The organism is Pontibacter coccineus, from assembly GCF_030546575.1.
Lineage (GTDB): Bacteria > Bacteroidota > Bacteroidia > Cytophagales > Hymenobacteraceae > Pontibacter > Pontibacter coccineus.
Genome location: NZ_JAUOTN010000002.1, coordinates 57,136 through 114,806 on the forward strand (window position 1 = coordinate 57,136; position 57,671 = coordinate 114,806).

Sequence of the window (57,671 nt, forward strand, 5' to 3'; positions counted from 1 at the left end):
GTCTGGATTTCGTTCTCCGTGTACTTAGACGGGCACTTGAGTAGTATTTTGTCGGCCACGAACACATCGTTTTGCATGTTGCCGGTTATCACAACTTGCTCAGAGCGCTCAAAGTCCTGTGGTTTTGGGTTGAAGTAGACCACGCGCTGCTCGAAGCGGTTGGTGTCCACGAGCGTAAAGGCGAAGTAGTTCGGGTCCTTCATCGGTTCATACTGCATACCCACAATGTGTCCCTGGTCATCCTTCTTGAGGCGCCCTACCACGTGTACTTTAGTGGTTTTGCCGTCTTCAGCCATTTCTATGGCATCGCCAAATGAAACATAGGTGCTCGCGTCGCCAGCTGTGGTCATGATGATACCGATGGCCATGGCGATAACGATAATGCCGATGATGTGTGACTTTTTCATCTTTATCTGATTATAGATACTCTGTTTCTGTTAGCCTAACACACGTCTGGATGTTTTAAATCCATCGCAGGTAGGGATATTTGTCATTTTTTGCCCCGGTAGCGCAAAAAAGTTTTAGCGATTTACGTACTCGTCTTTCAGCTGTTTTTCCAGTCGGCCCACCTTGCGGTCGAGGGCAATCAGGTAGAACAGCACGCCCGCCAGCACGGTCAGCAGCACGGCTACCACCACGTAGATTTTGCCATCCTGGCGCAGGGCATCAGCCATCTCGATGTTTTGCTGCGGAGCCGACGAAAATTCCACCATCTGATCTTGAGCCATTGCCACGGTTGGCTCAAAGGCGAACAATACGCCCAGCATAAAGCAGCAGATGGCCAGTATTCTAAACATTTTCATATATGCGTTGTCTCAGTAATTCAAGTCTCGATTTCACGTTTATAATCCAGACGCCCAGCAGTGTCCAGCCCAACACGGCCGGGTAAAACACCATGCGCAGGCTACTGTCGAGGTCGTAAGCATTAAAGCCGGGGTTGCCTCCATTGCCTGGGTGAAGCGAATCCGTCAGGCGGGGCAGGATGAAAAGCAAAGGAATAAGGGCCGCAAACGCGAAGATGTTGTACACGGCGCTGATGCGGGCACGTTGCTGCTGCTCGGCAAAAGAGCTGCGCAGCACGAGGTAAGCAAAGTAAATCAGCAGGCCAATAGCCGCACCGTTCTGTTTCGGGTCGTTGCTCCAGTACTCACCCCACGTAAACTTGGCCCACTCCATACCTGTCACAATACCCAGTACGCCAAAAAGTATCCCCACTTTAGCGGCTTCGTGCGCAATGACGTCGTTTTTGATGCTCGGCTTTCGCAGGTACTTGATAGAGTATACCACCGAAACCAGCAGGATCAGGATCATGCCGAACCACATGGGCACGTGGAAGTACAGGTTGCGGATGGTTTCATTGAGGATGGCCAGTCGGGGAACTTCCGACAGCATACCTACTGCCACGGTAAACACCAGCAGCAGCACGGTCAGTATTTTCCACCAGTTCTTCTTCATGTTCCTTCTTCTCTTATTTTGACGAAAGCCAGCCGGCGCCGGTTTCCAATCTGCTTTTTATTTCTAACAGTTCTATCGCCAGAATTGTCGCAAATCTACGTCTGAACTGTCTATTAATTTTCGCTGAATCAGCTTCTTGTGCCTGGTTTTTGTGTTGGCTATACCTCGCTCGTCGCGCTTTGCCTTACGAACGCCAAAGGTACGGGAACAAAATATAAGAAACAGTGACAACGATCATGTTTATGGCAAGCAAAGTCAGCAGTTCGTCGAGACTGGCAGCCCGCTCCAGTCCATCCATGGCGTTTTTAGACATTTTAATCAGCATTAGCAGCATGGGCACGATCACCGGGAAGCTGAGCACCGCCATCAGCGTGCCGCTGTTGGCGGCCTTGGAGGCTATACCTGAGATCATGGTGAGCGAGGTCGCAAAACCGATGGCGCCGAGCAGAATGCTGAGCAGAAACATCGGGATGTCCTCTACGGGGTTGCCCAGCACGAAAGCATAAAATACAAAGCAGATCAGCGCCAACACAAGCATCAGGCAGGCATTGTAGAGGATCTTGGCCAGAATGATGCCCTGCGGACTCACAATGGAGTAGAAGTAGAGCAATCGGCCACGGTTCTCCTGCATAAAGCTCTTGGCAATGGCGTTGACTGACGTGAAGAGCAGAATGATCCAGAACAGGGCGTTCCAAACGGGCACTTGCAGGGCATTCGAGCGGAGCCCGAAGCTAAGGTAGCAGACGAACACCGTGCTGCTGACGTAGAGCAGCATGCCGTTGAAAGCATACTTCTGCCGCCACTCCAGCAGGAAATCCTTCTGCATTAAGTATATGACTTCTTTGAACAGCACCTTCGTGATTTTGCGCAAAGGTACGACACAAATTGTATAATTACTAAGGAGTGGAATATACCTTGGCAGGGGTATAATTCCAGCGTCAGGGTATGAAGTTGGTGGTTGTAAACAGCTAGATGCCTCAGGAGGGAAGCTCAGGTATAGCAGGTGTACATTAAAGCAATGCCTCTGGCGAGTGTACGCTATTTGGTGGCGTCCCGCTGCTTATGCCGCAGGCACATACTAGCGGCCAGAGTCCGCCCGTTAGCGCACGCACGGGGCGCGAGCGAGGGCGCTAGGTATAACCAAGCCTCTGTGAGCAAGGTCATTAAGGCAAGGGGATCTGCGCCCATTCATCACAAACCCGAATTCATAAAAAAAGCGCAAGTTCGAAAACCTGCGCCAAAAATACGTTTATGCTTATTGAATTTACGCCCTGCGAACCAACAATTAAACCATCAACAATTCAACAATTTATTCATCCTTCTTTTTCTTCTTCTTTTTGTGCTTCACCACTTTCGCCTCGCGGTAAAAGATGATTTCCTCGGCCATGTTGGTCACCTGGTCGCCTACACGTTCCAGCTTTTTAATAATGGAAAGCAGCGCCAGACTTTCAGGTATGCGGTCGGGGTTGGCTTGCAGGTATTTGGTGATGATCACGTCCGATTTGCGGTATATTTTGTTGAGAGCCTTGTCGAGCTTGATGACTTCCTTGGCGAGCTTGGGGTCGTCTTTTACGAGCGCGACACGGCATTCGCGGAACATGGCAAGCGCCTGGTCATACATCACCATCATACTCGTTAGCTCTATCAGTTCGGGATCGAAGGGGCGGTCGAGTTTCTTCACGAAGTGGGCCATCCCTTCGGCAGTGTCGCCAATGCGCTCAAGGTTGGTGTTTATCTTGAGCACGGCCAACACAGTGCGCAGGTCTACCGCCACAGGGGTATACAGGGCGATAAAGTTTTCGCACATCCGGTCGATTTTGATGTCGTAGTTGTTGACCTTGCGCTCAAGCTTGATAATCCGGTCCGCCAGTTCATGGTCGGCATTCATCACGGCGTCGCGCCCGCTGGTGAGCTGGTGGTCAACCAGGTCCCACATCTCCAACAGCTTTTCCCGCAAGCGGTGCAGTTCTTCATCAATATGTTGCATTCGTATGTCTTTTTTGCGTGAGATTAAATTGCTATACGTGAATCAGTGGTACTTGCCTGTTAACCGAAACGGCCCGTGATGTAGTTCTGGGTGCGGGTGTCTTTCGGGCTCGTGAACATGGTTTTGGTCTTGGCATGCTCCACCAGCTCGCCCATGTAAAAGAAGGCGGTATGGTCACTCACGCGGCCTGCCTGTTGCATGTTGTGCGTCACAATCACGATGGTGTAGTCCTTCTTCAGCTCGTGAATCAGGTCTTCGATTTTGGCAGTGGAGATCGGGTCGAGGGCCGAGGCAGGCTCGTCCATCAGAATTACCGAAGGCTGTATGGCCAGCGCGCGGGCAATGCACAGGCGCTGTTGCTGGCCACCCGAAAGCGCCAGGGCCGACTTGTCGAGCTTGTCTTTCACTTCGTTCCATAGAGCGGCTTGCTGCAGCGACTTCTCGCAGGTTTCCTGCAGGAGCTTCTTGTCCTTTATACCCTGTATTTTGAGACCATAGACCACATTTTCGTAAATGGTTTTCGGGAAAGGGTTGGGTTTCTGGAACACCATGCCCACTTCCTTGCGGAGCTCGTCCACGCGAACATCAGCGGCATAAATATCGCGGCCGTCCAACTGGATCTGGCCCTGGATGCGGAAACCGTCGATGTAGTCGTTCATGCGGTTAAGGGTGCGCAGAAACGTGGACTTGCCGCAGCCTGACGGACCGATAAAGGCGGTCACGGCCTTCTCTTCCATGGCGATGTTGATGTTTTTGAGCGCCTGAAAGTCGCCGTAGAAGGCGTCAAGGTTACTGGCTTCTAACTTACTTTGTTTTTTGGTCATGGGTGAAAACTTACCATTTTATTTTCTTTTGCTGACGATGGCGCAGGTATACCGCTATGCCGTTCAGCAAGAAGGTAATCAATAACAGGACAATAATGGCGGCCGCCGCATTAGTCAAAAAGGCCGCCTGCGGACGCGAGGTCCAGTTGAAAATCTGAATCGGCAGTACTGTGAACTCATCCATCGGAGAGGACGGCACGAAAGGCACGTAGGCCAGCGCTCCGATCACGATCAGCGGAGCTGCTTCGCCCACCGCCCGTGAGAGCGCCAGGATCACGCCTGTCAGGATACCGCCAAACGAGGCGGGCAGTACCTGGTTCCACACCGTTTGCCATTTAGAGGCGCCCAGCGCAAAAGAACCGTCGCGGATGGTGCGGGGCACGGCCTTGATGGCTTCGCGGGTCGTTACAATCACGATAGGCAGAATAAGGAGCGAGAGCGTGAGCGCACCGACCAGCAAAACCGGTCCTAGATGCATAAAACGCACAAACAGCTCCAAGCCCAGCAAACCGTAGATAATGGACGGTACGCCGGCCAGGTTGGCAATGTTGATCTCCAGGAAATCCGAGAGCTTCGTCTTTTTGGCGTACTCCTCCAGGTAGATGCCGGCGGCTATACCTAGCGGGAAGGCAATCAGAGCGGACAGCACCAGAATCCAGAGCGTACCTGCCCAGGCGGTCAGTATACCTGCGCGGGCGGCACGGCGCGAAGGCAGGCTGGTCAGGAAGTCCCAGTCAATGCGGCCTATACCTTCTATTACGATATCGATCAGGAAGATGGCCAGTACCACCAGTCCGATGAAGGTACAAAAAATGCCGAACACCTGAAAGGCCTTGTCTTTGAGGCGGTTTTTCTCGGAGTTAGTCATACTTTTCCTGATATTTCTTTTTAATCCAGAAGCTGAGGTTATTCAGCAGAAACGTGAACACGAACAGCGTCATACCTGCCGCGAAAATAGTGCGGTACTCCAGCGAGCCGTGCGGCACATCGCCCATGCTCACCTGCACAATGTAGGTGGTGATCGTCTCGATCGGCACCAGCGGGTTGAGCGTGAGGCGCGGCTGCTGACCGGCCGCAATGGCCACGATCATGGTCTCACCCACCGCTCTGGAAATAGCCAGGATCACCGACACCAGTATACCGGATGAGGCGGCGGGCACCATCACCCCGAAGGCGGTCTGCAGTCGGGTGGAGCCCATGCCGTAGGCGGCTTCGCGCAAAGAGCGGGGCACCGCGCTGATGGCGTCTTCGCTCAGCGAGGAGATCATCGGGATGATCATAACGCCCATTACGATGCCTGCCGACAGCGCATTAAAACCCGCCAGCCCCGGTATAAACGATTGCAGGAAAGGCGTTACCACGGTCAGGGCAAAGAAGCCGTAGACAACCGTAGGTATAGTGGCCAACACCTCCAGCAGTGGTTTGATAAAGGTTTTGAAGCGGGCATGGGCATACTCGTTCAGGTAGATGGCGATGGTGAGCCCGATGGGCAGTGCCACCGCAATGGCAATGGCCGTGGTCAGGAAGGTGCCCGCTACGAGCGGCATGATGCCAAATTTCTTCTCAGCAAAAAGGGGCGTCCATTCCTTCTCCGTCAGGAAGCGCACAATGGACACTTCGCTGAAAAACTGGACTGACTCCGACAGCAACACCCAAATGATACTGGCCGTGACCAGCACCGTGATGGCGGCCGACAGCCACAGCAAGCCTTCTATGATTTTCTCCTGTACTCTCAAGGTGCTTTTGATTGAAGCGCAGGTATAGCCTTTGTCTCCGTGGGCTATACCTGCGCTGGTTATTTCAGGATATTATTATTGTTGTTTGGCCGTAGCGGCACCGGTGGCAAACTGCTCGAACTTCTGTTTCTGCTCGTTGTACACGTTGTCAGGCAGGGCGATATACCCTACTTCCTGGGCCAGTTCACCTGCGTTTTCGAGGTAGAAGTTAATGAAGTCCACCACTTCCGGTCTAACCACGGCCTTCGAGCTGACATACAAGAACAGCGCGCGCGAAAGCGGAGCGTAAGAACCGTCCTTCACGGTTTCCAGCGACGGCAGGATAGGGCCAGCGCCGTTGTCTACAGGTACAGCTTTCAGCTTCTGCTTGTTTTCTTCATAGTAAGCGTATCCGAAAAAGCCCAGCGCCAGCGGGTCAGTTGACACTCCCTGCACCAGCACGTTGTCGTCTTCGCTGGCAGTATAGTCGCCACGGCTCGAGTGGCTCTTGCCCACAATGGCCTCGGTGAAGTAATCGTACGTGCCAGACTCCACGCCTGCGCCATAGAGGTGAATCTCTTTGTCAGGCCACTCCGGGCGGATCTGGTTCCAGCGCTTGATGGTGCCCTGCGCTTCAGGCTCCCACATTTTCTTCAGCTCGGCCACAGTAATGTCTTTCGCCCAGTCGTTGGAAGGGTGCACAACCACTGTCAGGCCGTCGTAAGCCACTGAAAGCTGCACATACGAAATGCCGTTCTCTTTTGCCGTCTGCGCTTCTGAATCGTTGATAGAGCGGGAGGCGTTTACGATGTCGATTTCGCCGCGCGAGAATTTCTTCATGCCGCCGCCCGTGCCCGACACGCCCACGGTCACTTTTACGTCCGGAGCCTCTGCGCGGTACTCTTCGGCCACGGCTTCCGTCACAGGGTATACCGTAGAAGAGCCGTCAATTGCGATAGAACCCGACATGTCGCTGCCGCCTTCCTGGGTGTTGCCGCCGCACGAGGTGAAAGCAAGCGAAGCACCCAACAGGATGGCTGCGCTAAGTTTGAATCGGGAAAAGCTAAGGTTTAGCATACAATTTGATTTTAGGATGTATAAGTTCAGTGTGTCTGTTCTGTTTGTGTTGAATTATTAAGCGGATGTACTTATTTGGCAATCAGTTGGTTTTATTATAAGGCTAATTCCATCTGTAATCTGAACTGGGTACGGTCTTCGCGACCCGCTTCCTGTATCAGCGTCACGTCGCTCTGCACCTTCAGCGAATGCCCCACTATGTATTTTGACAGGCCCAGGGTATACTGGTCCTGTGGACGTATACCTGTCACGGCTGTCGGGTTGAAATCGGTATAGCGGCCAGCCACTTCCCAGTTGCTCGGCAGCAGGTAGCCCGCCTGCAGGTTCAGGGCCCTGCCCGTCACGAAGGTTTCCGCTGCGGCGCCCAACTCGTCGCGCAGCACCACCGGTCCATCGGTGGCTTTGCGGTCGGCATACTCACCCATGGCCGAAAAGCCGCGGTACTTGAACATGGCATCCACAAACCAGGTGCGCAGGCTGCGCGTGTCGCTCAGAAAGTCGCCTAGCTGCCCTTGCTCGCGTGCGGCGTTGTTGTTGTAGTCGAAAGAAGTAGCCAGCGCGAGTTTGGGTGTTTGCTCGCGCTCGATGTCGCTGCCTACGTAATCGCCGCCGCCTTTAAACGCTCCGAAAGGCAGTATCTCAAAACGGCCCGTGTAGTCGTAGCCGCCCGTGTTGTTCACGGTAATGTCGCGGCCTTCGCCCATAGAGATGGAGCCGATCTCTCTCAGCACAACCTGTCCTAACTGGTGCTCATGGTGCAGTTGCAGACCTGCGTCGCGGTCGAGGTTGAAGCGGGAGTTGAGCAGGCTGCGGTCCACGAACTGCATCTTCTGCGAGGAGACCACGCGCTCGCGGTTGCCCGGCAGTTTGGTCTGGCCTGCCCACAGTTGCAGGTTCGGGGTGAGTTGCCATTTGACCACCGCGTCGAGGATGATGTTGTCGGCGTTATTGGTCTGGTCGGGCACGTCGCTGCCGATGTCGCTGTTGCTCAGGCCGAGCTCTATCTTATATTCTAATCTCGGAGAAAAGGCAAAGCCGTCGAACTTCAGGCGCGCGCGGCGAATTAGGAAGCGGTCGTCCCAGTTGCCGGTGTCAGGCGTGTTGCCGCCCTGGTAAAGTAGCTGAAAGCGGGTGCCGAGCCTGAGGCTGAACGAGGAATCAGCGGCCACGAATTGGAGGCCTTTGCCGAACCTGGTGTTGTTTACGGTCTGGGCTTGTGTGCTGGAGGTATAGAAGAGGCCGAAGAAGAGCACCAAAAGGACTCCTTTGAGGTTGTGGTTCACGCGCTGTAATTAGTTAAGGGTGAGAATTAAGCTAATGCCATGCTGTTCTGTTTCTTACTTAGTGCGCAGTAGTCTAAGCCGCGCACTTCTTGGTGTACTTCAGAACGCTGCAAGGGTTAGTCAGGCCATTGGTGCTTGTTCTGAAGCACGGTGCAATATTACTACTTGCATATTATCTGAAGGTTATGACCATGTTACCGTTATGTTAAGAATTAAGATTTGATGGGAGAAGGCAGGTATAGGGGAGCGGACAAAGGTGCTGCCGGCAAAGCGCGTGCAATGGGTGGGGCTCACGATTACTATCAAGTCAAAAATAAGGCCCGCCTTGCCAAGCGACGAAACATGGCAGGTTGTTCTACCTGGAGTTGTAATAAACAAATCGGGCTGTCACAGAGGAAATCTGTGACAGCCCGATTATAGGGTAACTCTTACTTAGAACTTGTAGCCAGTCCAGCCGAACGCTGATGTATTGGCACCTGTGATAGCGCTGTTGGCTTTAATGTTAGCATTGTCAGGGTTCTTCACTTCCTGGCCTTTAACTGTCATGCCGCCATTATGGTACTCAATGACAGTTCCCGCATTTCCATTGCCCTTGCCATCCGTCAGGTCGATCAGGTCTGTAACAGCACCGCCTTTAACCAAGAGGTTGGAGATAGTGGCCTTGGCGCCTCTGCGCACTTTCACAGCATCCTGCATCTCAAAAGTAGATTCGTTTACGATCGTGATGTTCTTGAAGATGAAATCAGACTGGTTCACGTCGCCAGGAGTGTTGCCGTCCAGGTTGCCGTCCAGCTCAGCGCCTCTTGGGTCGGACTCTGTACTGGTGTAGCCGGCCTTCCAAACACCATAGGCGTTATCGAGTGTGCCCGACCAGCCCTGCGTTACGTCAAACATGTCGTCGTCAGAGTCCACTACCATTAGGTTCTTTACATTTACGGAGCCACCAAAAAACTCAACTGCATCATCAGCACCGTACGGTATGTAAACGTTTTCGATTTTAGTGCCACTTCCCACGCCATTTAGAGTCAGGCCATTGTGCTCGATATCGGCTGAGGACTTTGCGCCGGTATACTCCAGGATAAGGTATTCTATTACGCCCGAGTTGTCGTTGTTATTATCACCACCGTAGACAACAGCCGGGTTCACTTCTGTGGTGCTGGTGGTCACTTTGCCAGCCGGGCCGGAAAGTCTTGCTTTTCCATTAATGATCAAACCACCCCAGTCGCCCTGCTTCGGATCAGCTGCTGCAGAGGTTATTTTAACCGGTTTGTCGGCTGTGCCGTTCACAAAGATCTGGCCGCCCTGCTCCACCAGGATGTACTTGTTAAAGCCCTTATCGGCCTTGATAACTGTGCCTGCCGGTATTCTGAGTTTTCCTCCGTTAACCACAAGCAGCGACCCAGTTAATTTGTATTCGGTGCTTGCGTCAAGCGTTACGTCGGTAGAAATATCACCGCTTAGTTCTTTTGTGGCCGCAGGCCCTGGTTCCGGAGTTGTCGTGTCGTCGTCGTTGCATGAGAACAGTCCCAGCGGAAGGAGTAACAGGTAAAGGAATGTCTTTTTCATTTTTCTTATTGTTTATACAAATTTAGAATTGGTAGATCAACTGAATGTGACCGGAGGGTTATCGAATTGTTAAAACTGGTAGGTCACCCCGAAATCAAGTTGGACACCTCTCTTATAGCTGCCGATTGTAACGCTCTGAGCATTTGTATCGGAGCCGGCACCTTCCCTGGTGAGTTTATAGGCAGGGTTTAAGAGGTTTTTGGCTTTCAGACTGAGCTTGAGGTGCTCGTTAAGGCCCACTGCGGTAACAAAGTCCAAGGTTGTGATGCTTTTTTCGATCAGGTTGTTGAAGCCACGTGTACCCAGGGTGTGTACTTTGTCGCTTAGGTAGTTCAGTACCAGCGCAGACGTTACGTCCACATTTCTGTCGGTTACCAAATTATAAGTCAGGTCCGCATTCAGTATATAAGGAGCGGCGCCTTCCAGGGTAGAGGAGGAGGCCGTAAAAAAAGACGGGAGATTTACGTTCGTGTGGATGTAGGACGCATTCAGGCCGGCATTCAAACGATGTTTCTCGGCAAAGTTCATCAGCGATTTCCGCACTTCTACCTCAAGACCGGCTGCCACTGCGTGGTTCGACACGTTGTCGTAGGTTCTCAGGCCTGCCGAGTTGCCCTGGTCTACCCGCGCAATTGGGTTGAGTATATGTTTGTAAAAGGCATTCACCGACATCTGCTCGCCTGCTGCCGGATAATAGTCCCACTTCAGGTCGAAGTTGTAATTGGTGGAGGGTTTCAGATTCGGGTTACCATTCTCCGGGCCAAAGATCCCCTGGTAGATGAAGGGCGACACCTCTCTGTCCTGCGGCAGGGTATAGGTGCGGCTGATGCCTGTTCTTAAATGGTTTTTATCGTCAAGCTCGTATTTGGCGTTAAAGCTGGGCGAGAGGAAGAGTTCATCTATCGTATTAGACCCTTGGTCAGCGCCACGGTTAACATTATAGTTGATCTCCATGTTAACATCATCTGCCCTTACCCCTGCATTCAGAGTGAGCTTGTCTCCAACCTTGTGCACCATATCAACATAGGCGCCATGGTTGTTCCATTTAACATCGTAGGTGTCGTTGAAGTGTTCGATCCTGAAATTGCCGTTAGCCAGACTCTCCTGGTTAAAGTATGGGTCGAGGCGGATATCATCTAATCTGAAAGTGGGGAGCGTGCCTTGCCCGCCAGACCAGATAAAGTTGTAAATGGGAGCCGAGAAGTCTTTGAAGCTTACCCTGCCGCTATAGCCGACTTCGATGTAAGACAGTTTTTCCGGGTCTGCCGAAAGCGTGTATTGCAGGTTAACTTTAGGGATGAAAGCAGTTTCTGTTAATTTGCTGTTGAAGCGTTGGTTTCTTCCTTCTCCCATACCTAGTTCCACCATGCCGTTTCCGATAGACGGCAACATGAAGATTCTGCGGTCAGGCTCCTGTCCGATGACGTGGTTCACCGCAGCACCTACGTTATAGGTTATCCTGTCCGAGAGGTCTCCGTTCCAGATGAGCTGGTTTATAAATACCGAGTTGTCGTTGACCTGCAAACGCCTTTGGTGGCCTTCGGAATTATGATCCTCTGCCTTCTGGAAGATTTCTGTTTCTTTGCCATAGAAGTCGTAGGCGGCAGCCGTGGCGGTGTGCAGGTACAGGGAGTTGAAATTCAGTTGGCTGTTGTTGAGGTTAAACTCCAGGTTGCCCGCCAGCATGTGGGAGGCGCTGCGCATGGATCTTTGGTAGTCAAAATCGCGGAAAGGATTCTCTGGATTGGTTGCTGTAATCAACCGGGCGACTCCTTCCTGGTAATGGTACTTGTTATCCATGGAGCCCATTACAGAAAAGCGGTGTTTGTTCAGGAATCTGCTGCCTCCCGAAAAGGAAACGCCACTGTTGAGGAGCGGACTTTTCTGTGCCGGGTCAAGTGAGTTGTTAAAGAAATGACTTGTAACATACGCCTCGCCGTTCTGGCCTGCCGGTATGCCAGATGCAGCGGCGTAACCAAATTTGTTCATGCCATCTGGTAGCGAGAAGTTACTGCCTGGCACCTGGCTGTTTATGCCGGTTGAGATGCCGATCTGAAAGGCATTGTCATCAACAAGTTCTTTTGAATTGATATTGATTAAAGCGCCCCCTACATCGCCATTCATAGACGCTGAGAATACCTTGTTCACATCTACTGACTTAATCATGTCGCTCGTGAAGAGATCGAGTGAGATGTTCTTGAATTCAGGGTCTTCAGAAGGTATGGCGAATCCGTTCAGGGTGGTGGTGTTATAACGGTCGCCCAGGCCGCGAACGAATACATTCTTTGAACCGTCACTTTTTGAAATGCCCGAAATCTTTGCAACTGCGCCTTCAGCATCACTAACGCCCTTCCTGGAGAGTTCCTGGGCGCCAATGGCCTGCGTGGCAATTACCGATTTTTTCTGATCCAGAAGTAAGATTTGTTCGGTTTCCCTGTTGCCTTTTGCCGTGATGGTTACCTCCGCCAGTTGCGACGTGTTCTGCTCCATCGACACGTCTACAGTTGTTGTTTTGCCTGCCATCACGGTAACATTAGCAATCGTTTTAGGCGTGTAGGACAGGCTGTTGACTTCTAAGGTATAGGTGCCTTCTTTTATATTGTCGATGCGGAAATGGCCGGAGGCATCCGACGGAGCGCCCAGCCCCGTTCCCTGTACTTTGATGATGGCGCCGATCAACTCTTCGCCGTTCGTGGCGTCTTTGATGGCCCCCTGTATGCTGCCCGTCTGCGCATGCACTGAGAGGAAAGCGGATAGCAGGAAAAATAGAACTGTGGTGAGATTCTGTCGCATTGTATTTGTAGTCTTATTGATGCGACAAAAGTAGAGGGACTATATTACCTCAATATTAATGGGGGGTTAAGTTTCTATTAATAAAACCTAATATTTATTTATAACCTGTTGATATTCAGATAACATATGGGTGATTGTGTCGGTTTCGGCGCTGACAGGATGTAAAAGCCGCTATGATAGCGACAGTCGGATGGTAGCCGGGAAAGGTTTTAACAATATAGTAACCTTGCAATAATCTACAGCTAATATTACAGGTATAGATTTGCTGCATCAATCCTGCCTTCATCAGAAACTGATTGCGCATTATGGGTGAGATCAATTGCTGCAATCAATAGTAGTGTGGCTTAGTCTCCCACACTACGCACAGGGCCCGTCTCGAAAGAGCGGGCCCTTCTATTATTGCCATACCTGTGGGGAGGTATACCCTCACAAAGCTATACCTTAAAAGTCAGCGGTCGTGCCTGCATCTCCGCCCAGGTACTGAAACAGGAAGTAGGCCAGTATCGCCAGCACGATGATGCCCAGGCAACCAATACCGCCACAGCCACCACGGCCTCTTCCGCCGCCTGCACCGCCCCGGCCGCCAAACAATTTACTCAACATCCAGAACCTGAATAAGCCTCTTAACATAGTTTATACCTTAGGTGGGAAACACATAACCCCGGCTGCGCTGTGTATCTGCACAAAACAGCCGGGGTTAAAACTTACGGAAAGGTATAGAAGCTATTTATGAAAGGAGATCTATGGCGAGGCGCACGCCCTTATACCTGCAGGTATAGGTATAGGTATAGCGCAAAACTTTAGCTGATCGGCACTTTGCGCAGGATGGCTTCGATAAAATCTTTGGTGCGGATGCCGTCGGCTTCTGCTTCGTAGTTCAGGATGATGCGGTGGTTCATCACATCGTGGGCCACTTCCTTAATGTCCTCGGGCAGCACGTAGTCGCGGTCGTCGAAGTAGGCGATGGCTTTGGCGGCACGGTTCAGAGCAATGCTGGCTCGCGGCGACACGCCAAACTGGATGTAGTCGGCAAACTCGTTGAGGTCGTACTCGGCAGGGCGGCGGGTGGCGAACACCAGTTCGATGATATACTTTTCCAGCGTCTCCGAAATCTGTACCTGGTTGATCTCGCTGCGGATGGCGAAGATGTCCTCCTTGGAAAGCACCTTGTTCACGGTGTCGTTGAAGGCCATGTTGGCCATGCGGCGCATGATTTCCAGCTCGTCTGATTTTTTGGGGTAGTCGATGTATACCTTCATCATGAAACGGTCGACCTGCGCCTCGGGCAGCGGGTAAGTCCCTTCGTGCTCCACCGGGTTTTGCGTGGCCAGCACCAGAAAAGGCAGGTCCAGTTTATAGGTCGTCTCGCCGATGGTGACCTGTTTTTCCTGCATGGCCTCCAGCAAAGCCGACTGCACCTTGGCAGGGGAGCGGTTCACCTCGTCGGCTAGAATCAGGTTAGCGAAAATGGGCCCTTTCTTTACCTCAAACTGCGAGGCGTTCTGGTTGTAGATCATGGTGCCGATCAGGTCGGCAGGCAGAAGATCGGGGGTGAACTGGATGCGCTGAAAGTCGAGGCGCAGGGCGCGGGCCAGTGAGTTAATGGTGAGCGTTTTGGCCAGGCCGGGCACGCCCTCCAGCAAAATGTGGCCGCCGGTGAACAAGCCAATGAGCAGGCGATTGACCATGTAGGACTGTCCGACCACCACTTTACCCACTTCCTGAAACACTTGCTTTATTTTCTGCTGGTGGTCTTTCACCTGGTCCTGATATACTAATTCTTCTGCTGGCATAGCTCAATGGCATTTAAGGGCCCTAAATATAGGAATTCTAAGGGAGGGGCGCAATTAATTGACTCCAGCTGTGCAGGTGTAGTATAAAAAGAGCTGAAAAGAAAAGAGCGCCCTAGGCGCTCTTTTTATGTTCTGTCTCAAATGCAATGGGGTTTTGTGCCTGTTGCTTCAGCGTTTCCATGCGTTCACGCTTGGCCTGCCGCACCAGCTCGATCATGCTGTTGAGCCTGTTCTCCTCCACATCTTCAATCGGCAGGATCATGGTGGTATAGGGCGCTTCGATATGAATGCGATGCTGCCGGGTCATCAGGTATAGCATCAAAAAGAAGCCGCTGAGGAGGGCAAATACATCGTTGAAGTAAACGAAAAAGGCTGAGATGACGCTCAACGCCAGGTATAGGGGCTTGCCTGTGGCTTTGATTTGCCAGGAAGTGATGTCTTCAAGCATTACAGACTGGCAACTTTTGAAGAGCCAGTTATTTTGCCGCATCATCACGCGGTGCGTCGTAAGGATAAGCTTCTTATCCACCGTCTGGATAAGGTGCCTTTCACCACCAAGAAGTCGTGTTACTGCCATTCCTGATGGAGTATTAAGTTTGTTTATTTTCGTGTTGAGTCGTAGCGAGTGTATCACAGCTAAAAATTGGTGTTAACTATATCCAGGATTCCCGGAAGCACCAAATGGTTGCATGTAAGTCCGGTACAAAGGTAAATAAATATTAATTCTTATACGAAGCCAACCTGCCCTATATCGGTTTTATTATAAATCGGAACAATTGGTACTATACCTACGGTAATTAGATTTATAGGATTGCAAATTAGCTAGCAAAAACTTTGCCCTTTTAAATAATAAGGAATAAATATTATAAATAATTTATATTTATATATAGAAGAAGCCGCCCTTTAGGTATAGAGCGGCTTCTTCTATAAGTGCTTTCGGGTTCTGTTCTAAGCAGTCAGGTAAAATTCTCCTTCGTGGCCATGGGCGCGCTGGTTTTTGAAGCGACCGATGTCAGTTTGCATGTTCTCGTAAATTTCCAAAATCTCTTCCGAGTCCTGGGTTAATGGTTTTATGTGCTCAAGCAGCAATTTGGCTGCCAGCGGGTAGAATTTAGAGTCGTCTGTGTTTTTGGCATTCACCTTAAAACTACTCACGTGCGTCTCCAGCTTTTTCAGGGCAGGGTGCTCGCCCTTAAACTCTTGAATGGTGTCGCGGAGTTTCTCCCGTATCATCAGGTACAAATCCTCTTCGAAGGTCATCCCGAAGTCATCCTCCTCCTCTTCATCATCGAAGCTGTAATCTAAGTCGTCATCGTAATCGAAATCGTCTCTCATGGCTGATAATAAGGTTATTTTGAATTGTTAGTACGAGCGGTTATTCTCTGGGTGTTGCATAAAGTATACTGTTTTCTTCCCGAACAGATACATAAAAACACGATGGCCTCCTCTTCACCTCCCAAAGAAAATGCATAAATAATGTTTCGAATCCGTATTTGCAACGCCCCAGGGCATACCTGTATTGAATTATTTTACTTTGGTAAAAAATGGGGCAGGGTAGTGATTTGAGACTAAAGCTGATAGGTATAAAAAAAGACCTGCTCCCGGGGGAGAGGTCCTTTCTGTGAGGCATATGGCCTGCGCCTAGGCGAACTTGCGCTCGATCAGGCGGAGGAGTTTGTTCACGCTGTCCTGCTTTTTGGTCCAGTCATACCTGCGGGAGAGGTCGTTGGTGATAAAGTGCGTCGCCTCATCGGGGCTCCTGAACTGGTCCAGCTGCTGAATTGTGTTGTAGTAGGTCATGTTGTCGCCATCAAACAGCTCATTGATGAAGCTGAAGCGTTGGTTTATCGAAATGGAGTTTTTAAGCGACTCTATCTTGCCGTTGCCCAGCGATTCGCCAATGGAAGCGGAGGCCGGCTTGCTGAACCTTTCGTTCATGGTAGGCCGTTCCGCTCTAAAGCGCTCGTTCAAGTTGTTGTCGGCCATGGCGGCAGGCCGGGGCGCTGCTGCCACTGCTGGTGCCGGGGCAGGCTTCGTAACAGGTATAGAGGCCTCGCGCTGCGCCATGTGAATGGGCGCTACCACGTCTTTTTCCTCGATCGGTGCGGCTGGCGTGGGCTTGGCTACGGAAGCAGCGTAAGCGGCCAAAGGCGAAATTTGCTGCTGCCTGATTTCTTCTTCCGTGATCGGCAACAGGCTGTTAAACGCCTGCAGTACCTCAGCCAATGGTGCAATGCTGTCGCGGTTGGCGTTCAGGTATAGCCTGAAACGGCTCAGGATGTAGTCGCGGTCGCGGTTAGAAGGGGAGAGCGTGCCTACAAAACCCGCAAACAGGGCCTTGTCCAGGTCGATGTACTTGAGGTTTTCCTGCAGTTTGGACAGCGTGATGTCCTCCTGGATACGCAGGAACTTCTCTTCGAACATGCTTGCAGGGGACAGTTTGAGCAGGAACGTATCCAGGATCGCTTTCTGAAGCAGGGGTTCAAAGGCGTCGCGCTTGATCAGGATCTTGCGCGAGAGCACATTCATAAAGTTGAGCAGCGCTTCTTTTACCTCTTCATGTTCATAGTCAAAATACGGACTGCGCAGGTTGGCCATCTCGTGGTGCCACCTGAGCAGGAGTTCCTTGATCACAAACAAATTGACCTGTTTAATGGGCGTAAAGCCAATAAGTTGTGGTCCGTTAATGGTGTCGTGCGCAGCAAAGTGGCGGTCGCAAAGCACATTTGCCAGTTCTTTGCTGTAACGTTCAAGCCTTAATTGATTATATTTGTCTTCCATTGGTATACCTTTCTTTCGTAAAGTTAATAAATAATATGCCAAATTTAACGGTGCAAAACCTGTTCGATCGGCAGGTGGAAGTGGCACCCGGTCAAACGTTGCTGCAGGCCCTGCAAGCCGCCGACATTGATTGGATGCACGCCTGTGGAGCAAAAGGCCGCTGCACCACCTGCCGCATTGTGGTGCGGGAGGGTTTGGAGTACTTTGGCCCGCTTACCGAGAGCGAAGAACGCTACCGTAGTAAAGGCCGCCTACAGTCTAACGAAAGACTAACCTGCCAATGTACATTAGTAAGCGGAGACGCTCAGGGCCGCGTGCCCCGGCAGACCATGCTCCCGCATATGAAGTATAGCAGTTAGAGAGTTTGAGGAGTTAGAAAGTTAGAAATTTAGAAAGTTAAATTATAGCGACGTTACGATGTAACGTCGTGAACAGGTAGGTGTAGGGACAGGTAGCGACCTGTCCAATCGTGCATCAACCTATCAACCATCAACAATTTAACCATTTAGCAATTCAGCCATTTAGCCAATCAGCAATTACAGCGTAATACATGTTTATAGAACCGCGCGTTGGGAATGATAACCACGCAATCAGAAGAGGGTGGATAGAGGTGATCTGCGGATCGATGTTCTCGGGGAAGACTGAAGAGCTGATCCGGCGGCTGAACAGGGCCAAGATCGCCAAGCAGAAGGTGGAGATCTTCAAGCCGACCATCGACAAGCGCTATCACGAGGAGGACGTGGTGTCGCACAACGCCAATGCCATACGCTCCACGCCGATTGACTTTGCGCAGGACATGCTGTTGCTGGGCGGCAGTTGCGATGTGGTAGGTATAGACGAAGCGCAGTTCTTTGACGACGGCCTGGCCGAGGTATGTGTGAAGCTAGCCAACAGTGGTGTGCGCGTAATCGCCGCCGGCCTGGACATGGATTACCTGGGCAAGCCTTTCGGTCCGATGCCGGCACTGATGGCCGTCGCCGAGTATGTGACCAAGGTGCATGCCATTTGCGTGCAGTGCGGCGATATCGCGACTTACTCTTTCAGGAATTCCCCGTCTGAGCAGCAGGTGCTGCTGGGCGAAACAGAATCCTACGAGGCCCGCTGCCGTCATTGCTTCCAGGAAGGCATCAAACAGAAGAAGTAAATCTTGAGCTATACCTGCGCATAAGTAGAATGGTTTTATTTCGGTGAATTCTTACCTTGAGGCCAAGTGAGAACGCGGGTTCGAAATTTGCGATCGTAGCTCTCGGAGGGGTATTTACATCTGTGAGCTATTCTAAATTTGGTCACAACTAGTTTTTGCACACCAAATTTACACCCTTATAATCCCCTAAGGGGGAAGTTATGGAGTAAGAAAATGCTCCACTGTCAGGAATAAAGAGCCAATGCCGAGTAGGTATACCTGGTCTTTGCCGCTGGCCGCGGAGCTCGCCAAACCTGTATCACCAAAATAGCCGTACTGGAGTAAATGTTAGTCAAGACAAGAGGCATCGTACTCAACTACATCAAGTTTCGCGAGTCTTCGATCATCGCCAAGGTATACACCGAGCAACTGGGCGTGCAGTCGTACATCGTGAACAGCGTGCGCAAAAAAGGCCCGGGTTCCCGCATTGCCCTGTTCCAGCCTTTCACGCTGCTCGATATGGTGGTCTATACCTCGCAAAGGGGTGGCATCACCCGCATTTCAGAGTACAAGAGCGCCTACCCTTACGCTACCATCCCTTTCGACATCCGCAAGAGCAGTATTTTGCTGTTTCTGTCCGAGATGGTGTCGCGCACTATTAAAGAGGAGGAGGAAAACCCGACATTATTTCACTTCCTGTTCAACGCCATCATTGAGTTTGACGAGTTGCAGGATCACTTCGAGAACTTTCACCTGATCTTTCTGCTGCACCTGAGCCACCACCTGGGCTTCGGCCCGAGCAGCGGAACGGAAATTGTAGAACAGGTGGCCTTCTCGCCCAATGCACAGTCGCTTACCGATGCCCCGCCGGTGCTGGCACTGCAGGCCTACGAGCAGCTCTTCGACCAGCTGTTGCGCACGCCTGCGCAGGCGGCTATACCGAACGGCAAGGTGCGCCGCGAAATGCTCTCTATCCTGATCCGCTATTACCAGCTCCACGTAGAGCGGCTGGGCGATATCAAATCGCTGGCCATCCTGTCGGAAGTGCTCAGCTGATAAACAGAAAAGGCGATGCATCTGCATCGCCTTTTCTGTTTAAGTAAAATTAGCTGCTAGCGTACATTCAGCACGTCTATTTCGAAGATCAGCACAGAGTTTGGTGGAATGTTGCCGCTACCGTACATACCGTATCCCAGGTGGGAGGGAATGTACAGGTTCGCTTCTTCGCCCTTGCGCATTTGCTGCAGTCCTTCGTCCCAGCCCTTGATCACCTGACCCGCACCAACAAGTACCGAGAAAGGCTTGCCTGTTCTGAAAGAACTGTCAAACACGTCGTTGCTCACGTTGCGACCGATGTAATTTACCTCTGCGTACTGCCCGGCCTTGATCACATCGCCTTCACCTGCTTTCTTGGTCAGGATGTAAATGCCACTGTTCAGTCGTACCACCTTGGTCGTGTCAACAGCATTTGCCCTGAAATACTTTCTGATCGTCTGCTCATCCAACTTTTTCTGAGCCTCGACCTGCTCAGGCGTTATATAGTAAGGATTTTTGTTCTCTTCCTTGCAAGATGCAAAAGAGACCAGCGTAACAAACAAGAAAAGAGCCTTTACGAGCAGGGTACTCAGTTTCTGCTTTTGATGTGTCAGGGTCATGGTAATGGGTTTAAAAGGTACTCAGTAACTAGTTTTTGATGTCAACAAGCTCCACATCGAAACGCAGGATCGAGTTGGCTGGCATTTGCTCGCCACGTGCCTGCTCTCCGTAAGCCAGTGGAGAAGGTATAAGCAGGATCGCTTTGCTACCTTTGTTCAGCTGCGCGATGCCGTCATCCCAACCTGGTATCACCTGGCCCTGGCCAAGCGGGAAAGTGAACGGCTGACCGCCACTCATAGGGTTGTCGTACGAAGACTCCAGCTCCTTGCCATCCAGGAAAGAAAGCTTGTAATGTACCGATACGTTGTCGCCGGCTTTGGCTTTCGGGCCTTTGCCAGCTTCTGTTACCACGTAGTACACACCCGCGTCGGTTTTCTGCACGTTCTTCAGGCCTTTTTCTTTGATGTACTCCTGAATTTTAGCGTCGTCGATTTTGATCTGCTCTTTGGCGCGCTCCTGCTGGGCCTGCATCTGCTCTTCGAACATCTTCTGCTGATCCGCTACCGCTTCCTGCTCAGACTGTATTTTGTCAGCTTTCAGGTAGAAAGTAAAATGAGTGCCCGGCTTCACAAACGGAGGCATTGGCTGGTTAAAGGTGTTGGCGAAAAGCGAGTCTACACTGATCTTGAACACACCGCTGTCACCAGCGCGCATCATGGTCAGGGCGTTTTCGAGGCTGCCTTTGAAGGTTGGCTCCATTACCGGAAGCATTACCGGCTGGCCCTGCTTTCGTGAGTCGAACAGCACGGAGTCGTTGGCTGTGCGGTACGACATGTGCATGGTGATCACCTGGCCCAGACGGGCGCCGGTGGTGTCGTTGGCAGCAATCTCGCCACGGTTCACATACTCCCCGTCTTTCTGCTCATATATCTTATAAGCCAGGCCGTCAGCCGTCGTGCGAAATTCGTCGCTTTTGTTTTTGTCGCCACAAGACTGCAGCAACATGGCGCCGGCTAGCACCGGCAGTAAGTACTTTGATTTAAATAGCATCGGTTATAGGTTGGATAAAGTGTTTGTTACTTAACAGGAAGCCTGCAGCTGCTCATTGTACTGTGGCAGCAGGCTTTCAAACTTGGCCACGGTGTTCTCGAGGTTGTCGAGCGACATGCCGCCGGCTGCATTTTTGTGTCCGCCGCCGTTGAAGTTGGCGCGGGCAAACTCGTTTACTGAGAAATTGCCGACGGAGCGGAAAGACATTTTGACGGCCTGCACACGGTCAATGATCACGGCTGCAAAAACAATGCCCTCGATAGAAAGCGCAAAGTTCACCAGACCTTCCGTGTCGCCGGTTTTGGAATCATAAGCTTTCAGCTCCTCAGCCGTAATGGAGATATAAGCGGTTCTGTACTCGGGCCGCACGACCAGTTTGTCCTTGAGAGCATAACCCAGAAAGCGCAAACGCAGTTCCGTGGAGCTGTCGTAGATCAGGCGGTGGATGTTGGAGGTGTTCACCCCAATGTGCAGCAGGTCAGCAATGATCAGGTGCACGTTTTTGGAAGTGCTCGGGTGGCGGAAAGAGCCCGTGTCGGTCATGATGCCGGCATAAAGACACTCGCCTATACCTGTGTCAATCTTGTCGCCATCGCCCAGCGCCTTGATCAGGTCGTAAACCAGCTCGGCTGTAGCGGCGGCCTGCGGGTTGGAGAAATCCAGGTCAGCAAAATCCTCCGGCTGCAGATGGTGGTCTACAAGCACTTTCGTGCCTTTGGCGTTGCGGATATATTCGCCCATTTCGTGGATGCGCGACAGGTTAGAGAAGTCGAGGCAGAAGATCACCTGCGACTCTGTGATGATGCGCTGCACCAGGGCGTCGTTCTTCTCTGAGTACACGAGTACATCATCGTTGCCCTCCATCCAGGTAAGAAAGCTCGGGTAGTCGGAAGGTGTGATCACCGTAACCCGGTGGCCGAGCTTTTTGAGATAGCCGGCCAGACCCAGTGATGAACCCAACGCATCGGCGTCTGGTTTGTGATGTGTGGTGATCATCACCTCTTTAGGTTCTCTCAGGAGCTCTTTGAGAGCATTAATGTCATGCATAAAGCTTGTTATAAATCCGCTGATTAATAGGGATATAAGGCGCGAATTTCTGAAGAAATAACTTCTAATGCAATAAAATAGCGTTTTAAGACGCTACAGGCCGTTCTGAGTGCAAGCATGAGGCATGGCTGCAGGTATAGCCGGGCGCCCTTCGGCATAAATATTTGCATAAAGTATGGGCCAAGTGCTGCTATAATTGAGCTAAATGCGCTAATTTTGCACCTTCAAAACGAAACATACACACATTAACAGAATAGACATGGCTGGAAACATCACATTTACCATGATTAAGCCGGATGCGGTTGCAGATAACAACATCGGTGGCATTACTAAAATGATCGAAGAAGGCGGATTCCGCATCGTGGCGATGAAGAAGACAAGACTGTCTGAGGAGCGTGCCGGTAAGTTTTACGAAGTGCACAAGGAGCGTCCTTTCTACGGTGACCTGGTGAAGTACATGTCATCTGGCCCGATCGTAGCCATGATCCTTGAGAAAGACAACGCAGTAGAGGATTTCCGCAAGCTGATCGGCGCTACCAACCCGGCTCAGGCTGAGGAAGGTACTATCCGTAAGGTATACGCGAAGTCTATAGAGGCTAACGCCGTACACGGCTCTGACTCTGACGAAAACGCAAAGATCGAAGGCGACTTCTACTTCGCTGCTGACGAGCGTTTCTAAGCTATTAAAGAGTACTTATTGATTTCTCAAAAGCCCGCAGGACCTGATGGTTCGGCGGGCTTTTTTGATTAAGTTTGAGCCAGTTATCCAACCCTTTTTATGAAACAAACTTTACTCGCTGTTTTACTTCTATTCTTAACGGCACCGGCTTTCGCTCAACAGGACGAAGCGCCTGAGTACAAAGCAGTGATCATTCATTACAATGCCGATTGGCAAATTACCTCACCGGAGGACGCAGTGGCGAAGCGGTTGACCTACTTCTCTGCTGATGTTAAAGAAATACAACACTTGGGTGCTCCCTTGTTTCAGCATGTCGTTACCGATTACTATGCAGATAACACTATTATGGCAAAAGGCTATTACAATGCGCAGGGCAAGAAGTGGGGTAAGTGGGTTTTCTACCATCCTAATGGTCAGGTGGATTGTGAGGGCAATTTTTCCGAAGATGTTCCGACCGGGAACTGGAAGTTTTGGAGTGCTTCGGGCACACCTTTGGCAGATGTAACGCTGGATGGAGAAGAGATGCGGGTGGATAACCTTTGGAGCGACACCGGAAACCAACTCATAAAAGATGGGCAAGGGGAGTATAAAGCACCTTTTCCGTTGACAAAAGGGAAAGGCACCTCCGTACTGGAAGGGCAGTTCGTTGACGGCTATAAGACAGGGTGGTGGAGACTTACAGATACTGACGGAAAAATGGAGCTTGAGCAGATTTACGACAGCAAAGGCAAACTTCTGAGTGGCACAGTCTATGCAAATGGGGTGCCGGCTGTCAGTAAAGTTGATCTGATGCAGTTAATAAGTTTGCCAGACTATCTTTTATATATGGAGCATTGGCGGGCTGATCCCAAATATTACCCGGCCAGATATCCGATAGCCGCGGATTTGTTGGGATGCCAAATTACGAGAGTGGATCTGCCGAAGTCGGATGTAACGCCTGCCGATTATTATTTCCAGGTTTTACAGCGTAAAAGCAATGGCGAAGCCGACACATTGCAATATGGGGTACTAGTTAGAGAAGCTAGTTTCAGAGGCGACTTGTTTGAATACACAAGGAAAAACTTCAAGGGGCCATCTCCTAGTTATTTAGGGAATAATAAAATAGAAGGCTTACTAGTAATAAGTTTTACTGTGATGGAGGATGGGCAGGTAAAAGATGCCGAGGTTAAGAAAAGCGTACATCCTAAGGTAGATGAAGCGGGGCTTCGGTTTGTAAATAGCATGCCAGCCTGGAATCCGGCTACGAAGCTAGGAAAACCAGTAGCTTCTGAAATGCTCCTTCCAATGAGATTTGCCGTCCGTACACAGTATATACAACCTCCGTTCACTTACTCGCCGGAGCGTTCCTTTAACATGCACAGGTGGTAAACCTAATGCTATCTATTTATTAGTTAAAACAGAAAGAGCCGACTATCACTAGCCGGCTCTTTCTGTTTTTATTTTTAAATAAATCTACTGCTTCGGAATAACAAACTGCTGGCCTGGTTTTATCAGGTCAGGATTGCTGCCGATGGTAGCCTTGTTTGCCTCGTAAATCTTTTTCCACGCGTTGGCATCGCCATAGTAGTGCTTGGCGATTTTAGAGAGCGAATCCCCGCTCTTCACAGTATAGGTGTCCTGGCCTGTTGCTGGCTGTGCCCCAGGTTGCTGAGGCGACTGCTGGTTAAAAAAAGTGCTGTCGCCTGGCTGACGGTTGGTTGGGTTGGGAGCCTTAACGGGTTCCTTTTCCCCTTTCTTGAAAAAATCACGCAATCCCATATTTCAAAGTCTTTTGATGTCGGTTAATAATTTTTGGATGCAGCTGCAAAACACAGTTGCTTAAATAAATACGCCAAATAGTGCGCATAGTTGTGGCACGTTGTTTACCTGCCAGATTGTAGAGCTTTCATCAACTTTAAAAAAGTTTTAACCGTACTCTATGCACGCCGCCTTAGGTAAGTTGGCGCAGGAAAGTATAACCAATAAACTATGAATAAAATGAACAGGAATCTGAAACAGGTGAAAGCCTACTTTACTTTTGTAATGGCCTTCGTACTGATGGCTTTTATGACGAGCTGCGGCAGTGACAAGGACAACGCCGGCAACGCCAACATGATTTCAGGTGGTAGCAGCAAGACCTGGAAAGCCGCCAAAGAAATGACAGCCTCCGGCGACAAAGATAAGCTGACCTCAGACGAAAAAGACGAGACGATGCAGTTCTACTCGGACGGCCGTTTTGCGATGGGCGGCGGTGGCTCGCTCCAAACCGGCACCTGGACCTACGACCAAGCAGGCAGACGCTTATCGCTCACGTTTGAGGGGGCTAACGAATCACAGAACTTTACAGTAGAGAAACTGACGGACAAAGAGATGGACCTTGTGGCGGGTGATGGCTCCAAGATGGAGATGAAAGCCGAATAAGGTATAGATTTGAAGTATATTTTGAGCAGAAAAGCCGGTCCAAAATTGGGTCGGCTTTTTTATTGGCCGGGCAGGTATAAGTAGAGCCTCCGAGGCAGGTATAGCCGGAAAGGACGCGGGCGCACACTATACCAGGCGGCGTAGCCCCAGCAAGCCAAGCACCGGGCCGATAGCCAGTAGCGCGAGCGTATAATGTAGCGGTAACTGGGTGAGCAAAAGGCCTGTGAGCTGGATACTGACCACCGTAATGGCAAAGCCGATGGCTACCACAATGGTAAGCGCGGTGCCGACCAGTTGCGGAGGGGCGGTTTGGGCTGTCAGGGCTGAAAACTGCGGAGAATCTCCGGCCACTACGATGCCCCAGAAGAGCAGGAAAGGTATAATCAGTTGAGGTGCGTCCACCTGAAACACGAGCAGCGAAAGCAGGCAGCACAAACCCGAAAGCAGCAGCTGCACAAAAGCCACCCGGGCGCTCCCCCATACCTGCGATAAATAGCCGCCACCTACACAGCCCACCGCACCGGCCGCGATCACAGCAAAGCTGTAACCTGACACTTCACCGGGAGAAAGTTGGGGTAATGCCAAGGTGAGGATAAGTGGGGTGAAAGCCCACAAGGTATAGAGCTCCCACATGTGGCCAAAGTAACCGAAAGCTGCCGATCTGAAACCACGATCACGAAAAGCCTGCAGCATATTGCCGATCCTAAAGGTGGCTCCCTTCCTGAGGTATGGCCCGTCGGGCACGAGCAGGTATAAAAGTATTCCACCAGTTGCCGCCAGCACACTGACCGCCACCATGACCTGCTGCCAGGGCAATGTAGCACCCAGAGCCCGGATCAGGTGCGGAAACGCGGTGCCCAGCACCAATGCCCCTACTAAATACCCGATGGCCTTGCCAAGTCACGTGCTATACCAGCTGGCCGCTATTTTCATACCTACCGGGTAAATGCCTGCCAGTAGAAAACCCGTCAGTGCCCGTAACAGCAGTACTGCATAAAGGTCTTTGGCGGCAAACACCAGAGAGGCATTGGCCGCAGCACCCAGCAAAGCGCAAAGCAAAAACAGCAGGCGCGGCGACACCCGATCGGCCAGCGACAGAAAAGCGAATACCAACGTGCCCGCTATAAAGCCCAACTGTACCGCCGAGGTGAGCAAAGCCAGAGCCCCTTCCTGCAACTGCAACGAAGCCTGCAAATCAGGCAGCACCGCATTGCCGGCAAACCAAAGCGAAGTGCCCGCAAACTGCGAAAACACAAGCGTAGGCAAAATGCGTGCGGGTGGGGCTAGGGTCTGGTGAAGCAAGGGGAGAGTTTTAGAGTTGAGGAATTGGTGAAGTTAGAAAATTAGAAAGTTGTAATTTGTAATGTAGCGACGTTGCACTGTAGCCTCGTTCACGTGTAGCGGCTTTACACCGGCTCTTCCGGATATTTATGTCCGGAAGTATTTCTGACGGGGGCATTCTAGTAACCTATACCTGCAAAACAAGTACGGCGCACGGGGATTAGGAAATCCCCGACCGTTTGCTTCGGGATTTATCAATCCCGAAGAGCTTTGCACCTTTACCTGAAAACAAGACCAGCATACGGGGATGTGGACATCCCCAACAGATGGCTTTCGGACATGGATGTCCGAAAGAGCGCCAAGATCGTCTGTAGAGACAGGTCGCGACCTGTCCGGATCGTGCACCGGCAACCATGCACCCGTATACCTGACTGAATCACGCAATGGTATACCTGTCCAAGTCCCCAACCAACGCACCTAACCAAGTCATGCACTGAAATCCCCTCCTCAGAGGGGAAGGGGTGGTTCAATCGTGCACCAAACAACCAGCAATTTAACCATCGACAATTCAATAATTCGCTCATTCACTCAATCCACTACCTCACCCGTAAATCGTCTCCGCGAATTTTTCCAGCGTTTTGCGGGTTTCGTAGGTGCGTTCGAACATGCCCATGTGGCCGGTTTGCCCAAGAAAATAGACCATGCTGTTATCGGGCAGGTGGCATTGCTCCAGGGCTTTGTCGAGTGGCACGGCGCCGTCTTCTTTTCCGAAGATAAACAGCACCGGGAATTTTACTGCTGCCAGCACGTCCGTTCTGTCTTTTCGGTCGCGCATGGCGGCCAGGCCACCTATTACGCTCTCCTTGGGAGTGTTGGTGCCGATCTCTTGCATCAACGCGATTTCCTTCTGCAGCCTGTCGCGGTTTTCGCTGTAAAAGAGCGGCTCTATAAAGGACTGCATAAATTTCTCCACGCCGTGCTTCTCTACAAATTCGATGGTCTTGTTGCGGTTGTCTTTCTTCTCGTCAGTGTCGGGGAGAGCAGAGGAGTGGAACAGACAGAGGCCGTTGAGCATGCTGGCGTACTTTTCAGCGAAGGCCATACCCACGTAGCCTCCCATCGAGTGGCCGACCAGGATACATTTCTTTATGCCAAGTTCCCCTAGCTTTTCCATCACATAGTCGGCCATTCCTTCCATGCTGTAGTCGGCTATACCTGAAGTGTTTTCGCCGAAGCCGGGCAGATCCAGCGCCACGGTCTGGAATTTCTGCTGCAATGGTTTAGCAAACTCCGTCCAGACTTCCTTGCTCTCGCAGAAGCCGTGCAGGAATACGATTGTATCGCCAGAGCCGGCGGAGGTATAGGTGGTGCGTTGTGTCATAGTTTGTAGGTATGTCGAAGTGTTAGTTTGTAAAGATAACTTAAATTCTGAAGCAGGGTTTCGTGTATGATTGGCCTACCCGCGCCCTCTAATCAAGGAGGTGAGCTTCGGGCATGGTATAGGCCCTGCAAAATTAGCCTTTGAATAGCCTACTGATTTTAACACACCCCTGCCCCTCTCAAGAGGGGAATTCTGTCATTGACGCTCCTAGGTATAAGCACTACAGTTGATTTTCTACTATACCGGGTCCAACCACCCCTAACCCCTCCGCGCCTAAAGCGGGGAATCTGTTACAGCCATTTAACAGGTATAAGCGCTGTAGCCGGGTATTATATTCAGATGTCATTTCGAACACTAGTGAGAAATCTGGGATTTACTACATGCTTAATACTTCAGATTTCTCCCGATGGTCGAAATGACAGATGCGGATAGGTATAACAGTTCATTTCTACAAATTTAACTACGCCAGATATGGCTTAGGCCAAGTGCACATTACGGCGCTCCACTGTTCGAGCATTCAGCGAGTGGGGGTAGGGGCCCTCGATTTGTGTCAAGACAAAAAGTGAGTGCCCGCCGCACAGGCGAAGCAATGAAACTAAGCAAGTTGCTATACCTACAAAAGGCTATTGCTATACCTGTAACAGCCGCCGCTACGCCAGTTGCAAATTGGCCATGATGTCTAACCACAAGTTGCGCTAGCGCTAAACTTGCGATATGATAAGGTATGGTAAAGTACTATGCTAAGTATAGGTATAGACAGACTGAAGCTATACCTACACTGGGCCGGAGGCCCCACCATAGCCGTCACGAGCGCGGACGCTCGTGCCATAAAGGGAAAACCCCGCAACTCATAATGAATTACGGGGTTTCCCTTTATGTAGTAAGTCAGAAACTTCGTCTTAAACCGTAGCCTTCACCGTCACACCGATCATCTCTCTCACAGTGTTCTCAATGGCAGTCGAGTCGAAGCCCGCATCGCGGTGGAGTTCCAGTTGCGAACCGTGCTCGAACACCTGATCCGGCATGCCGAGGCGCTTCACCTGAGAGGTATAGCCGTTGTCGACCATAAACTCCAGCACCGCGCTTCCGAAACCGCCCTGCAGGCAGCCGTCTTCCACGGTGATCACTTTGCTATATTTCTGGAAGATGTGGTGCAGCAATTCCTCGTCGAGTGGCTTGCAATAACGCATGTCGTAGTGGCCCGGGTTAATGCCGTCGTAGCCTAGCTTCTGACACACCTCCACGGCATAGTTGCCGATATGGCCGAATGTCAGGATCGCAACTTCTTCGCCCTCCTGAATGGTGCGGCCTTTGCCTACCTGCTGAAGCTCCAGTGGCGTACGCCAGTTCGGCATCACGCCCTCGCCACGTGGGTAGCGGATCGTGAACGGACCGGCGCCCTCCTGCGAAGCAGTATACATCATGTTGCGCAGCTCCTGCTCGTTCATTGGGGCAGCTACCACCATGTTCGGGATGCAGCGCATGTAGGCAATGTCGTAAGCACCGTGGTGCGTCGGGCCATCGGCTCCGGCGAAACCGGCACGGTCAAGGCAGAACACCACGTGCAGGTTCTGGAGGCACACATCGTGCACCACCTGGTCATAGCCGCGCTGCATAAACGTACTGTAAATGTTGCAGAACGGCACCAGACCCTGCGTGGCCAGGCCGGCAGAGAAAGTCACCGCATGCTGCTCGGCTATACCTACGTCGAACGCACGGTCCGGCATGGCCTCCATCATGATGTTAAGCGAGCAGCCCGACGGCATGGCAGGCGTTACGCCCATGATCTTGTCGTTCTTTTCAGCAAGCTCCACCATCGTATGGCCAAACACATCCTGGTACTTTGGCGGCTGTGGCGTGTCGTAGTGCTTCTTGTAGATTTCGCCCGTTATCTTGTCGAACAAACCCGGTGCGTGCCATTTGGTCTGGTCTTTTTCGGCGAGGGCAAAGCCTTTGCCTTTGGTAGTGAGCACGTGCAGGATCTTCGGACCCGGTATACGCTTGAGGTCTTCCATCACCGACACAAGGTGGTTGATATCGTGTCCGTCAATAGGACCGAAATAGCGGAAGTTCAGGCCTTCGAACAGATTGCTCTGCTTGGAAAGGGTGGCTTTGATGCCGCTCTCTACTTTGGAGGCGATGTGCTGCGCGTTCGGACCGAATTTGCTGATCTTGCCGAGCACGTTCCACAGTTCGTCGCGCAGCTTGTTATAGGTGCGGGAAGTGGTGATGTCGGTCAGGTATTCTTTGAGCGCGCCCACATTCGGGTCGATGCTCATGCAGTTATCGTTGAGGACTACCAGCAGGTTGGCGTTGGTAGCGCCGCCGTGGTTAAGGGCTTCGAAGGCCATACCACCCGTCAGGGCGCCATCACCGATCACGGCAATGTGCTGGCGGTCTTCTTCGTTTTTGTACTGCGAGGCAACCGCCATACCCAGCGCCGCCGAAATGGAGGTGCTGGAGTGGCCTACGCCAAAGGTATCGTATTCGCTTTCTTTACGCTTCGGAAAACCGGAGATTCCGCCATACTTGCGGTTGGTGTGGAAGTTATCGCGGCGGCCGGTCAGAATCTTATGTCCGTAGGCCTGGTGACCCACATCCCATACCAGCTGATCGTAAGGCGTCTGGAACACGTAGTGCAGCGCCGTCGTCAGTTCCACTACCCCGAGGCTGGCCCCAAAATGACCGCCGTGGATCGATACCACATCGATAATGTATTGCCTTAGCTCCTGGCATACCTGCAATAGCTGCTCTGGCTTAAGGGCGCGGAGGTCGGCAGGTGAGTCAATGGAGGCAAGGAGATCTCCTGGTTTGATGATCATAGAAATGTCTTTATTATAGACTTCCAACAAATTTTTCAGGCAAAAGTTTGCATTGTGCAAAATACAGTCTGCCGGACAAAACGTAAAGTTAGCAAAAATCAGAATACGAGCTGCTATTTCTCCTCTCTATCCTGTCAGGGCAGCCGACGGCGATGTATGGTGTGCGAGTGGTAAGCGTTTGATTGCCAGTAGGTAGGGCGTTTTACGGAACTAAATAGCAAACACTCCCCTTGATAATGTTACACTTATACAGTTGTGAGCTTAATTTGTTTGGAAATCGTGGAGGTACGGCCTTTGTAGCGTGGCCATTGGGCTGCTATTTCATCCGAATAAATTAGTATTTTTGTACATCAGTTGCGATCAGCGCATTAACCAAAGGCCAGAGAAGTGAGTTTCGAAATTAAATTACCGTTGTTTGAGGGGCCGTTTGACCTGCTGCTCTTCTTTATCGAGCGTGACGAGCTGGACATCCACGACATCCCGATTTTTCAGATCACCAACGAGTTCATGGGCTACATTAGGCAGATGGAGCAGCTCAACATCGAGGTGGCCAGCGACTTTATCCTAACAGCCGCCACACTCATGCGCATCAAAGCCAAAATGCTGCTGCCGCGCACCGAAAAAGACGAGGAAGGTAACGAGATAGACCCCCGCCAGGAACTGGTGCAGCACCTGCTGGAATACAAGAAGTACAAGGCGGTGCTCGGCGACCTCGGGCAGATGGAAGACCAGCGACTGGCGCAGGAAAATCGTGGCAATGTGCACGAGGAACTGCAGCAGATCGCCAATGCCAACCATTTCGAGTATGAGCTGCAGGACCTGAGCCTCTACAAACTCATGCGCGTGTTCGACAAGGTAATGCACCGCTTTGAAGAGGAGCAGAGCCGCCCGAAGCATACCGTACTCACCTATCCTTATACCATAGAGGAACAGCGGGACTACATTATCCGGGTGATGGAGGAGAAAGAGCAGATAACCTTTTCGGAGATTATTTCGGCCTTTCCGGACAAGATCGGCATGATCTTCAACTTCCTGGCGATACTCGACATGCTGCAGCTTAACCTGATCGGCATCGAGGTGGGCGACGGGTTCAACGACTTTATTATTACCAGAGCCGAGGGGCAGGCCGCCCAGGTGACACACCTCATCCTGGAGTAGCAATTCCAGAAAATCCTTAAAAAGCCAACCCGTTTCCCCAAGTTGCCGAATAGTTAAGTAGTTTTGCACGTCAGCTATGTAAGAGCAAGCGCCGAGGAACTGGGTTAGAATAGCCTACATGGATCAAAATAAAAAAACCATATTACAGAGTTTCAGTCCGATCAAGATCCTGATCCCGGTTCTGCTGGGTTTGGGCGCCACGGCCTGGCTCTTTATCAAAGACGACAAGCTCGGTGATCTGAAAGGTATAGCCGAGGCCAACTGGTGGTGGCTGGCGGCGGCGCTGCTCGTGCTCGTGATCCGCGATTTTGGCTACATGTACCGCATCCGCAACCTGACCGATAAGTTTCTGAGCTGGCGCAGCAGCCTGGACGTGATCATGCTCTGGGAGTTCGCTTCGGCCATTACGCCCTCGGTGGTGGGAGGTTCCACTATCGCCACCATTTTACTCAACAAAGAAGGTATACCGCTGGGCAAGTCGCTGGCCTATGTCATGGTCACGGCCGTGCTCGACAACATGTTCTTCATTATTGCGGCACCCCTTGCGTTGCTTTTCATCCAGGGGGAGGTGTTCCCTACTTTCGGGCTTTCGGGTTCTGACGTGGGGGCGCTCAAAATGGCCTTTTACATCAGCTACTCCCTGATAACCGTCTATACCTTCATCATGATCTACGCGCTGTTTGTGCGTCCGCGTGCCTTCAAGTGGATTTTGCTGAAACTGACCGGCTGGAAACTGCTGCGCAAGTGGCGCATCAACGCGCACCAGCACGGTAACGAGATTATTTGGGCCTCGCAGCAACTGCGCGGTAAGGATTTTAACTACTGGGCGCGGGCCATCATTTCGACTATTTTCGTGTGGAGCGCCCGCTATTTTTTGCTCAACTGCCTCATCGCCGCCTTTGTCGATGTCACGTTTGACGACCATTTGCTCATCGTTTCGCGCAACCTCATTTTCTGGATCGTGATGCTGGTGGCCATAACACCAGGTGGTGCCGGCATCGTGGAAATGGCTTTCCCGAGCTTCTTTGGTCTGTTCTTGGGGAGCTTCAGCAACATTGTGGTGGTACTTTATCGCCTGATTACCTACTACCCATACCTGGTGCTGGGTTCTATTTTCCTGCCGAGGTGGGTGGCGAAAGTGTTTGGCAGATCTTCAGTGGAGGATGAAGTAAAGGTATAAAACCGGATCAGGTATGAAAGCCATTATTGTAGGAGGGGGAATCGGCGGTCTGTGCACGGCGCTTGCACTGCAGCAGGCAGGTATAGAAGTCACCGTTAATGAGGCGGCTTCCAGGTTCAAGGGACTGGGAGCAGGCGTAGGGCTTGCTGCCAATGCCATGCAGGGGCTGCAGCGGCTGGGCGTTATGGACGACGTGGTGGCGAGAGGGAAACAGCTCGATGCGCTGGTGATCTTCGATGAGCACGGCCGTGAGATCAGCAACATGGATACCCGCCCCCTGAGCAACAGGTATGGCATCAACAATTTTGTGATTCACCGCGCCGACCTGCACGAAGTGCTGCTCAGTCACCTCAAGCCCGACACCGTGGTGCTGGGTAAGCGTTGCGAAGAAATACAGCAGCACGGCGATCAGGTGCAGATCATGTTCGCCGACGGCGGCCATACCACAGCCGATCTGCTCATCGCCGCCGATGGCATCAGTTCGGTAGTGCGCCAGCAACTGGTGCCCGACAGCGTGCCACGCTACGCCGGCTATACCTGCTGGCGGGCCGTAGTCGAGAATCCGGGTGTAGACATCAACAAGATGATATCGGCAGAAACCTGGGCACCCGAGGGCAGGGTAGGTATAGCGCCGCTGCAAGGCGACAAAATCTACTGGTATGCCTGCATCAACGCCCCACAGCGCGACGAGAAAATGCGCCGCATGACGCCCGAAAAACTGGCCCGCCACTTCGAAAAGGTGCATTCCCCTGTAGAAGCCGTGCTGGCCTCCACCTCACCGGATCAACTCATCTGGAACGACATAGCCGACCTGAAGCCGCTGAAGCATTTTGTGTATGGCCGTGTTGTGCTGCTCGGGGATGCCGCCCACGCCACCACGCCCAACATGGGGCAGGGCGCCTGCCAGGCGATAGAAGATGCCGTGGTGCTGGCGCAGTGCCTGCAGCAGGAACCCGTTCTATCCAATGCCCTAAAAAAATATGAAAAGCGCCGCAAGGCCCGTACTGCCAAAGTCATCCAACTGTCCAGAACCTTGGGGGAAGTCGCCCACTGGCGCAATCCGCTGCTGGGCAAGTTGCGGAACACGCTCTTCCGGGCCATGCCCCGGTTTATTACGCAGCGGCAGATGGAGGATTTGTACAAGGTTGATTTTTAAATCCGCCTGCGTTTTATGCCGCGGCTTCTAACGAAGTAACTTCCAGTAGATCATTTCATCGTCCCGCACGGTTTCCTGCATGCCCAGTTTTTCCAGCAGCCGGATAGAGGCGTCGTTTTCCAGAAGGCAGTTTGCTGTCACCGCTTTCACTTCCGGGTGCCAAAATGCCCAGTCCACTAGTGCTCTGGCCGTTTCTAGCCCGTACCCTTTCTGTTGCTCCTGCTCGATGATAGAGTAGCCGATGTCTACTGTTCCTTCTTTATTCGGCCCGCCTTTAAATCCGGCATCGCCAATCACAGTGGCATTGTGTTTCAGCACGATCATCCACGATTCAAAGCCGGTTGGCTCGGGTAGCTGCTCCAGCCTTTTGATGATCCGGGGTAAGCTGTCCATGCTTTCCTGGTCGGGCCAGAAGCGGGTGGGCTGCAGGCCGATCTCGGCCAGTATACCTGTGTTGAAGGCGTAGAGTGCCTGGGCTACCGGAAGTGTGAAGGGGATGAGGGCTAATCTTTGGGTATGGATGGGTTGGATGGGCAATGGCATAAAATTTTTTACTATTGATGGAATCAAATGTGGATTTTCAGCTTATGCTTTGCATTAATTAATACCTTCATCCTCCTCTTCTAATCTCTTCTCTATCTGAACGAAAGCGTTCTTGCATTCCTCAACGAACTTAGCCATTACCTTTAAGCTTACCAACCTATCAAAAGTAGGTGCGTGTGTTAAAAGGTTCACCGTCGTTTGGTGTAAACTTATGACTGTGTTTTGTCCTGGTAATGCTAACCCGTAGTTTGTAGGGCCAGTCAGTAAAACTTGATCCATTAACTCTTTGTCAATAAGCCCAAGCTTAAATTTTATACTTTTAGCACCAGAGTGAACCATGTTATTGGCAAGCTTATAATATGGTCTTAAGTGATTTAGGTTAACTTTCTTTTCTATTTCTGAGAAATTTGGTTTCCCTTTTATGATATGAGCAGCCCATCCATAGTCCTCCTTGAAGTCCTTTCCATATTTGTGTATCATGGCATCTTTTTGATTTCTCAAATATGTGAGTTCTTCTTCATTGAGCTTGGTCAAACCTAATTTTTCACCATACTCATCATAACACTGCGCTTCTTTAAAATTTGAAACGTACTCGTGGTCTAAAAATCTTTGAGCTGTTTCAGTGCCATTATCCTTAATAAAATATCCGATGACGGTAAGTTCATGCAAAGTTCTCCAGCGTGCCATTGCTCCATCGGAGAATCCACCTTTTAAAAGATTTAGTATCTCCTTTGAGATTTGAATAGCTCTCGCATGGAGCTTATGTAAAACTTCGAACAGAGGAGTGTCGATGCCCTTTTGTATATCTTCATGATATGACATCTTTCCTGCTTCTTCAGAAAGCAAGAAAATGGTTTCCAAAATATTGAAGGCTAAATTCCAGCGGCTACTTAACCGTGCTTCGAATGCAGCTGTCTCCTTCCTTCTAAAAGATACCTGTTCAGCCCTTTTTGCTTGTAACGCTTTATATAGGTCTGAATGCGAATCGTCTATTACCTATGGATTAAATTTGATAACTTCTCTTCTGTTAAGTCTATGTTAGCTTTTGTAGCCTCTTCTTCTATAATTGACAATAACCAATTATCTTCCATGTATTAATACTCATCGTGAGACATACTTAAATCCCCTAAAGAGGTTAATTTACTAATTTTAATAATAAGCTATATAGGAATATAAAATAATCGCTCCTTCCTAAATCGTTATTAACAAATAAAAAACGGGGACTTTTTAGCCCCCGTCAGTTACCTTCCGAACTAGGAAATCCGGAAGAGCAATTTATACTTATGCTGTGACTTGATATCCGATAGGTATGTCGTGATACGCAAACCTACACCAACCCCTGCTTCACCAAATACTCTGCAATCTGCACCGCATTCGTAGCAGCGCCTTTGCGCAGGTTGTCGGCCACGATCCACATGTTTAAAGTGCGCGGCTGCGTTTCGTCTAAGCGCACGCGGCCTACGAGTACTTCATCTTTGCCGTGGGCATCTTTCGGCATCGGGTATTGCAGATTCTTCACATCGTCTACCACCTTCACGCCTTCAGTTTCGTTCAGGATGCGGTATACCTCGTCCAGCGTAAAGTCCTTCTCAAACTCCACGTTCACTGACTCGGAGTGGCCGCCCATAACAGGTATACGCACTGCCGTAGCCGTCACGCGGATGGAGTCGTCGCCCATGATCTTCTTGGTCTCCAGGATCATCTTCATCTCCTCTTTAGTGTAGCCGTTGTCTGTGAACACGTCTATGTGCGGCAACACGTTCAGGTCGATGGTATACGGGTAAGCTTTCTCGCCTTCCTTGCCTTCACGCTCGTTCATGAGTTGCTCCACTGCCTTCACGCCCGTGCCCGTTACCGACTGGTAGGTGCTTACCACAATGCGGGTAGCCTTCAGCTCCTCGTGCAGCTTGTTCAGGGCCACTACCATCTGGATGGTCGAGCAGTTCGGGTTGGCAATGATTTTGTCTTCTTTGGTCAGCTCTTTGGCGTTAATCTCCGGCACCACTAGCTTCTTGGTAGGGTCCATGCGCCAGGCCGAGGAGTTGTCTACGACTACAATGCCCGCTTCGGCAAACTTCGGAGCCCACTCGGTAGAGGTGCTGCCACCTGCTGAGAAAATGGCGATGTGTGGGGCGGCCGCAATCGCGTCCTGCATCCCGATCACCTTTATCTGTTTACCCTTAAACGCCATCTGTTTACCAACAGATCTCTCAGAAGCAACCAACAACAGTTCCGTTACCGGGAAGTCGCGCTCCGCCAGTACTTTCAAAATCTCGCCGCCCACCAATCCGGTGGCGCCTACTACTGCTACTTTCATTGTTTAGGGTATATTATTTAATTGTGTAATTGTTGATGGGTGAATTGTTGGGTGCATGATTGACCTGCCACTCTTTTTATCAAGGGGCCCTGCCTCCGGCGAGGATTTTTCTGTACGATTCGGATAGGTCGTGACCTGTTCCTACGCGCCCTCTCTAACCTGGGACTCTTAAAAAACCTTCAACTCCAAAATTCTCTAACGCCTCAACTTCCTCTAACTAACTCTCTTAGCTCGCGTAAAAGTTCTAAATTTTACAAAAGCGGCCGGTTCACTTTCCTCACAACATCCTCGGATACTTGTGAGGTTCTTATTTTTTATGTGGGTTCGTGACCCGCCTTTCCCCTTTTGCGGCTGCGAAGTTCGTAAGTTTTCACCGAAACATCTGCGCATGAAACAAACTTTACGCCAGGCATTTGTAATTACAGAGCACATATTTACTATTTTGGGTGAAGGGTTAACCAGAGGCCGGGTCATTAGCAACAGCACTTTTTGTCGCACTGGTTACCAGGATCCTTTCAGGATGACAAAGTGGGTTTATGCATTTTGGAAACTTGTCCATTGTCTCTTTTGGCATGCCATTGAAGCGGTTTCTGCTCGCAAAATACTAATTGCAGGAGTTCTGCTCTTTCTCCCATACCTGGCTGCCGCCCAACTTCAGGACGACTTCTCAGATGGCAACTTCACCCAAAACCCCATCTGGACAGGTGATGTGAACGGCTTTGTGGTAAATTCCCAGAGCCAACTGCAAAGCAACGGCCCTGCCGTAACGGGCACCATGCTATACCTGGCCACGCCCTCGCAGGCGACGGTGGGCACGGTTTGGGAGTTCTGGGCTAATCTGCGCCTAGCTACTTCCTCTAGTAACTACGCTGATATCTTTCTGATCTCTGACAAAGAAGAACTCAAAGCCGCTGATGTGAACGGCTATTTTGTACGCATTGGCAACACGGCCGACGAGGTGAGTCTCTTCCGAAAAGACGCTGGTAAACCAGCTGTGATAATCATTAACGGCGAAGACAAAACGGTGGCGACTTCCAACAACATCGTGCGGGTGCGGGTAACGCGAAGCCCCGACTATACCTGGCGGTTAGAGATCGATGTGACGGGTACAGGACAAAGCTACAGGAGCCAGGGTACGGTAACAGATGCCACGCACAAGCGCTCTGCCTATTTTGGGGTGCTGGTCAGGTATAGCTCGGCCAACAGTCAGCGATTTCATTTTGATGACTTCCGGATAACCGACACTAATCCGCCGGTGCTGGAAAGTGCACAGCCGCTGAGCCCGCAAACGCTGGAGCTGCGCTTTAACGAGCCGCTGGCCCGGGAGCAAGCCCTGAATCCCGCGAACTATACCTTGAACGGCAACATCAAGCCGACTTCTGCTGAACTCACAGCAGGAGGCACAGTGCTGCTTACTTTTGCCCAATCGCTGCGAAACGGGGGAAATACGATTACAGTAGCAGGTATAGCCGACCTATATGGCAATGCCCTAAAAGGAGCTGTAGAGCTGACTTTCCAGTATGCGCTGCCGCCTGTGCTGCCCGGGTATAATGAGTTGCTCATTACCGAGATCATGGCCCGCGAAACACCGGCTATCGGCTTGCCGGCAGTAGAGTACATCGAGCTACACAACCCGACCGACAAAGTGCTCACCCTGCAGGGTATACGCTACTCTGATGCTACCTCTACCACAGTGTTGCCCAACGTTTTGTTGCAGCCGGGCGAGTATGCCGTGGTCGTGCCCAACACCCAAGTGGCCAATTTTACGGAGTACGGCCGCGTAATCGGGATCAGCAATTTTCCGAGCCTCAACAATACCGGAGAGCTCCTGCAGCTGCGCCAGCCCAATGGCCGTTTGATCTATGCCGTGAATTACAGCGACGCCTGGTACCGCGACAGCAACAAGCGCAACGGCGGCTGGAGCCTGGAGATGATCGATGTGACAAACCCCTGTGCCGACGCCGAAAACTGGATCGCCTCCAACGACCCGCGTGGCGGCACGCCGGCCCAGCCCAACTCCGTAGCCGCTTCTATACCTGATAACACGCCTCCAGCACTATTACATGTCACTGCTCTGGCGCCTGACCGACTGTTGCTGCGCTTCAACGAACGCCTTGATAGCGCGCAGGTCGCGGAAGTGAGCCGCTATACCTTGAGTCCGGCAGGTATAGGTATAGCTGCAGCGCAGGTTGTCTCGCCGCTGTTTGAAGAGGTGGTGCTATACCTGAATAGTCCGCTGCAGGAGCACCAACGCTATACCTTAACCGCCACCGGCATACGCGACTGCGCCGGCAACCTGAGCCCGCAGCCGCTCACTGCTACCTTTGCCCTGCCGTCTTCACCAGAGCCCGGCGATGTGGTCATCAACGAAGTGCTCTTTAACCCCAGGCCTGGCGGCGTGGATTTTGTGGAACTGGTCAACCGCAGCGACAAATACATCAGCCTACAGAACTGGCAACTGGCCAACATCAGCAACGACAGCATCGCCAGCCGGCGGGAGATCACGACAGCCCCTTATGTACTGGAGCCCGGCCAATACGTGGTGCTCACGACCAATCCGGAGAACATCAAAAGCAACTACCCGGCAGCTCGCGAAGAGACCTTCCTGCGGATGACCTCGCTGCCTTCTTACCCCGATGCGGCTGGCTCGGTGGTGGTATTACAATCTGATGGCCGCATCGCTGACCATTTCGACTACAGCGAACGCATGCACTTCAGCCTGATCGATGACCGCAATGGTATTTCGCTGGAGAGGATCCGGCTGGAGGGACCCACTGCTCTCGATAACTTTCACTCTGCGGCCACCTCCATAGGAGCCACGCCCGGATACCTTAATTCGCAATCGCAGGGAGGTATAGCGGCACAGCGTATGTTCACGGTGGAGCCCAGGGTTTTCTCTCCGGATGGGGACGGTTACGAAGATTTTACCACCATCAACTTCAACGCTGACCAGAGCGGTCTTGTCGCCAACATCACCGTGTTTGATGCGCAGGGCCGGGAAGTGCGCAAACTGGTGCGCAACGAACTGCTGGCCACTGACGGCTTCTTCCGATGGGACGGCACCCGGCAGGACGGCTCCAAAGCCGCTATTGGCTACTACCTGTTCTATATCGAGTTATTCGACCTGGACGGGCGAAAGAGCGTGCACAAAGAGCGGGTGGTAATAGGTGGAAGACTTTAGGAGCTTGGCAGATGGGGAAGTGGGAAGGTTAAAAAGCTATGATGTAGCAACGTTACACCGTAACGACGTTTCTGTGCATAAACCAATCCAAACGTTCCCAGTCTAAATGCTCTTTCGGACACCCATGTCCGGAAGTAATGCTGCTGGGGACATCCTTGTCCCCGTATACCTGCAAATGAAACTTACACACGGGGATTAGAAAATCCCCGTGTGTGGGAATAGGGTCCCTCTCTTTGCTTCGGGATTGATAAGTCCCAAAGAGCCTGATATAAAAGTCTTTCAGAAAATGTGATCGTCTGTAGTGACAGGTCGCCACCTGAGCGAATCGTGCACTATTCTGCCTTCGCCCTCGCTCGCGTCCCGCGAGTGTGCGCTATCAGGCCGACTCTCACCGCTTTTCCAAATGCTCTTTCGGACATTCATGTCCGAAAGCGATCTGTTGGTGATGTCCACATCCCCGTATGTCCCTCTTGTTCTCAGGTATAGGGGACAAGGATGTCCCCGGCAGCATTACTTTCGGACACAGATGTCCGAAAGAGTATGAGTCGCGACCTGCCCAAAGCGTATGTAGGTATACCTGTTCAAGCCCCACACTGAAACACCTGACTGCATCTTCCACAGAAATGCCCGCTGGGGGAGTGCCCTTCGACAAAAGGAGGGGCAAGGTGGGCTAATCGTGCACCTAACAACTCAACAATTTAACAATTAATCCATCTCAATCCATTAACAGGTATAACCCTTAATCTAGCCCCTCTTAAAGTCATATAAAACCTCCATAAACTAACTTCTTTGGAAGACGACTAATTATGTTAGCAACTTTGTTGATAACTCGCACTTATCCACAGCTGCTTGCTACATTTTTTAGAATATAGGCTTAATTCTGCTGTGGATTGCCAACTGAGCAGTAACCTGTCCCAATTTGTCAGGCAGCGGCATTTTAAGGCGCGCCAGATAGCGGGCCCAATGCCTTTGACATAAAAGAGCTGCAACCCGGCGGGCTGGTCATTCTCCGCAGGTATGCTTTCCGGGGCGACTATACCCAAGTTGTGCGGGAACTCTATTGTAGTATGAATGGGGAGTTAAGGTCGTGACAGCAGATGGGGGAAGAGGGGAAGGCCATACCTAACGAAAATCAGAAAAAGAAGCTATACCTTTGCATTTCGCTGCGGCCCTGCGTAATGGTCAGTAGCTAACCAGTAACGCAACACCATGAAGTTCGAAGATTACCGCATATCCGACGAGATCAAGAAAAGCCTGGACAAGCTTGGTTTCCGCAAACCGACCGATATCCAGTTCAAAGCCATACCGCCCATTATGAAAGGGGAGGACGTGCTGGCCATTGCCCAGACAGGTACGGGCAAAACGGCAGCCTTCGCTATACCTATACTCGACAGGCTGCAGTACGCGATCAACCGCCGTCGCTCCGATGGTATAAAGTGCGTGGTAATGGTGCCTACCCGCGAACTGGCAGTACAAATTACGGAGGTGTTCGAAGAATTAGGTCGCTTTACCCGCGTGAAGACATTCTGCGTGTTCGGTGGCGTGGAGCAGGGGCCGCAGATCGCCAAACTGGAGGCAGGTATAGACATACTGGTGGCGACACCCGGCCGCCTGTTCGACCTCGTGAGCCAGGGATACATCCGCCTGGAGCGTGTAGAGGTGCTGGTGCTCGACGAGGCTGACCATATGCTCGACCTGGGTTTCATCCACGACATTCGTCAGCTGATCACCAAATTGCCCCGCAAGCGCCAGACGTTGTTCTTCTCAGCGACCATCAACGAGAAGATAAAGGAGCTGGCCTATTCGCTCGTAAACAAGCCCGTGCGCATCCAGATCTCGCCCAAAGACCCCGTGTCCAAAAACGTGGACCACTCCGTAATGTATGTGGAGATGGACGAGAAGCGCTTTTTTCTGGAGCGTGTCGTAAAGGAGAATCCGGATAAGAAGATACTGGCCTTTGTGCGCACGCAGGTGCGCGCTGAGCGTGTGGTGGCGGCCATGGAGCGCGTAGGTATAGAAGCGTTGAGCATCCACGGCGGCAAAGAGCAGAAGGACCGCACCGACGTGATGAAGCGCTTCAAAAAAGGCGACGTGAAGCTGTTGATTGCGACCGATGTGAGTGCCCGAGGTATAGACATCCCCAACGTGGATTACGTGGTGAACTATGACCTGCCCGATCAGCCCGAGAACTATGTGCACCGCGTGGGCCGTACCGGCCGTGGCACCGCCAAAGGTATAGCTGTGTCGTTCTGCAGCTCTGAAGAGAAGCCGATCCTGGACGAAATCCAAACCTACCTCACCAAAGACATCAAGGTGCTGCAGCTCGACCCGGAGGACCGCGAAGCCACCATTGACTTCAGCCCGGAGGCTAAATTCGACTGGAAAGCCCTGATGAAAGAAGCAGAGGAAACAGAGTCGAAAGTGAAGGCCGGCAAAGCCAAAAAAGCCAAAGCAAAGGCCAAGAAAAAGAAATAGACAGGTATAGCTGATATAAGCAAAGGCCTGCATGGACGTTCTGTCTGTGCAGGCCTTTGCTTATAATTGGCAGTAGTAGTCGAGTGGCAGCACGCCGACCTTTCTTGAAGTTACTGAATCGTTTTGAACAGCCCATCCTGCTGCTTTGGCGAAGCAGTGCAGCGAAAGGAACAGCAGCAGGGTGAGAACGATATGCTTCAAGATGCTTTCACTTTTTTGGCTTTGCGCTGTGCTTTGATGTAGGCCAGCAGATCATCCAGCTTCTCAGGAGAGATGACCTCCTTCTTGAAAGCAGGCATCGCACCCAGCCCGTTTCTGATCTGGAACCGGATGACAAAGCCTGGAGCAGGCTTATCGTTGATGGCAGGTCCCAAACCGGTTTCCCCTCCCGGGTGGCATGGCTGGCAGTAGGTGTTGAAAACAACCTCCCCTTGGGCTATGGCAGGCTCAGAGGTAGGGATGGGTGCATACGTGGGCTCACCCCGTTTTGCCGTGCCGCAGGCCACGGTGAACAGCAGACCGAATAGCAGCAAGGTATAGCGTAGTCTCATGGCCGGCTTAGTTATTGTTTCTGCTTACTTTCCACACGACACCTGTCTTTTGCTGCGGGGCAGGTCCCTGCTCGGTCATCTGCATCACACCGAAATCCACGATGTACAGACTCTGCCCGTCCGGTGAGAACTTAACAGCCATGGGCCTCTCAAGACCTCCGTGCTTCAGCTTGGAGGCCGGCCCGTTCTCCTTGCCTTTGTTCACGGCAAAGTCTGTGATGATGCCGTTGCTCACATCAACCCGCACGACTTTAAAACCGACCGGGTCCAGTACTTTCCCGGCATTCGGTGCCATGTCGCCAAACTGGGCAATAAAAGCCTGGCCCTGGTATCCAAAGCTGTCTCCTCTGGAAAAGTCCATGCCGTTAGAAGAGGAATGCACACCCAGTGTGGCGGTTGGCCGGGGCGGTTTGTTGGGATGCCTGGCGAGCAGTGGTTTGGGGGCGACTCCGCCGGGTTTGCCAAATTTTTCGCCATCAAAGGCCAGTCCGCCCGAATAATCAGGCCAGCCGTACCAGGTGCCGGACTGTACCTGCCAGAGGTAATCGCCGGTTCCCCAAACGGGCCGGCTGCCTCTTTCATCGTAACTGTTATCGGTCACGTACAGCTTGCCATCAGGGGCGAAGGCGATGCCGAAGGGGTTGCGAAAGCCCCAGGCAACGAGTTCTGGCTTACCGCCTTCCAGGGGCACCCGCATGACGGCGCCTGAGCAGGGCACGCGTCCTTTGATGACCTGGCCGATGGTGGTAGGCGTGCCATAAGGAGAGTAGGCGCCCGTGGACTTCTTGCCCGGGTTGTCAGGCAGGGGGCTATCGGTGGTGAAGTTCTGACCTGTTAGCGTGATATCGTCGCAGGGCACATCATGGTAGTCCGGGAACCGTTTCAGCCATCCGAAGTCGGCATTGTCGGTTCCCACTACAGCGGAGTTTGTCGCAGTTCCTTGCCCGAAATAGATGAAGCCGTCGGAGCCCACTGCCAGGGCATCCGTATGGTGGTCACCCAGAGAGGGCATACCCTCGGCGATGGTACTCAGCGCACCATCAGGCGTGATGCGCAGGATCTTACCTCCCTCCATCTGGCCGCCCTCCGAAACATAGAAGTTGCCGTTGTGAAAGACGACTCCCGTCCAGGGGCCGTTTTTCTGGCCCGCAGCTACCTGTGTCAGACCGCCTCCCTGGTCCAGGCGCAGGAGTTTTGGCTCCAGGAAAACCTCACCATAAGCATAACCCGCTTCAATCACATAGGCCCGGCCCTGTTCGTCAAACGTCAGGCCGGTAGGAAATGTGAGGCCCGTCGCAACCGCCTCGACTGTGTACCCGGACGGTAATTCGATGTCGGCCCCATTTACCGGTCTGGAGTCCGTTCTGATATCTCCCTGACCACCGCCCTCAGATGAGAGGGTTCGGTAGCAGCTGCTTAGCCCAATCAGAATCAGCAGGGACAAGAAGTACTGGTTTTTCATAACTATGCGGTTATAAATTATCACATAAATAACTTATACCGATTAACGAGTTGTATTTTTTAAAGTTATGAGCATGAGGCCTTTAACATGAGTTCAGGTTGACCTTCTTAATTGAACCAGCCTATTCCTTGTTAAACCATGTTATCCGGAAGGCCCCCGCAGGTATTTGGCAAAAGGTATCTGAAACAGGAAGGGCCTTGCTTTCTTGCAAGGCCCTTCCTGTCTTATTAGCAACTATACCTGACTTGCAGGAAGCCATTGCGGTACAGTTTGTTTTCAGTTGGGATCAGCTTCAGTTTGTGTTCCTGCGCCTCCTCCGAGAAAAGCGGAATGCCTTTGCCCAGCACAATCGGGATATAGGTTAGTACGATTTCATCCAATAGGCCTGCGTTGAGTACCGTAGCATTCAGCTGCCCGCCTCCCATGAGCCAAATGTCTTTGCCAGGTTGCTCTTTTAGCTTTTCGATGAAGTCCACCACATTGTCCTTCACAAAAGACACATGCTCGGTGTCCTGTTGCTCTGAGTGGCTGAATACGTAGTTCTTGAGGTCAGGGTAGGGGAAAGGCATGTCGAAGCCCAGCACCTGCTTGTAGGTGGTATGGCCCATCAGGGTCGTGTCGATGGTCTGCAGGAAAGCAGTATAGCCGAAGTCCTCGTCCGGGATGTTGTATTTCTTGTCGTGGAGCCAGTCTATGTTTCCGTCAGGTCGGGCTATATACCCATCGGTGCTGGCCGCAATGTATAGGATGATCTTTCTCATAGCGCTATAGGTACGTAAAGCCGGCGCTCAGGTATAGCAAGTGAGGTACTATAATTAGAGTACAGCGCTTTTTACCCGGTGCTGCTCCCCTGCGCAGCCATTGTAGTCGAGTGCCTGGTTCACGGGGCAATAGCGCAGCATACCTGTCACAATAGGTATAACCCCGATGGCGGATAGGGCCTTCATATTATAATATGCTCCGACCCCAATCATGGCAAGACCTGCCAACACACGAATCTTTTGCTCAGTCAATCCTACGTTACATTCCATATCGTTATCTTTTATACCTTTTACTGTCATACGAGACGCCTGCGGGAAGGTGTTCTAAATTGATGTTGTTATAATTTGGACAATCATGATATTAAGTATACCTTATAGGGGCAATGCGAGCAGAAAGCAGAAATAGCGCCCTTTATGTAGCCCGTAACACTATACCGGAGGCCGCTGCCTGGATACTGGGCGTGTTGCTGCTGGCCGGTCTGGAACCGGCAGGGGACCATCTGTTCAGTTTATGCCCGGTGAGTTGGGTATGGCAGGGCGGTTGTCCGGGTTGCGGCCTTGGGCATAGCATTGCCTACCTGCTCAGGGGAGAACTAGCGCTTTCCTGGCAGGCCCACCTGCTGGGGGTGCCCGCGTTGTTGCTGCTAAGCTGGCGTGTGACGGGACTGTTAGCACAGTCCCGCAAATTATACCTGCATCACTCTAAACTATAAACTATGGCTAATGTATTTAATTTAATGCCCGAACTCGAGCCCGATGAGATGGCTTATGTACAAGGTTTGCTGAACTCCATGTCGGATTACGAGGCGCAGCAGTTCACGTCTGTTTACAGAGCGCGGCGACGGGAGCCATTGCTTGTGCTGATCACGGCCGCCATAGGCTTTTTTGGGGTGGCCGGAGTGCACCGCTTTGTGTTGGGGCATGTAGGCATGGGGCTGCTTTACCTCTTCACGGGCGGCCTGTGTTTTATTGGCACCATCCTCGATGTGATCAACTATAAGCGACTGGCATTTGAGTACAACATCAAGGAAGCACAGCAGGCCCATGCCATCGTTATGGCCCAGTCAGGTGCTTACGGCGGCTCCGGGGACTACGGTGTTTAGCCTTTGTTACAGATGCCGTCCTCTCTGCCATAACACCTCGTGTACCGGGTAAGAAAAATTCTTCTGGATAAATGCAGTAGCAGGTAGCGGTATGTCTTGAATATCCTCCAATAAAATATATGTTTTATCGAATGATGTGGCCTTCAGTGCGTTGCAAAGGCCATTTTGTGCCTTTAAACGCTGTCAGAGGGATATTAAAGGGCCGAAAAAAATATTACGCAGAATCTTTGTTAAGGTTTTGTTAAATGTTTTTAATGCCTATATTTGGAGATAAAACTATTCTATTACCTAATCTATTTATCAACAACCTAACAAAACAAGTGTAGTTTATGAAGAAAGTATTACTACTTAACTTCTTGTTCTTGTTTGCGCTTTTGGGCCAGGTAGCGGCACAAAGCAGGACAATAACAGGTAAAGTTACGGGGGCAGGGGACGGAGTACCTCTTCCTGGGGTATCTGTAGTTGTGAAAGGTACCACTACTGGTACAGCAACGAATGCAGACGGATCATTCAGCGTAAACGTACCAGAAAATGCGAACACATTGGTGTTCCGTTACATCGGATACGTGGCACAAGAGGTAGCGATTGGCGCAAATACTTCTATTAACGTGGCATTGGAAATGGATAGCAAGCAGCTGTCAGAGGTTGTAATCCAGGTTCCTTACGGTACTGTGGCAAAAACAGCCTTTACTGGTGCTGAGTCTACTATTACTACAAAAGCGATCGAGAGACAGCAGGTAACATCTGTTACACGCGTTCTTGAAGGCCTTGTACCAGGTATCCAAACTACCAACGGTGGTGGTACTCCTGGTTCTAACGCATCTGTGCGTATCCGTGGTATTGGTTCCATCAACTCTAGCAACGAGCCACTTTATGTAGTAGACGGTGTTCCTTTCGATGGTACACTTCAGTCTATTTCAACTGATGACATCGCGTCTGTAACGGTATTGAAAGATGCTGCAGCTGCTGCCCTTTACGGTGCTCGTGCTGCGAACGGTGTGATCATGATCACAACTAAGAGAGGTAAGACTGGCAAGCCTAGCATTGCGGTTAACCTGAGAAGAGGTGTTTCTGACCGTGCTATCAAAGAGTACGACCGTGTTAATGAGCAGGAGTACTATGAATTGATGTGGGAAGCGATGCGTAACGCAAAGCTTGGAGGCGCGCCTAAACCTGGCCAAGATCTCACAGCTGCTAACCAATTTGCTTCTGATAACATTGCAGGTGGTAACGGTCTTGTTTACAACCCATTCAACGTGTCAGGTGCCCAGGTGATCGATCCGGCAACTGGCCGTCTGAACCCAAATGCTCGCTTGCTTTACAGCGACTCTTGGTCTGATGTATTATTCCAGCAGTCTAACCGTACGGACGTGAACATGAACGTGTCTGGCGGTGCTGAGAAGAGCGATTACTACCTGTCTGTTGGTTATATCAAAGAGGATGGTATCGCTAAATTCTCTGGCTATGACCGTGTAAACGCACGAGCCAGCATCAATACGCAAGTAACTGATTGGTTGAAGTCAGGTATCAACATTTCAGGTAACATGTCTGAGAACCAAGGTAACTACGCTACTGGTACTGCTACATCTAACCCATTCTACTACTCTCGCTACATGGGCCCAATCTATCCGGTATGGCAGCGTGATGGCGAAGGTAATTTCGTAACGGATCCTATTCGTGGTGGTAATGCACTTGACTGGGGTAATGCAAACCAGATGGGTGCAAGACCTTATGCGCCAAACTCTAACCTGCTGGGTACACTTGCACTTGATGAAAATTCAACAAGAAGAAGTGAAGCAACTGTGAATACTTTTGCAGAAGTAAAATTCCTGGAAGATTTTACGTTCAAAACGACTTTTGGTGGTAACTACTACAATGGTTTCGGAACTGCTTACCAGAACTCACAATTTGGCGATGCAGCGAACGTAGCTGGCCGATCTACTAAGTCTGATAGAAGAACTACTTCCTACACGTTCAACCAAGTGTTGACCTGGAACAAGCAGTTTGGTGACCATAGCCTGCGTGCATTGGCTGGTCACGAGAACTATGATTATGAAACTAGAAGTGTAACAGCTACGAGGACTGGCTTCGCATTCCCTGGAACAACTGAACTTGCTTCTGCTGCTACCATAACTGGCGGTAACTCAACTTATGCTAATCATAAGATCGAATCATACTTCTCCCAGTTGAACTATAGCCTTTCTGACAAATACATGGCATCTGCCAGCTTCAGAAGAGACGGTACTTCTCGCTTCCATAAAGACTCTCGTTGGGGTAACTTCTACTCTATCGGTGCAGGCTGGAGAATTTCAGAGGAAGACTTCCTATCTGCGGATTGGGTTGATGAGTTGAAGCTGAGAGGTAGCTACGGTGAGCAGGGTAACGAAAACACAGGTACGGAAGATAACGATTACTATAGATGGCAAGGTCTGTATTCACTGGGTTGGAACAACGTAAACGCTCCTGGTGCTATCGTTACTTCTCTTCCTGCCACAGAACTGGTGTGGGAGTCTAACGCAAACTTCAATATCGGTGCGGACTTCAGATTCTTCAACAAATTAGAAGGTACAGTGGAGTATTTCCAGCGTATCTCTAGCAACCTCTTGTTCGCAATTCCATTACCTTACTCAACTGGTGGTTTGGAGAAGTGGGAAAACATCGGTACTATGTCTAACAATGGTTGGGAATTGCAGTTGGGTTACAATGCAGTTTCTACTAACGATTTTGACTGGAGAATGGATGTGAACCTGACTAGCTACAAGAACAAGATCACAAAGATGCCTGACGGTGACCCAATCATCAGTGGCACGAAGCGTCTTGCTGAAGGTAAAGACATCTATGCTTTCTGGTTGCGTGAATACTACGGTGTAGATCCATCAAATGGTGATGCATTGTACCGCACTGACCACACGCTGTATAAGCCAAATAACCCAGCTTACCAGATCATCGGCCAGGATACGGTAACGAATGCTATCAACAACGCTACTTATGCTTATCAAGGTTCTGCTATCCCTGATCTAATCGGTGGTTTCACTAACTCATTCCGTTACAAAGGTTTTGACCTGTCTTTCCTGATGACATTCCAGGTGGGTGGCAAGTTCTACGACAGTAACTATGGTAGCTTGATGCACAGAGGTACTTATGGTACACACTTCAGCAAAGATATGTTGAACCGTTGGACTCCAGAGAACACCAATACGGATGTACCTAGACTGCAGCAAGGTTTGGCTACGCAGGATGGTGCTTCTACAAGATGGCTGTTCGACGCATCTTACCTGAACATCAAGAATATCAACTTTGGCTATACACTGCCAAACACGTTGACTTCAAGAGTAGGTGTAAACAACATGCGTGCATTTGTATCTGTTGACAATGCCAAGATCTTCACGAAGAACGAAGGTATGGACCCTCAGCGTAGCTTCACTGGTACATCAGACTTCACTTACCCAGTGATGCGTACTTTCACGTTTGGTCTAAACGCTAACTTTTAATTAGGAATATTATTAGTATGAAGAATATAGTTAAAAAACTAGCTCCGCTGGCACTGGCAGTTCTAGTGCTAACGGGCTGCGAAAAGGAGTATCTGGATACTACTCCAGCATCTGCGGTACCAAATGAAATGGTATTTGGCACAACAGAGGGTGCCACAGTAGCATTGAACGGTATCTACCGCTCTATGTGGGCATCAATGGATGGCAGCCACGGACACTTCGGTCAGAAGTCTTACGACCTGACGATGGACATGATGGGCAATGACGTGATCACTCCAGTACGTGGTTACGGTTGGTTCGTAGCAGAGTATAACCACTCTGCTTATGGCACGGCTACCCAAACTTCGCGCTCTGGTGCTACCTGGAGATACTACTACAGAACTATCAACAACGCGAACCTTATTATCGCAAACGTGGATGAAGCAGTTGGTACGCAGGAGCGTAGAGATTATCTCAAAGGCAATGCTCTGTTCCTGAGAGCACACTCTTACTTTTATCTGGTGAACCTGTTCCAGCATACTTACAAAGGCAACGAAAATGCCCCAGGTGTGCCTGTTTATACAGAGCCAACTACAGAAGGTAAAGGCCGTGGTACTGTACAGGAAGTGTACAACCAGATCCTTGCTGACCTGGATGCTGCTGAAGCCCTGTTGGCAGGTAAGACAAAAGACCACGTTTCTCACATCAACCAAAAGACAGTTAAAGGTCTTCAGGCTCGTGTAGCCTTGCAGATGGAAAACTGGGAAAGAGCTGCCACTAAAGCGAACGAAGCTCGTCAGGGTTATACGCTGATGAACGCAGCTACTTACAAAGCTGGTTTCGGTGCTTCTAACGGCGAGTGGATGTGGGGTCTTCAGATTCCGAACGACCAGTCAACAATCTACGCTTCTTTCTTCTCGCACATGGCAAACACTGCCGGTGGTTATGCAGGTCTGGGTAGCACGAAGCTGATCACGAGAGAGCTCTACGAGAAAATGTCAGTTACTGACGTTCGTAGAGAAATCGTACAGGCTCCTTCTGTTGACAACAAAGGTACTTACTACAACTACACTTCGCTGAAGTTCCGTCTGCCAGGCGCTGGTTCATGGGCAGCTGACTACGTGCTGATGAGAGCTTCTGAAATGTTCCTGATCGAGGCTGAGGCACTTGCCAGACTCGGTAGAACATCAGAAGCAGTAACAGTACTAGAGGCGCTAGTAAAAGCAAGAGATCCATTGTATGTGGCCCCTGTTCTATCTGGAGCAGCTCTAATCGAAGAGATTCTGATCCAAAGAAGAATCGAGCTTTGGGGTGAAGGTTTCTCTATCCTGGATCTGAAGCGTTTGAACAGACCAGTTAAGAGAGTTACTGGAACTGCACCTAACGGCGAGCACGTTGAGGCCCTTATCCTTGTAAAGGAGCGTTCTATCACGGATCCACAGATCCTGTTCAGAATACCTCAGGATGAGCTTAACAACAACAAAGCGCTGTCCGCTGGTGATCAGAACCCATAACAGATTCTGAATTCTTAGAATTTATAAACCGCCCCTTGCTCTGCAGGGGGCGGTTTTTTTATAACTAATATTGCAATAGCAAAAGCTATAAGTGAATCAGAATTATTAACTTATAGCTCTCAAATACAGCTGAATGTTTCTATGAAAAAATCTTATACCTATACCGCACTGGGTGCAGCATGCTTCCTGTCAGGTGCTTTTGTGATGAAGCTGGCGGATGACAAGATCACAGTGGAGGTGCTTCGGAGTGCCCAGCAAATGATCGAGTTGAATTTTACAGATGCGCAGCTGGACTCTACCACGGCCAGTGTGGCTGAATTTAGAGAAGGCTATCAACGCATCAGGACGCAGCCCTTGACCAATGATGTCGCACCTGCCTTGCAGTTCAATCCTATACCTGTCGGGTTTGAGTTTGAGCATAAGCGGGAGAAGTTTGAGGTGGAGCGCAGGAAAGGTATAAAGCTACCTGCCAACAAAGAAGAGCTCGCTTTTTATTCTGTACCACAACTGGCCGAGCTGGTACGCACAAAACAGATTAGCTCCGAGGAACTAACCAAGTTCTTCCTGGGCAGGTTGAAGCAGCATGGGCCTACTTTGCAATGTGTGACCAGTCTAACCGAAGAGCTAGCCCTGGAGCAGGCACGTCGTGCGGACCAGGAAATAAAAGCAGGGAAATACAAAGGGATGCTGCACGGTATACCTTATGGCGTGAAAGACCTGCTGGCCACTAAGCGATATAAAACTACTTGGGGCTCCGTACCCTACAAAGATCAGCAGATTGACCTCGATGCCACTGTTGTACAGCGACTGGAGCAGGCGGGAGCAGTTTTAGTTGCCAAGCTGACGCTGGGAGAATTAGCAATGGGCGATGTATGGTATGGCGGCAAAACCCGCTCACCTTGGGATACGAGCAAAGGCTCCAGTGGCTCCTCGGCCGGATCAGCCGCTGCCGTAGCTGCAGGTCTACTACCCTTTGCCATTGGAACTGAAACGCTGGGCTCTATTGTGTCTCCTTCCACAGCCTGCGGCACAACAGGGCTGCGGCCTACTTTTGGTCGGGTGAGCAGGCATGGAGCCATGGCGCTGAGCTGGTCGATGGATAAGATCGGACCCATTGCGCGTTCCGCCGAAGACTGCGCCATCGTGTTCAATGCCATCTATGGACCGGACGGAAAAGACCTGACCGTTGTAGATGCACCGTTTAATTACAACAAGAATATAGAGGCAAGAAAGCTGCGCGTTGGTTATCTGCACAAAGACTTTGACCGTGATTACCCTTTCAAGCAAAACGATAAGGCCACCCTGGAGGCGCTTCGAAAAGCAGGTATAGAACTGGTGCCGATTGAGTTGCCGAACCTACCGGCACGCGACCTGACCATGACCATCTCGGTAGAGGGAGCCGCCGCTTTTGACGAACTGACTCGAAGCGGCCGCGATAGCCTGATGGTACAGCAGCATAAGAATGCTTGGCCGAATATATTCCGGGCAGGTCGTTTTGTCACCGCCGTAGAGTACCTACAGGCGCAGCGGGTACGCTCCCTGATCATCCAGCAAATGCATGAGAAGCTGAAAGGTATAGACGTATACCTGAGCCCATCCTTCGCAGGCAGTAACCTGGTGATGACGAACCTGAGCGGTCACCCGTGTGTGGTACTGCCGAATGGCTTCCAGAAAAATGGTATGCCGACTACAATCACCTTCATGGGGCAACTCTATGGGGAGGCAAAAGTGCTGGCTTTGGCCAAGCTATACCAGGATCTTTCGAACCATGACGAGCAGCATCCGCCTATGGCGCTAAGCAGCACTAAGTAAGGTATAGTCCCCAGGCGCAAAGAGGTGGAACGCCTGCGTTTGGAAAGTTTGGATTTTATAGCTTATTTTTATCTCAAACAACAAACTAATCTAAACAACTATTATGCTTCTTAAGAAGAAAGCCCTTCTCCTGATGTCCTGGCTCGTGCTGGCTGGCGGTGCCACCGTACAGGCGCAGGAAAACAGCAGCAAGCTGAGTGTGGAGAAGATCATGCGCGACCCGACCTGGATCGGCACCGCTCCGAGCAACGTATTCTGGTCAGAGGACGGCAAGAAGATCTACTTCAACTGGAATCCGGATGCCAATCGCAGCGACTCACTTTACAGCGTAACAGCGAACGGTGGTAACCTGCAAAAGGTGAGCGCGCAGGAACGTCGTGCCTTGCCAGGTAGCTGGAACGCTCGCTACAACAGAGCCAAGACACAGAAAGTATACGAGAAAAACGGTGACCTCTACCTGCTCGATGTCAAGAGTGGCAAAACGCAGCAAATTACCAATACGGTAGAGCGTGAGAATAGCCCTTCGTTTAGCCATGACGAGAAGAAGGTTGCCTTCGTGAATGATGGTAACCTATACCTGTGGACGATCGCCAATGGCCAGTTAGCACAGTTAACTGATTTTAAAAAGGGAAATAAACCAGCAGAAGAGGGCAAAAACCCACAGCGCGATTGGCTGAAAGAGCAGCAACTGGCGCTCCTGCAGATCGTGCGCGAGCGCGAAGCAGACAAGGCGGCAGCCCAAAAACAACAGAAAGCCGACAACCCGAAAAGGCCCAAGGAGATTTACATCGGCGACAAGTCAGTGGATAACATCGTGCTCAGTCCGGATGAGCGCTACATCAGCTACCGAATTGCTACGCGCCCAAAAAGTGCCAAAGTGGCCATCGTGCCTGATTTTGTAACTTCAACAGGGTATACCGAGGACATCAACACGCGCACCAAGGTAGGCGATGCGCAGGCAACGTTCGAGTCATTTTTGTACGACATCAACCGTGACACAACCTATGCGCTGCAGGTAGGGGGCATTGAAGGTATAAACGACCAGCCGGCTTACCTCCGCGACCGCGACACGAAGGCAAGCACTGCTAAAGAACCTGCCACAAAACCTGTCAAAACAGAAGCACGTGCCGTGACCCTATTTGGCCCCGTATGGTCAGACAATGGCAAGCATGCCGTGATGGTAGCCCGCGCAGCCGATAACAAAGACCGTTGGATATTGAAGCTCGACCCGGCTACCGGTAAACTGAGCACACTTGACCGCCAGCGCGACGAAGCCTGGATTAATGGGCCAGGTATAGGCTACGGCACTGGTGACATCGGGTTCATGCCAGACAACGAGCAGGTATGGTTCCAGTCAGAGGAAAGCGGTTACTCGCACCTCTATGCCGTGAACCTGAACAATGGCAGCAAGAAGGCACTTACAACTGGCAAGTTCGAGGTTTCGGGTCCTCAGATCTCCAAAGATAAAAAGAGCTGGTATTTCACAGCAAATATGGTACATCCAGGTGAGAAGCATTTCTACAAAATGCCAATCAATGGCGGGGAATTGACCCAGTTGACTTCCGGCACTGGTGCACACGAGGTAACCCTGTCACCTGACGAGAAGAAACTGGCCATTCGCTACTCTTACAGCAATAAACCTTGGGAGCTTTTTGTGCAGGATAACAAAAAAGGAGCGAAGCCGCGCCAGGTAACCCAATCACTAACTGACGAGTTCAAGTCTTACAACTGGCGCGAACCGGAGGTGATTAGCTTTAAAGCAAGTGATGGTGAAGACGTATACGCCCGTCTATACCGTCCTGCGAAGGCGGTGGCGAATGGCCCGGCGGTGATCTTCGTACACGGTGCAGGCTACCTGCAGAATGCCCACAAATGGTGGAGCTCTTATTTCAGAGAGTATATGTTCCACAACTTCCTGGCTGACAACGGCTATACCGTGCTGGACATCGATTACCGTGGAAGCGCTGGTTACGGCCGCGACGTACGTACCGGCATCTACCAGTTTATGGGCGGCAAAGACCTAAGCGACCACGTGGATGGTGCCAAGCTGCTGGTAGACAAGTATAACGTGGATCCAAAGCGCATCGGACTCTACGGTGGTTCTTACGGCGGCTTCATCACGCTGATGGCCATGTTCACAGAGCCGGATGTGTTTGCCGCCGGCGCTGCCCTGCGATCTGTAACAGACTGGGCCCACTACAACCACGGCTATACCTCCAACATCCTGAACGTGCCGCAACTCGATAGCCTGGCCTATGCCAAGAGCTCGCCCATTTATTATGCCGAGGGGCTAAAGGGAGCACTCCTGATCTGCCACGGTATGGTGGACACCAACGTGCACTTCCAGGATGTGGTGCGCCTGACCCAGCGCCTGATCGAGTTAGGCAAAGACAACTGGGAACTGGCCGTGTACCCGGTAGAGGACCACGGCTTTACGGAGCCGGCCAGCTGGACCGACGAGTACAAACGCATCTACAAACTCTTTGAGGAGAATCTCAAAAAGTAGGCCGCACATAGAGTCAATCAAAAGAGCGCCCGGCATCAATTGCCGGGCGCTCTTTTTATGTTATCCATGAGGAGAAGTAACACTTCGCCAGAAATAGCAAATCAACTTATGCGACTTACCAAGCCTACGTCCTACGCTTCCCAACAATAGGCAGGAATTTGACCGGAAGGCGCTAAATGGATAGAGCGCCCCTTATACCCAGGTTTAGAAGGTATAGCTCAGGTTAGCCCCCTGCGAGGCGGTACCGTTAAAGGTAGGGATGATGGTTGGGCTTAGCGACAAACCGCTGTTATTAGACTTTTTGTGTAGTTGTGGCACCAAAATACCGACGGCAGAACCTACCGCATAGCCCAGCAGGTTATCACTCAGGAAGTGCTTGCCGGCCCGCAGGCGCAGGTAGCCTACGGTAGCAGGTACAGCAGCAGCTCCTAACCACACGTAGGTACGGGCAGGCGAGTCGGGGTTAAAGTCGTGAAACACTTTGGCAAAGAAAAAAGAAGCCGCGGCTGCCGCTGTGGTGTGACCGGCATAAAAAGAGTTGCGGGCATTGGCACGCATTTTATCTCCTATCTCTACATCGGGACTATACACCAAGGGCCTCGTTCGCGGATTAAAACCACTCGACAAAGTGAACAAGGCGCCTGTAATGGCCATGGTCTGCACATACATTCCAAATACCTGACCTGCGTTGCTGCGCACATCATCGTCAAATGCCACCAGCACAAGAGGAAGCGCAAAAGAACCATAGAACGGGATGTCGCTTATTTTTTTAGCCTGATCGGAGTCCCAACCAGCAGAAAAACGGTCGAAACTGTTGACCTGGTTTTTGTCCAGGTTGGCAATCTGCTCTTCGGTAAGCCCATCCTTGTCCTGCATGCGGGTGAGGCCATAGTAACTGAGGCCCATACCTGCCGCCGTAATCGGGGCGTCTACTGTAAATCTGGTTCTATAAGGGGAGTCGTTTTGGGCCAGGCTGACTTGTGCTGTCATGGCCAGGCACCATATCATCAGAATATATTTTTTCATTGTTGCGTCTTAAATGTGCAATTTTAATGATTGAAACGGGCCTATATATAAAAGGTTTTGTATAGCTTTTGTTTAGTTATGGTGCTTCGTAACAACTTTTGTCTAGCAATAGGCTTTGTAACTGATCGACTTGCTTTTATCTGTTATATACAATTCTGAAGGTATAAAGGTTGGTGGAGCAAATAGATTCTAAATGCAAGTATATCTTGTGTAAATGATCGTTTTTATTGTGGCGGAATTGCCGTAGCTTTGCAATCGCTGTCGTTTCCGGCAGTCGGTTTATACTTTGTACCTAAACCCATCATCGAGATGCCATATTTGTTCACCTCCGAGTCTGTTTCAGAAGGACACCCGGATAAAGTAGCGGATCAGATTTCTGATGCCCTCTTAGATGCATTTTTAAAGCAGGACCCACAGTCTAAAGTGGCTTGTGAAACGCTAGTTACGACAGGGCTCGTTGTGCTGAGCGGCGAAGTGAAGACGGAAGCATACGTCGATGTGCAGAAGATCGCCCGCGACGTGATAAAGCGTATAGGCTATACCAAATCAGAATATATGTTCGATGCCGACGCCTGTGGTGTGATATCGGCTATACATGAACAGTCCCCGGACATCAACCAGGGTGTGGAGCGTACCAATCCTGAGGACCAGGGCGCTGGCGACCAGGGGATGATGTTTGGCTATGCCACCAACGAAACAGACAACTACATGCCCTTGGCGCTGAGCATTTCGCACCTGCTGCTGGAAGAGCTCTCCGCCATCCGCAAGGAAGGCAAGGAGATGACCTACCTGCGTCCGGATGC

Annotated in this window: 51 protein-coding genes and 1 pseudogene (2 of these 52 only partly in view); 19 read left to right on the plus strand and 33 right to left on the minus strand. The window is 51.1% G+C overall.

Translation table 11 applies throughout. The annotated features are described in order from the left end of the window. From Q4E40_RS04085 to Q4E40_RS04165, 17 genes are all read right to left on the minus strand, one after another. On the minus strand, window positions 1-407 hold the 5' portion of the coding sequence (locus tag Q4E40_RS04085; RefSeq protein ID WP_303410226.1) for a cytochrome c maturation protein CcmE domain-containing protein. Its footprint begins 19 nt before the window's first position; the window shows 407 of its 426 coding nt (coding positions 1-407); the start codon lies at window positions 405-407; its stop codon lies beyond the left edge, outside the window. A gap of 114 nt (window positions 408-521) precedes the next feature. Next, a complete protein-coding gene (locus tag Q4E40_RS04090) occupies window positions 522-803 on the minus strand; it encodes a CcmD family protein (RefSeq protein ID WP_303410227.1) in 282 nt (93 codons plus the stop codon). Next, window positions 790-1,455, minus strand: coding sequence for a cytochrome c biogenesis protein (locus tag Q4E40_RS04095; RefSeq protein ID WP_303410228.1), 666 nt, complete (start codon window positions 1,453-1,455; stop codon window positions 790-792). The genes Q4E40_RS04090 and Q4E40_RS04095 overlap by 14 nt, the downstream gene beginning before the upstream one ends. 184 nt (window positions 1,456-1,639) lie before the next feature. After that, the gene (locus Q4E40_RS04100; protein ID WP_303410229.1) at window positions 1,640-2,281 is read right to left on the minus strand and encodes a heme exporter protein CcmB; all 642 of its coding nucleotides are present in this window, start codon (window positions 2,279-2,281) and stop codon (window positions 1,640-1,642) included. A 483-nt stretch (window positions 2,282-2,764) separates the two neighbouring features. Next, window positions 2,765-3,442, minus strand: coding sequence for a phosphate signaling complex protein PhoU (phoU, locus tag Q4E40_RS04105; RefSeq protein ID WP_303410231.1), 678 nt, complete (start codon window positions 3,440-3,442; stop codon window positions 2,765-2,767). A gap of 59 nt (window positions 3,443-3,501) precedes the next feature. Next, window positions 3,502-4,266: a phosphate ABC transporter ATP-binding protein PstB gene (gene pstB, locus Q4E40_RS04110; protein WP_303410232.1), complete on the minus strand. Its 765-nt coding sequence runs from the start codon at window positions 4,264-4,266 to the stop codon at window positions 3,502-3,504. Between the two features lie 10 nt (window positions 4,267-4,276). Further along, window positions 4,277-5,134 carry a phosphate ABC transporter permease PstA gene (gene pstA, locus Q4E40_RS04115; protein ID WP_303410233.1) on the minus strand — a complete coding sequence of 286 codons (858 nt, stop codon included), beginning with the start codon at window positions 5,132-5,134 and terminating at the stop codon, window positions 4,277-4,279. Beyond that, complete coding sequence (gene pstC, locus Q4E40_RS04120) at window positions 5,127-6,002, minus strand: phosphate ABC transporter permease subunit PstC (protein WP_303410235.1); 876 nt, start codon at window positions 6,000-6,002, stop codon at window positions 5,127-5,129. Before pstC ends, pstA begins: the two co-directional genes overlap by 8 nt. Before the next feature lie 75 nt (window positions 6,003-6,077). Continuing rightward, window positions 6,078-7,058, minus strand: a complete 981-nt coding sequence (locus tag Q4E40_RS04125) for a PstS family phosphate ABC transporter substrate-binding protein (RefSeq protein WP_303410236.1) — start codon at window positions 7,056-7,058, stop codon at window positions 6,078-6,080. A gap of 95 nt (window positions 7,059-7,153) precedes the next feature. Then, entirely contained in the window at window positions 7,154-8,341 is a 1,188-nt protein-coding gene (locus tag Q4E40_RS04130) for a porin (RefSeq protein ID WP_303410237.1), read from the minus strand. 432 nt (window positions 8,342-8,773) lie between these two features. Further along, window positions 8,774-9,907, minus strand: a complete 1,134-nt coding sequence (locus Q4E40_RS04135; protein ID WP_303410238.1) for a hypothetical protein — start codon at window positions 9,905-9,907, stop codon at window positions 8,774-8,776. Window positions 9,908-9,976: 69 nt separating this feature from the next. Further along, complete coding sequence (locus Q4E40_RS04140) at window positions 9,977-12,700, minus strand: TonB-dependent receptor (RefSeq protein ID WP_303410239.1); 2,724 nt, start codon at window positions 12,698-12,700, stop codon at window positions 9,977-9,979. Between the two features lie 441 nt (window positions 12,701-13,141). Next, window positions 13,142-13,330, minus strand: coding sequence for a hypothetical protein (locus tag Q4E40_RS04145; protein ID WP_303410240.1), 189 nt, complete (start codon window positions 13,328-13,330; stop codon window positions 13,142-13,144). 170 nt (window positions 13,331-13,500) lie between these two features. Next, a complete protein-coding gene (locus Q4E40_RS04150; protein ID WP_303410241.1) occupies window positions 13,501-14,493 on the minus strand; it encodes an AAA family ATPase in 993 nt (330 codons plus the stop codon). A gap of 112 nt (window positions 14,494-14,605) precedes the next feature. Further along, the gene (locus tag Q4E40_RS04155) at window positions 14,606-15,070 is read right to left on the minus strand and encodes a hypothetical protein (RefSeq protein WP_303410242.1); all 465 of its coding nucleotides are present in this window, start codon (window positions 15,068-15,070) and stop codon (window positions 14,606-14,608) included. A gap of 371 nt (window positions 15,071-15,441) precedes the next feature. Continuing rightward, on the minus strand, window positions 15,442-15,828 hold the full coding sequence (locus Q4E40_RS04160; protein ID WP_188500446.1) for a hypothetical protein: 387 nt from the start codon (window positions 15,826-15,828) through the stop codon (window positions 15,442-15,444). Window positions 15,829-16,134: 306 nt separating this feature from the next. Then, window positions 16,135-17,274 carry a hypothetical protein gene (locus Q4E40_RS04165; RefSeq protein ID WP_303410243.1) on the minus strand — a complete coding sequence of 380 codons (1,140 nt, stop codon included), beginning with the start codon at window positions 17,272-17,274 and terminating at the stop codon, window positions 16,135-16,137. 35 nt (window positions 17,275-17,309) lie between these two features. Between Q4E40_RS04165 and Q4E40_RS04170 the strand changes: the two genes are divergently transcribed. The 3 genes from Q4E40_RS04170 to recO all read left to right on the plus strand — a co-directional run bounded on the left by Q4E40_RS04170 (window position 17,310) and on the right by recO (window position 19,453). Next, window positions 17,310-17,633 carry a 2Fe-2S iron-sulfur cluster-binding protein gene (locus Q4E40_RS04170; protein ID WP_303410245.1) on the plus strand — a complete coding sequence of 108 codons (324 nt, stop codon included), beginning with the start codon at window positions 17,310-17,312 and terminating at the stop codon, window positions 17,631-17,633. A 191-nt stretch (window positions 17,634-17,824) separates the two neighbouring features. Further along, complete coding sequence (locus tag Q4E40_RS04175) at window positions 17,825-18,418, plus strand: thymidine kinase (protein WP_303410246.1); 594 nt, start codon at window positions 17,825-17,827, stop codon at window positions 18,416-18,418. Between the two features lie 324 nt (window positions 18,419-18,742). Further along, window positions 18,743-19,453: a DNA repair protein RecO gene (gene recO, locus Q4E40_RS04180; RefSeq protein ID WP_303410247.1), complete on the plus strand. Its 711-nt coding sequence runs from the start codon at window positions 18,743-18,745 to the stop codon at window positions 19,451-19,453. Between the two features lie 56 nt (window positions 19,454-19,509). On the opposite strand, the gene Q4E40_RS04185 is transcribed toward recO, so the two are convergent. Genes Q4E40_RS04185 through Q4E40_RS04195 form a run of 3 tightly spaced genes read right to left on the minus strand, consistent with a single transcriptional unit; the run spans window position 19,510 to window position 22,090 of the window. Continuing rightward, entirely contained in the window at window positions 19,510-20,052 is a 543-nt protein-coding gene (locus Q4E40_RS04185) for an FKBP-type peptidyl-prolyl cis-trans isomerase (RefSeq protein WP_303410249.1), read from the minus strand. A gap of 28 nt (window positions 20,053-20,080) precedes the next feature. Next, window positions 20,081-21,043: an FKBP-type peptidyl-prolyl cis-trans isomerase gene (locus Q4E40_RS04190; RefSeq protein ID WP_303410250.1), complete on the minus strand. Its 963-nt coding sequence runs from the start codon at window positions 21,041-21,043 to the stop codon at window positions 20,081-20,083. 30 nt (window positions 21,044-21,073) lie between these two features. Further along, a complete protein-coding gene (locus Q4E40_RS04195; RefSeq protein ID WP_303410252.1) occupies window positions 21,074-22,090 on the minus strand; it encodes a DHH family phosphoesterase in 1,017 nt (338 codons plus the stop codon). A gap of 259 nt (window positions 22,091-22,349) precedes the next feature. Between Q4E40_RS04195 and Q4E40_RS04200 the strand changes: the two genes are divergently transcribed. Together Q4E40_RS04200 and Q4E40_RS04205 are read left to right on the plus strand one after the other, a co-directional pair. Next, a complete protein-coding gene (locus Q4E40_RS04200) occupies window positions 22,350-22,769 on the plus strand; it encodes a nucleoside-diphosphate kinase (RefSeq protein ID WP_303410253.1) in 420 nt (139 codons plus the stop codon). 99 nt (window positions 22,770-22,868) lie between these two features. Next, window positions 22,869-24,137, plus strand: coding sequence for an energy transducer TonB (locus Q4E40_RS04205; protein ID WP_303410254.1), 1,269 nt, complete (start codon window positions 22,869-22,871; stop codon window positions 24,135-24,137). 84 nt (window positions 24,138-24,221) lie between these two features. On the opposite strand, the gene Q4E40_RS04210 is transcribed toward Q4E40_RS04205, so the two are convergent. Further along, window positions 24,222-24,527: a LysM peptidoglycan-binding domain-containing protein gene (locus Q4E40_RS04210; RefSeq protein WP_303410255.1), complete on the minus strand. Its 306-nt coding sequence runs from the start codon at window positions 24,525-24,527 to the stop codon at window positions 24,222-24,224. A 210-nt stretch (window positions 24,528-24,737) separates the two neighbouring features. On the opposite strand from Q4E40_RS04210, the gene Q4E40_RS04215 reads away from it, so the two are divergent. Then, on the plus strand, window positions 24,738-25,169 hold the full coding sequence (locus Q4E40_RS04215; RefSeq protein WP_303410256.1) for a lipocalin family protein: 432 nt from the start codon (window positions 24,738-24,740) through the stop codon (window positions 25,167-25,169). Window positions 25,170-25,295: 126 nt separating this feature from the next. Here Q4E40_RS04215 and Q4E40_RS04220 read toward each other — a convergent pair. Next, window positions 25,296-26,423: pseudogene (locus tag Q4E40_RS04220) on the minus strand (MFS transporter). 334 nt (window positions 26,424-26,757) lie between these two features. On the opposite strand from Q4E40_RS04220, the gene Q4E40_RS04225 reads away from it, so the two are divergent. Next, window positions 26,758-26,931, plus strand: coding sequence for a hypothetical protein (locus Q4E40_RS04225; RefSeq protein ID WP_303410257.1), 174 nt, complete (start codon window positions 26,758-26,760; stop codon window positions 26,929-26,931). A gap of 120 nt (window positions 26,932-27,051) precedes the next feature. Here Q4E40_RS04225 and Q4E40_RS04230 read toward each other — a convergent pair whose 3' ends face one another. Both Q4E40_RS04230 and dxs read right to left on the minus strand, forming a co-directional pair. Then, window positions 27,052-27,831: an alpha/beta fold hydrolase gene (locus Q4E40_RS04230; protein ID WP_303410259.1), complete on the minus strand. Its 780-nt coding sequence runs from the start codon at window positions 27,829-27,831 to the stop codon at window positions 27,052-27,054. A gap of 899 nt (window positions 27,832-28,730) precedes the next feature. Then, a complete protein-coding gene (gene dxs / locus Q4E40_RS04235) occupies window positions 28,731-30,653 on the minus strand; it encodes a 1-deoxy-D-xylulose-5-phosphate synthase (protein ID WP_303410260.1) in 1,923 nt (640 codons plus the stop codon). A gap of 387 nt (window positions 30,654-31,040) precedes the next feature. On the opposite strand from dxs, the gene Q4E40_RS04240 reads away from it, so the two are divergent. The 3 genes from Q4E40_RS04240 to Q4E40_RS04250 all read left to right on the plus strand — a co-directional run bounded on the left by Q4E40_RS04240 (window position 31,041) and on the right by Q4E40_RS04250 (window position 34,147). Then, window positions 31,041-31,811 carry a segregation and condensation protein A gene (locus Q4E40_RS04240; RefSeq protein WP_303410261.1) on the plus strand — a complete coding sequence of 257 codons (771 nt, stop codon included), beginning with the start codon at window positions 31,041-31,043 and terminating at the stop codon, window positions 31,809-31,811. Between the two features lie 118 nt (window positions 31,812-31,929). After that, the gene (locus tag Q4E40_RS04245) at window positions 31,930-32,991 is read left to right on the plus strand and encodes a lysylphosphatidylglycerol synthase transmembrane domain-containing protein (RefSeq protein ID WP_303410262.1); all 1,062 of its coding nucleotides are present in this window, start codon (window positions 31,930-31,932) and stop codon (window positions 32,989-32,991) included. Window positions 32,992-33,004: 13 nt separating this feature from the next. Next, on the plus strand, window positions 33,005-34,147 hold the full coding sequence (locus Q4E40_RS04250; RefSeq protein WP_303410263.1) for an FAD-dependent monooxygenase: 1,143 nt from the start codon (window positions 33,005-33,007) through the stop codon (window positions 34,145-34,147). A gap of 27 nt (window positions 34,148-34,174) precedes the next feature. Here Q4E40_RS04250 and Q4E40_RS04255 read toward each other — a convergent pair whose 3' ends face one another. The 3 genes from Q4E40_RS04255 to Q4E40_RS04265 form a co-directional block, all read right to left on the minus strand. Then, on the minus strand, window positions 34,175-34,690 hold the full coding sequence (locus Q4E40_RS04255) for a GNAT family N-acetyltransferase (RefSeq protein WP_303410264.1): 516 nt from the start codon (window positions 34,688-34,690) through the stop codon (window positions 34,175-34,177). A 54-nt stretch (window positions 34,691-34,744) separates the two neighbouring features. Continuing rightward, on the minus strand, window positions 34,745-35,551 hold the full coding sequence (locus Q4E40_RS04260; protein ID WP_303410265.1) for a DUF5677 domain-containing protein: 807 nt from the start codon (window positions 35,549-35,551) through the stop codon (window positions 34,745-34,747). Window positions 35,552-36,017: 466 nt separating this feature from the next. Further along, on the minus strand, window positions 36,018-37,007 hold the full coding sequence (locus Q4E40_RS04265) for an aspartate-semialdehyde dehydrogenase (protein ID WP_303410266.1): 990 nt from the start codon (window positions 37,005-37,007) through the stop codon (window positions 36,018-36,020). Window positions 37,008-37,527: 520 nt separating this feature from the next. Here Q4E40_RS04265 and Q4E40_RS04270 point away from each other — a divergent pair. Together Q4E40_RS04270 and Q4E40_RS04275 are read left to right on the plus strand one after the other, a co-directional pair. Beyond that, a complete protein-coding gene (locus Q4E40_RS04270; RefSeq protein ID WP_303410268.1) occupies window positions 37,528-40,188 on the plus strand; it encodes a lamin tail domain-containing protein in 2,661 nt (886 codons plus the stop codon). 1,209 nt (window positions 40,189-41,397) lie between these two features. Continuing rightward, the gene (locus tag Q4E40_RS04275; protein WP_303410270.1) at window positions 41,398-42,663 is read left to right on the plus strand and encodes a DEAD/DEAH box helicase; all 1,266 of its coding nucleotides are present in this window, start codon (window positions 41,398-41,400) and stop codon (window positions 42,661-42,663) included. A gap of 60 nt (window positions 42,664-42,723) precedes the next feature. Here Q4E40_RS04275 and Q4E40_RS04280 read toward each other — a convergent pair whose 3' ends face one another. The 5 genes from Q4E40_RS04280 to Q4E40_RS04300 form a co-directional block, all read right to left on the minus strand. Next, a complete protein-coding gene (locus tag Q4E40_RS04280) occupies window positions 42,724-42,864 on the minus strand; it encodes a hypothetical protein (protein WP_303410272.1) in 141 nt (46 codons plus the stop codon). Continuing rightward, the gene (locus tag Q4E40_RS04285; RefSeq protein ID WP_303410273.1) at window positions 42,861-43,214 is read right to left on the minus strand and encodes a c-type cytochrome; all 354 of its coding nucleotides are present in this window, start codon (window positions 43,212-43,214) and stop codon (window positions 42,861-42,863) included. Before Q4E40_RS04285 ends, Q4E40_RS04280 begins: the two co-directional genes overlap by 4 nt. Window positions 43,215-43,221: 7 nt before the next feature. Further along, entirely contained in the window at window positions 43,222-44,676 is a 1,455-nt protein-coding gene (locus Q4E40_RS04290) for a PQQ-dependent sugar dehydrogenase (RefSeq protein WP_303410275.1), read from the minus strand. 227 nt (window positions 44,677-44,903) lie between these two features. Next, window positions 44,904-45,437, minus strand: a complete 534-nt coding sequence (locus Q4E40_RS04295) for a dihydrofolate reductase family protein (protein ID WP_303410276.1) — start codon at window positions 45,435-45,437, stop codon at window positions 44,904-44,906. A 54-nt stretch (window positions 45,438-45,491) separates the two neighbouring features. Further along, a complete protein-coding gene (locus tag Q4E40_RS04300; RefSeq protein ID WP_303410277.1) occupies window positions 45,492-45,707 on the minus strand; it encodes a YgaP family membrane protein in 216 nt (71 codons plus the stop codon). A gap of 113 nt (window positions 45,708-45,820) precedes the next feature. Here Q4E40_RS04300 and Q4E40_RS04305 point away from each other — a divergent pair, with 113 nt between their 5' ends. The 6 genes from Q4E40_RS04305 to Q4E40_RS04330 all read left to right on the plus strand — a co-directional run bounded on the left by Q4E40_RS04305 (window position 45,821) and on the right by Q4E40_RS04330 (window position 55,842). Beyond that, on the plus strand, window positions 45,821-46,150 hold the full coding sequence (locus Q4E40_RS04305; protein ID WP_303410278.1) for a DUF2752 domain-containing protein: 330 nt from the start codon (window positions 45,821-45,823) through the stop codon (window positions 46,148-46,150). A 3-nt stretch (window positions 46,151-46,153) separates the two neighbouring features. Then, window positions 46,154-46,540 carry a TM2 domain-containing protein gene (locus Q4E40_RS04310; RefSeq protein ID WP_303410279.1) on the plus strand — a complete coding sequence of 129 codons (387 nt, stop codon included), beginning with the start codon at window positions 46,154-46,156 and terminating at the stop codon, window positions 46,538-46,540. Window positions 46,541-46,869: 329 nt separating this feature from the next. After that, on the plus strand, window positions 46,870-50,031 hold the full coding sequence (locus Q4E40_RS04315) for a SusC/RagA family TonB-linked outer membrane protein (RefSeq protein ID WP_303410280.1): 3,162 nt from the start codon (window positions 46,870-46,872) through the stop codon (window positions 50,029-50,031). Between the two features lie 17 nt (window positions 50,032-50,048). Next, window positions 50,049-51,524 (plus strand): RagB/SusD family nutrient uptake outer membrane protein, encoded by a 1,476-nt coding sequence (locus Q4E40_RS04320; protein WP_303410282.1) that lies wholly within the window; start codon window positions 50,049-50,051, stop codon window positions 51,522-51,524. A gap of 141 nt (window positions 51,525-51,665) precedes the next feature. Then, window positions 51,666-53,336, plus strand: coding sequence for an amidase (locus Q4E40_RS04325; RefSeq protein ID WP_303410283.1), 1,671 nt, complete (start codon window positions 51,666-51,668; stop codon window positions 53,334-53,336). Window positions 53,337-53,439: 103 nt separating this feature from the next. Then, window positions 53,440-55,842, plus strand: coding sequence for a prolyl oligopeptidase family serine peptidase (locus Q4E40_RS04330; RefSeq protein WP_303410284.1), 2,403 nt, complete (start codon window positions 53,440-53,442; stop codon window positions 55,840-55,842). A 204-nt stretch (window positions 55,843-56,046) separates the two neighbouring features. Here Q4E40_RS04330 and Q4E40_RS04335 read toward each other — a convergent pair whose 3' ends face one another. Further along, the gene (locus Q4E40_RS04335; RefSeq protein WP_303410285.1) at window positions 56,047-56,868 is read right to left on the minus strand and encodes a phosphatase PAP2 family protein; all 822 of its coding nucleotides are present in this window, start codon (window positions 56,866-56,868) and stop codon (window positions 56,047-56,049) included. A gap of 309 nt (window positions 56,869-57,177) precedes the next feature. On the opposite strand from Q4E40_RS04335, the gene metK reads away from it, so the two are divergent. Next, window positions 57,178-57,671, plus strand: partial view of a methionine adenosyltransferase gene (metK, locus tag Q4E40_RS04340; RefSeq protein WP_303410287.1) — the start only. Its footprint extends 811 nt past the window's final position; 494 of the gene's 1,305 nt are visible here — the first part of the coding sequence; its start codon is at window positions 57,178-57,180; its stop codon lies off the right edge, out of view.

Coding starts and splice junctions, on each gene's coding strand:
- Q4E40_RS04170 (WP_303410245.1), top strand. CDS start 17,310: ATGCCAAATTTAACGGTGCAAAACCTGTTCGATCGGCAGGTGGAAGTG.
- Q4E40_RS04125 (WP_303410236.1), bottom strand. CDS start 7,058: ATGCTAAACCTTAGCTTTTCCCGATTCAAACTTAGCGCAGCCATCCTG.
- Q4E40_RS04185 (WP_303410249.1), bottom strand. CDS start 20,052: ATGACCCTGACACATCAAAAGCAGAAACTGAGTACCCTGCTCGTAAAG.
- Q4E40_RS04325 (WP_303410283.1), top strand. CDS start 51,666: ATGAAAAAATCTTATACCTATACCGCACTGGGTGCAGCATGCTTCCTG.
- Q4E40_RS04265 (WP_303410266.1), bottom strand. CDS start 37,007: ATGAAAGTAGCAGTAGTAGGCGCCACCGGATTGGTGGGCGGCGAGATT.
- Q4E40_RS04275 (WP_303410270.1), top strand. CDS start 41,398: ATGAAGTTCGAAGATTACCGCATATCCGACGAGATCAAGAAAAGCCTG.
- Q4E40_RS04160 (WP_188500446.1), bottom strand. CDS start 15,828: ATGAGAGACGATTTCGATTACGATGACGACTTAGATTACAGCTTCGAT.
- Q4E40_RS04315 (WP_303410280.1), top strand. CDS start 46,870: ATGAAGAAAGTATTACTACTTAACTTCTTGTTCTTGTTTGCGCTTTTG.
- Q4E40_RS04175 (WP_303410246.1), top strand. CDS start 17,825: ATGTTTATAGAACCGCGCGTTGGGAATGATAACCACGCAATCAGAAGA.
- Q4E40_RS04335 (WP_303410285.1), bottom strand. CDS start 56,868: ATGAAAAAATATATTCTGATGATATGGTGCCTGGCCATGACAGCACAA.
- dxs (WP_303410260.1), bottom strand. CDS start 30,653: ATGATCATCAAACCAGGAGATCTCCTTGCCTCCATTGACTCACCTGCC.
- Q4E40_RS04310 (WP_303410279.1), top strand. CDS start 46,154: ATGGCTAATGTATTTAATTTAATGCCCGAACTCGAGCCCGATGAGATG.
- Q4E40_RS04090 (WP_303410227.1), bottom strand. CDS start 803: ATGAAAATGTTTAGAATACTGGCCATCTGCTGCTTTATGCTGGGCGTA.
- Q4E40_RS04145 (WP_303410240.1), bottom strand. CDS start 13,330: ATGTTAAGAGGCTTATTCAGGTTCTGGATGTTGAGTAAATTGTTTGGC.
- Q4E40_RS04195 (WP_303410252.1), bottom strand. CDS start 22,090: ATGCATGACATTAATGCTCTCAAAGAGCTCCTGAGAGAACCTAAAGAG.
- Q4E40_RS04140 (WP_303410239.1), bottom strand. CDS start 12,700: ATGCGACAGAATCTCACCACAGTTCTATTTTTCCTGCTATCCGCTTTC.
- Q4E40_RS04190 (WP_303410250.1), bottom strand. CDS start 21,043: ATGCTATTTAAATCAAAGTACTTACTGCCGGTGCTAGCCGGCGCCATG.
- Q4E40_RS04215 (WP_303410256.1), top strand. CDS start 24,738: ATGAATAAAATGAACAGGAATCTGAAACAGGTGAAAGCCTACTTTACT.
- Q4E40_RS04200 (WP_303410253.1), top strand. CDS start 22,350: ATGGCTGGAAACATCACATTTACCATGATTAAGCCGGATGCGGTTGCA.
- Q4E40_RS04285 (WP_303410273.1), bottom strand. CDS start 43,214: ATGAGACTACGCTATACCTTGCTGCTATTCGGTCTGCTGTTCACCGTG.
- pstB (WP_303410232.1), bottom strand. CDS start 4,266: ATGACCAAAAAACAAAGTAAGTTAGAAGCCAGTAACCTTGACGCCTTC.
- phoU (WP_303410231.1), bottom strand. CDS start 3,442: ATGCAACATATTGATGAAGAACTGCACCGCTTGCGGGAAAAGCTGTTG.
- Q4E40_RS04305 (WP_303410278.1), top strand. CDS start 45,821: ATGCGAGCAGAAAGCAGAAATAGCGCCCTTTATGTAGCCCGTAACACT.
- Q4E40_RS04165 (WP_303410243.1), bottom strand. CDS start 17,274: ATGGAAGACAAATATAATCAATTAAGGCTTGAACGTTACAGCAAAGAA.
- Q4E40_RS04205 (WP_303410254.1), top strand. CDS start 22,869: ATGAAACAAACTTTACTCGCTGTTTTACTTCTATTCTTAACGGCACCG.
- Q4E40_RS04255 (WP_303410264.1), bottom strand. CDS start 34,690: ATGCCATTGCCCATCCAACCCATCCATACCCAAAGATTAGCCCTCATC.
- recO (WP_303410247.1), top strand. CDS start 18,743: ATGTTAGTCAAGACAAGAGGCATCGTACTCAACTACATCAAGTTTCGC.
- Q4E40_RS04100 (WP_303410229.1), bottom strand. CDS start 2,281: ATGCAGAAGGATTTCCTGCTGGAGTGGCGGCAGAAGTATGCTTTCAAC.
- Q4E40_RS04225 (WP_303410257.1), top strand. CDS start 26,758: ATGTGGACATCCCCAACAGATGGCTTTCGGACATGGATGTCCGAAAGA.
- Q4E40_RS04135 (WP_303410238.1), bottom strand. CDS start 9,907: ATGAAAAAGACATTCCTTTACCTGTTACTCCTTCCGCTGGGACTGTTC.
- Q4E40_RS04210 (WP_303410255.1), bottom strand. CDS start 24,527: ATGGGATTGCGTGATTTTTTCAAGAAAGGGGAAAAGGAACCCGTTAAG.
- Q4E40_RS04290 (WP_303410275.1), bottom strand. CDS start 44,676: ATGAAAAACCAGTACTTCTTGTCCCTGCTGATTCTGATTGGGCTAAGC.
- Q4E40_RS04245 (WP_303410262.1), top strand. CDS start 31,930: ATGGATCAAAATAAAAAAACCATATTACAGAGTTTCAGTCCGATCAAG.
- Q4E40_RS04230 (WP_303410259.1), bottom strand. CDS start 27,831: ATGACACAACGCACCACCTATACCTCCGCCGGCTCTGGCGATACAATC.
- Q4E40_RS04320 (WP_303410282.1), top strand. CDS start 50,049: ATGAAGAATATAGTTAAAAAACTAGCTCCGCTGGCACTGGCAGTTCTA.
- Q4E40_RS04330 (WP_303410284.1), top strand. CDS start 53,440: ATGCTTCTTAAGAAGAAAGCCCTTCTCCTGATGTCCTGGCTCGTGCTG.
- Q4E40_RS04095 (WP_303410228.1), bottom strand. CDS start 1,455: ATGAAGAAGAACTGGTGGAAAATACTGACCGTGCTGCTGCTGGTGTTT.
- Q4E40_RS04155 (WP_303410242.1), bottom strand. CDS start 15,070: ATGGCAGTAACACGACTTCTTGGTGGTGAAAGGCACCTTATCCAGACG.
- Q4E40_RS04270 (WP_303410268.1), top strand. CDS start 37,528: ATGACAAAGTGGGTTTATGCATTTTGGAAACTTGTCCATTGTCTCTTT.
- Q4E40_RS04150 (WP_303410241.1), bottom strand. CDS start 14,493: ATGCCAGCAGAAGAATTAGTATATCAGGACCAGGTGAAAGACCACCAG.
- Q4E40_RS04300 (WP_303410277.1), bottom strand. CDS start 45,707: ATGGAATGTAACGTAGGATTGACTGAGCAAAAGATTCGTGTGTTGGCA.
- Q4E40_RS04250 (WP_303410263.1), top strand. CDS start 33,005: ATGAAAGCCATTATTGTAGGAGGGGGAATCGGCGGTCTGTGCACGGCG.
- Q4E40_RS04295 (WP_303410276.1), bottom strand. CDS start 45,437: ATGAGAAAGATCATCCTATACATTGCGGCCAGCACCGATGGGTATATA.
- pstA (WP_303410233.1), bottom strand. CDS start 5,134: ATGACTAACTCCGAGAAAAACCGCCTCAAAGACAAGGCCTTTCAGGTG.